The 55,358-nt window shown below is 71.4% G+C and carries 51 protein-coding genes and 2 tRNA genes (1 of these 53 running past the window's edge); 14 read left to right on the top strand and 39 right to left on the bottom strand.

Annotation, left to right across the window (positions count from 1 at the left end; translation table 11 throughout):
• The 6 genes from Talka_RS08335 to Talka_RS08310 form a co-directional block, all read right to left on the bottom strand.
• Positions 1–155, bottom strand: partial view of a BMP family ABC transporter substrate-binding protein gene (locus Talka_RS08335; protein ID WP_143890661.1) — the 5' portion only. 997 nt of this gene lie to the left of the window's left edge; only the first 155 of its 1,152 coding nucleotides appear in the window; its start codon is at positions 153–155; its stop codon lies beyond the left edge, outside the window.
• A gap of 33 nt (positions 156–188) precedes the next feature.
• Positions 189–722 carry a thioredoxin family protein gene (locus Talka_RS08330; RefSeq protein ID WP_246100634.1) on the bottom strand — a complete coding sequence of 178 codons (534 nt, stop codon included), beginning with the start codon at positions 720–722 and terminating at the stop codon, positions 189–191.
• A 106-nt stretch (positions 723–828) separates the two neighbouring features.
• Positions 829–1,752, bottom strand: a complete 924-nt coding sequence (locus Talka_RS08325; RefSeq protein ID WP_143890659.1) for an ABC transporter permease — start codon at positions 1,750–1,752, stop codon at positions 829–831.
• Positions 1,753–1,759: 7 nt separating this feature from the next.
• Positions 1,760–2,815 (bottom strand): ABC transporter permease, encoded by a 1,056-nt coding sequence (locus Talka_RS08320; RefSeq protein WP_143890658.1) that lies wholly within the window; start codon positions 2,813–2,815, stop codon positions 1,760–1,762.
• Complete coding sequence (locus Talka_RS08315) at positions 2,802–4,352, bottom strand: ABC transporter ATP-binding protein (protein WP_425472656.1); 1,551 nt, start codon at positions 4,350–4,352, stop codon at positions 2,802–2,804. Before Talka_RS08315 ends, Talka_RS08320 begins: the two co-directional genes overlap by 14 nt.
• On the bottom strand, positions 4,324–5,367 hold the full coding sequence (locus Talka_RS08310; RefSeq protein WP_143890656.1) for a LysR family transcriptional regulator: 1,044 nt from the start codon (positions 5,365–5,367) through the stop codon (positions 4,324–4,326). Before Talka_RS08310 ends, Talka_RS08315 begins: the two co-directional genes overlap by 29 nt.
• 72 nt (positions 5,368–5,439) lie before the next feature.
• Here Talka_RS08310 and xdhA point away from each other — a divergent pair, with 72 nt between their 5' ends.
• Positions 5,440–7,023: a xanthine dehydrogenase small subunit gene (xdhA, locus tag Talka_RS08305; protein ID WP_143890655.1), complete on the top strand. Its 1,584-nt coding sequence runs from the start codon at positions 5,440–5,442 to the stop codon at positions 7,021–7,023.
• Positions 7,020–9,407: a xanthine dehydrogenase molybdopterin binding subunit gene (gene xdhB / locus Talka_RS08300; protein WP_143890654.1), complete on the top strand. Its 2,388-nt coding sequence runs from the start codon at positions 7,020–7,022 to the stop codon at positions 9,405–9,407. The genes xdhA and xdhB overlap by 4 nt, the downstream gene beginning before the upstream one ends.
• A gap of 8 nt (positions 9,408–9,415) precedes the next feature.
• On the opposite strand, the gene Talka_RS08295 is transcribed toward xdhB, so the two are convergent.
• Together Talka_RS08295 and dinG are read right to left on the bottom strand one after the other, a co-directional pair.
• Positions 9,416–10,525: a PA0069 family radical SAM protein gene (locus tag Talka_RS08295; RefSeq protein ID WP_143890653.1), complete on the bottom strand. Its 1,110-nt coding sequence runs from the start codon at positions 10,523–10,525 to the stop codon at positions 9,416–9,418.
• Positions 10,522–12,687: an ATP-dependent DNA helicase DinG gene (gene dinG / locus Talka_RS08290; protein ID WP_143890652.1), complete on the bottom strand. Its 2,166-nt coding sequence runs from the start codon at positions 12,685–12,687 to the stop codon at positions 10,522–10,524. The genes Talka_RS08295 and dinG overlap by 4 nt, the downstream gene beginning before the upstream one ends.
• Positions 12,688–12,844: 157 nt before the next feature.
• Between dinG and Talka_RS08285 the strand changes: the two genes are divergently transcribed.
• The gene (locus tag Talka_RS08285) at positions 12,845–15,790 is read left to right on the top strand and encodes a putative bifunctional diguanylate cyclase/phosphodiesterase (RefSeq protein ID WP_185970103.1); all 2,946 of its coding nucleotides are present in this window, start codon (positions 12,845–12,847) and stop codon (positions 15,788–15,790) included.
• Here the strand turns inward: Talka_RS08285 and Talka_RS08280 are convergent.
• Positions 15,697–16,458, bottom strand: coding sequence for an N-acyl amino acid synthase FeeM domain-containing protein (locus Talka_RS08280; protein WP_425472657.1), 762 nt, complete (start codon positions 16,456–16,458; stop codon positions 15,697–15,699). The genes Talka_RS08285 and Talka_RS08280 overlap by 94 nt on opposite strands.
• A 304-nt stretch (positions 16,459–16,762) precedes the next feature.
• Between Talka_RS08280 and Talka_RS08275 the strand changes: the two genes are divergently transcribed.
• A tRNA-Ser gene (locus Talka_RS08275) sits at positions 16,763–16,850 on the top strand.
• Positions 16,851–16,952: 102 nt separating this feature from the next.
• Here Talka_RS08275 and Talka_RS08270 read toward each other — a convergent pair.
• From Talka_RS08270 to uraH, 3 genes are read right to left on the bottom strand one after another with little or no spacing between them, the layout of a single operon-like run.
• Positions 16,953–18,179: a urate hydroxylase PuuD gene (locus Talka_RS08270; protein ID WP_143890649.1), complete on the bottom strand. Its 1,227-nt coding sequence runs from the start codon at positions 18,177–18,179 to the stop codon at positions 16,953–16,955.
• Between the two features lie 48 nt (positions 18,180–18,227).
• Complete coding sequence (xdhC, locus tag Talka_RS08265; protein WP_143890648.1) at positions 18,228–19,109, bottom strand: xanthine dehydrogenase accessory protein XdhC; 882 nt, start codon at positions 19,107–19,109, stop codon at positions 18,228–18,230.
• Between the two features lie 15 nt (positions 19,110–19,124).
• On the bottom strand, positions 19,125–19,478 hold the full coding sequence (uraH, locus tag Talka_RS08260; protein ID WP_143890647.1) for a hydroxyisourate hydrolase: 354 nt from the start codon (positions 19,476–19,478) through the stop codon (positions 19,125–19,127).
• A 60-nt stretch (positions 19,479–19,538) separates the two neighbouring features.
• Here uraH and Talka_RS08255 point away from each other — a divergent pair, with 60 nt between their 5' ends.
• The 7 genes from Talka_RS08255 to Talka_RS08225 all read left to right on the top strand — a co-directional run bounded on the left by Talka_RS08255 (position 19,539) and on the right by Talka_RS08225 (position 27,067).
• Entirely contained in the window at positions 19,539–20,225 is a 687-nt protein-coding gene (locus tag Talka_RS08255) for a GntR family transcriptional regulator (RefSeq protein WP_425472655.1), read from the top strand.
• On the top strand, positions 20,222–21,169 hold the full coding sequence (gene puuE, locus Talka_RS08250) for an allantoinase PuuE (RefSeq protein ID WP_143890645.1): 948 nt from the start codon (positions 20,222–20,224) through the stop codon (positions 21,167–21,169). The genes Talka_RS08255 and puuE overlap by 4 nt, the downstream gene beginning before the upstream one ends.
• A complete protein-coding gene (gene uraD / locus Talka_RS08245) occupies positions 21,166–22,950 on the top strand; it encodes a 2-oxo-4-hydroxy-4-carboxy-5-ureidoimidazoline decarboxylase (RefSeq protein WP_143890644.1) in 1,785 nt (594 codons plus the stop codon). Before puuE ends, uraD begins: the two co-directional genes overlap by 4 nt.
• Positions 22,947–24,209 carry a M20/M25/M40 family metallo-hydrolase gene (locus Talka_RS08240; RefSeq protein ID WP_143890643.1) on the top strand — a complete coding sequence of 421 codons (1,263 nt, stop codon included), beginning with the start codon at positions 22,947–22,949 and terminating at the stop codon, positions 24,207–24,209. Before uraD ends, Talka_RS08240 begins: the two co-directional genes overlap by 4 nt.
• A gap of 178 nt (positions 24,210–24,387) precedes the next feature.
• Positions 24,388–25,425 (top strand): ABC transporter substrate-binding protein, encoded by a 1,038-nt coding sequence (locus Talka_RS08235; RefSeq protein ID WP_143890642.1) that lies wholly within the window; start codon positions 24,388–24,390, stop codon positions 25,423–25,425.
• 18 nt (positions 25,426–25,443) lie between these two features.
• Positions 25,444–26,265, top strand: coding sequence for an ABC transporter ATP-binding protein (locus Talka_RS08230; protein WP_143890641.1), 822 nt, complete (start codon positions 25,444–25,446; stop codon positions 26,263–26,265).
• A gap of 31 nt (positions 26,266–26,296) precedes the next feature.
• Positions 26,297–27,067: an ABC transporter permease gene (locus Talka_RS08225; RefSeq protein ID WP_143890640.1), complete on the top strand. Its 771-nt coding sequence runs from the start codon at positions 26,297–26,299 to the stop codon at positions 27,065–27,067.
• A gap of 26 nt (positions 27,068–27,093) precedes the next feature.
• On the opposite strand, the gene Talka_RS08220 is transcribed toward Talka_RS08225, so the two are convergent.
• The 11 genes from Talka_RS08220 to dusB form a co-directional block, all read right to left on the bottom strand.
• Positions 27,094–28,299: an ABC transporter permease gene (locus Talka_RS08220; protein WP_143890639.1), complete on the bottom strand. Its 1,206-nt coding sequence runs from the start codon at positions 28,297–28,299 to the stop codon at positions 27,094–27,096.
• 6 nt (positions 28,300–28,305) lie between these two features.
• Entirely contained in the window at positions 28,306–29,037 is a 732-nt protein-coding gene (locus Talka_RS08215) for an ABC transporter ATP-binding protein (protein ID WP_143890638.1), read from the bottom strand.
• Positions 29,034–30,347, bottom strand: a complete 1,314-nt coding sequence (locus Talka_RS08210; RefSeq protein ID WP_143890637.1) for an efflux RND transporter periplasmic adaptor subunit — start codon at positions 30,345–30,347, stop codon at positions 29,034–29,036. Before Talka_RS08210 ends, Talka_RS08215 begins: the two co-directional genes overlap by 4 nt.
• 2 nt (positions 30,348–30,349) lie before the next feature.
• Positions 30,350–31,789 carry an efflux transporter outer membrane subunit gene (locus Talka_RS08205; protein WP_185970102.1) on the bottom strand — a complete coding sequence of 480 codons (1,440 nt, stop codon included), beginning with the start codon at positions 31,787–31,789 and terminating at the stop codon, positions 30,350–30,352.
• Positions 31,790–31,800: 11 nt separating this feature from the next.
• Positions 31,801–33,141: a guanine deaminase gene (gene guaD, locus Talka_RS08200; protein WP_143890635.1), complete on the bottom strand. Its 1,341-nt coding sequence runs from the start codon at positions 33,139–33,141 to the stop codon at positions 31,801–31,803.
• A gap of 75 nt (positions 33,142–33,216) precedes the next feature.
• Complete coding sequence (locus tag Talka_RS08195; protein WP_143890634.1) at positions 33,217–34,086, bottom strand: metal ABC transporter permease; 870 nt, start codon at positions 34,084–34,086, stop codon at positions 33,217–33,219.
• Positions 34,079–34,864 (bottom strand): zinc ABC transporter ATP-binding protein AztA, encoded by a 786-nt coding sequence (gene aztA, locus Talka_RS08190; protein ID WP_143890720.1) that lies wholly within the window; start codon positions 34,862–34,864, stop codon positions 34,079–34,081. The genes Talka_RS08195 and aztA overlap by 8 nt, the downstream gene beginning before the upstream one ends.
• A 65-nt stretch (positions 34,865–34,929) precedes the next feature.
• Positions 34,930–35,006, bottom strand: a tRNA-Arg gene (locus Talka_RS08185).
• Positions 35,007–35,060: 54 nt separating this feature from the next.
• Entirely contained in the window at positions 35,061–36,653 is a 1,593-nt protein-coding gene (gene purH, locus Talka_RS08180) for a bifunctional phosphoribosylaminoimidazolecarboxamide formyltransferase/IMP cyclohydrolase (protein WP_185970115.1), read from the bottom strand.
• Positions 36,654–36,693: 40 nt separating this feature from the next.
• A complete protein-coding gene (locus Talka_RS08175) occupies positions 36,694–36,939 on the bottom strand; it encodes a helix-turn-helix domain-containing protein (RefSeq protein WP_143890632.1) in 246 nt (81 codons plus the stop codon).
• A gap of 23 nt (positions 36,940–36,962) precedes the next feature.
• Positions 36,963–38,021, bottom strand: coding sequence for a tRNA dihydrouridine synthase DusB (gene dusB / locus Talka_RS08170; RefSeq protein ID WP_143890631.1), 1,059 nt, complete (start codon positions 38,019–38,021; stop codon positions 36,963–36,965).
• Between the two features lie 125 nt (positions 38,022–38,146).
• Between dusB and Talka_RS08165 the strand changes: the two genes are divergently transcribed.
• Positions 38,147–38,641: a YqaA family protein gene (locus tag Talka_RS08165; protein WP_143890630.1), complete on the top strand. Its 495-nt coding sequence runs from the start codon at positions 38,147–38,149 to the stop codon at positions 38,639–38,641.
• Here Talka_RS08165 and Talka_RS08160 read toward each other — a convergent pair.
• Together Talka_RS08160 and ettA are read right to left on the bottom strand one after the other, a co-directional pair.
• A complete protein-coding gene (locus Talka_RS08160; RefSeq protein ID WP_143890629.1) occupies positions 38,580–39,269 on the bottom strand; it encodes a response regulator in 690 nt (229 codons plus the stop codon). The two genes, Talka_RS08165 and Talka_RS08160, sit on opposite strands and share 62 nt — an antisense overlap.
• A 67-nt stretch (positions 39,270–39,336) precedes the next feature.
• Positions 39,337–41,001 (bottom strand): energy-dependent translational throttle protein EttA, encoded by a 1,665-nt coding sequence (ettA, locus tag Talka_RS08155; RefSeq protein WP_143890628.1) that lies wholly within the window; start codon positions 40,999–41,001, stop codon positions 39,337–39,339.
• A 351-nt stretch (positions 41,002–41,352) separates the two neighbouring features.
• Between ettA and Talka_RS08150 the strand changes: the two genes are divergently transcribed.
• Both Talka_RS08150 and gloA read left to right on the top strand, forming a co-directional pair.
• Positions 41,353–43,074 (top strand): DEAD/DEAH box helicase, encoded by a 1,722-nt coding sequence (locus tag Talka_RS08150; RefSeq protein ID WP_143890627.1) that lies wholly within the window; start codon positions 41,353–41,355, stop codon positions 43,072–43,074.
• 13 nt (positions 43,075–43,087) lie between these two features.
• Complete coding sequence (gene gloA, locus Talka_RS08145) at positions 43,088–43,501, top strand: lactoylglutathione lyase (RefSeq protein WP_143890626.1); 414 nt, start codon at positions 43,088–43,090, stop codon at positions 43,499–43,501.
• 6 nt (positions 43,502–43,507) lie between these two features.
• Here the strand turns inward: gloA and serS are convergent, their stop codons facing one another.
• The 14 genes from serS to csoS1 all read right to left on the bottom strand — a co-directional run bounded on the left by serS (position 43,508) and on the right by csoS1 (position 55,141).
• Complete coding sequence (gene serS, locus Talka_RS08140) at positions 43,508–44,830, bottom strand: serine--tRNA ligase (protein WP_143890625.1); 1,323 nt, start codon at positions 44,828–44,830, stop codon at positions 43,508–43,510.
• A 54-nt stretch (positions 44,831–44,884) separates the two neighbouring features.
• A complete protein-coding gene (clsB, locus tag Talka_RS08135; protein ID WP_246100627.1) occupies positions 44,885–46,117 on the bottom strand; it encodes a cardiolipin synthase ClsB in 1,233 nt (410 codons plus the stop codon).
• Positions 46,114–46,902, bottom strand: coding sequence for an endonuclease/exonuclease/phosphatase family protein (locus Talka_RS08130; RefSeq protein WP_143890624.1), 789 nt, complete (start codon positions 46,900–46,902; stop codon positions 46,114–46,116). Before Talka_RS08130 ends, clsB begins: the two co-directional genes overlap by 4 nt.
• A 107-nt stretch (positions 46,903–47,009) precedes the next feature.
• Positions 47,010–47,294, bottom strand: coding sequence for a P-II family nitrogen regulator (locus Talka_RS08125; RefSeq protein WP_143890623.1), 285 nt, complete (start codon positions 47,292–47,294; stop codon positions 47,010–47,012).
• Between the two features lie 6 nt (positions 47,295–47,300).
• A complete protein-coding gene (locus Talka_RS08120) occupies positions 47,301–48,278 on the bottom strand; it encodes a sodium-dependent bicarbonate transport family permease (protein ID WP_143890622.1) in 978 nt (325 codons plus the stop codon).
• Positions 48,279–48,301: 23 nt separating this feature from the next.
• Entirely contained in the window at positions 48,302–49,123 is an 822-nt protein-coding gene (locus Talka_RS08115) for a S1 family peptidase (RefSeq protein WP_143890621.1), read from the bottom strand.
• 23 nt (positions 49,124–49,146) lie between these two features.
• Positions 49,147–49,809: a BMC domain-containing protein gene (locus Talka_RS08110; RefSeq protein ID WP_143890620.1), complete on the bottom strand. Its 663-nt coding sequence runs from the start codon at positions 49,807–49,809 to the stop codon at positions 49,147–49,149.
• Positions 49,806–52,169: a nitric oxide reductase activation protein NorD gene (locus Talka_RS08105; protein ID WP_143890619.1), complete on the bottom strand. Its 2,364-nt coding sequence runs from the start codon at positions 52,167–52,169 to the stop codon at positions 49,806–49,808. The genes Talka_RS08110 and Talka_RS08105 overlap by 4 nt, the downstream gene beginning before the upstream one ends.
• 25 nt (positions 52,170–52,194) lie before the next feature.
• Positions 52,195–53,130, bottom strand: coding sequence for a CbbQ/NirQ/NorQ/GpvN family protein (locus Talka_RS08100; RefSeq protein ID WP_143890618.1), 936 nt, complete (start codon positions 53,128–53,130; stop codon positions 52,195–52,197).
• A gap of 41 nt (positions 53,131–53,171) precedes the next feature.
• Positions 53,172–53,429: a hypothetical protein gene (locus Talka_RS08095; RefSeq protein WP_143890617.1), complete on the bottom strand. Its 258-nt coding sequence runs from the start codon at positions 53,427–53,429 to the stop codon at positions 53,172–53,174.
• A complete protein-coding gene (locus Talka_RS08090) occupies positions 53,426–54,034 on the bottom strand; it encodes a ParA family protein (protein WP_143890616.1) in 609 nt (202 codons plus the stop codon). Before Talka_RS08090 ends, Talka_RS08095 begins: the two co-directional genes overlap by 4 nt.
• The gene (locus tag Talka_RS08085; RefSeq protein WP_143890615.1) at positions 54,031–54,303 is read right to left on the bottom strand and encodes a 4a-hydroxytetrahydrobiopterin dehydratase; all 273 of its coding nucleotides are present in this window, start codon (positions 54,301–54,303) and stop codon (positions 54,031–54,033) included. Before Talka_RS08085 ends, Talka_RS08090 begins: the two co-directional genes overlap by 4 nt.
• Positions 54,304–54,358: 55 nt before the next feature.
• The gene (locus tag Talka_RS08080) at positions 54,359–54,775 is read right to left on the bottom strand and encodes a ferritin-like domain-containing protein (RefSeq protein ID WP_143890614.1); all 417 of its coding nucleotides are present in this window, start codon (positions 54,773–54,775) and stop codon (positions 54,359–54,361) included.
• A 27-nt stretch (positions 54,776–54,802) separates the two neighbouring features.
• Positions 54,803–55,141, bottom strand: coding sequence for an alpha-carboxysome major shell protein CsoS1 (gene csoS1 / locus Talka_RS08075; protein WP_143890613.1), 339 nt, complete (start codon positions 55,139–55,141; stop codon positions 54,803–54,805).
• Positions 55,142–55,358: the final 217 nt, after the last annotated feature.

The raw sequence follows: 55,358 nt of genomic DNA, 5'->3' as shown, positions 1-55,358 counted from the left end.
TTCAGCGGCTCGGCCTTGGGCGCCTCGGCCGGAGCCGCCGCGGGCTTGGCCTCCTCCTTCTTGCCGCAGCCCACCAAGGCCGTGCCAGCCATCAGGCCCAGCGCCGCAGCCGCCGCTGCGCCTTTGAGCCAGTCACGCTTGTTGCGATCGATCATCGTGCACTCCTCTGGTTATTTTTCGCGAAGCTTTTACTGCGAGCGGCATGGGCGCGCTGTCAGGGCGGCAGCCGCCTCCGTGTCGAAACTCTTAAGCCGAGTTTGCAGCAGCTCATGCACCTCCGCGCCGTCTTCTTGCGGCCAAACGCCGCCGTGCAAGGTGCAAACATAGCCGCCCTGGGGATGGAAAAGAACCCACGACGGCGCGCCACGGACATCGTAGCGCTGACGATACTCATCCCGTTCGGTTCGGTTCATTGAATTACCCCAAACCACGGTGAAAATGTATTGTTGCTTGAAGGTCTCTCGCAACGTCTCGTTGGAACGCAGCCGCGCCCGCAACACATCGCATGGGGGGCAGTTGGTGCGCGTGTAATACACGATCAGCGGCTTGTCTTCCCGCCGCGCACGGGCGGCGGCATCCGGCACGTTGCTTTCCCAAATGAATCCGGGCGGCAACACCAAAGACTCCCAGCTCGCCCACGCTGGCAGCGTCCATGCCCCAAGCGTCAAGCCCAGAACGCGCGCCTGGAGCATCCCATGCATTTTGAGCTTCATCCCCGTCATGTTCACACCCCCTCCTTTTCCGCGCCAAAAGTGCAGCTAAAGCGAGGCTTCAATATAGCTGGATGACCTATTTTGGACAACCCAAAACGCTTGACCAGGTCGCTGTTCACATGCCTCCCGGATGAAACGGCCGCCCAAGCGACTGCGGCATATGCAACCGAATCCACTGCGGGCTGCGCGAGATCAGCACCAGCACGACGATGGTGGCTCCATACGGCATCATCGTCAGGAACTGGCTGGGGATTTGCACGCCCACGCCCTGCAAGTGAAACTGCAGCATCGTGACGCCGCCGAACAGGTAAGCCCCTAGCAAGACGCGTGCCGGCCGCCAGGTGGCAAACGTCGTCAGCGCCAGCGCGATCCAACCCTTGCCGGCGATCATGCCCTCCACCCACAGCGGCGTGTAAACGGTGGAGACATAAGCCCCGGCCAGCCCGCACAGCGCGCCGCCCAGCACCACCGCCAGCAGCCGGATGCGCCGCACCGGGTAGCCCAGCGCGTGCGCCGACTCGGGGCTTTCGCCGATGGCGCGCAGCACCAACCCGGTGCGCGTGCGGTCGTAAAGCCACACCAACCCCAGCGCCAATGCCACGGTCGCATAGACGAGCGCATGGTGGCGAAACAGCGCCGGCCCGACGAACGGCAGGTCGCCGAGCCACGGCACGTGCGGCGCCGGCAGCTCCGGCAGCTTGAACTGGGTGTAGGGCTGGCCGGCGAACGCCGACAGCCCCGCGCCGAACAGGCTCAGCGCCAGCCCGGTGGCGTACTGGTTGGTGTTGAGGTAGATGACCAGCCAGCCGAACAGCAGCGACAGCAGCGCCGCCACCGCCATGCCGGCCAGAAAGCCCAGCGGGTGCACGCCCAGATGCACCACCGTTGCAAAACCGGCCAACGCCCCGCACAGCATCAGCCCCTCGGCGCCGAGGTTGACGACGCCGACCTTTTCGTTGATCAGCAAGCCCAGCGCGGCGATGGCCAGCACCGTGCCGGCGTTGAGCGTGGCCGCGATCAGCAGCGCAAGCGTCTCCATCGCCTGGTTAGCCCTTTCCCCAGCGGATGCGATACTGGATCAGCGTGTCGCAGGCCAGCAGCGCAAACAGCAGCAGGCCCTGGAACACGCCGGTGATCGACTTCGGCAGCCCCAGCCGCGACTGCGCCAGCTCGCCGCCGAGGTAGAACATGCTCATCAGCAGCGCCGCGCCGACGATGCCGGCCGGATGCAGCCGGCCAACAAAAGCCACGATGATGGCCGCAAAGCCATAGCCGACCGGCACGTGCGGCGTGAGCTGGCCGACCGGGCCGGCCACCTCCAGCGCCCCGGCCAGCCCGGCCAGCGCCCCGGTGACGCCCATCGCCAGCCACAGCGCCGCGCGCGACGAGAAGCCCGCGTAGCGCGCCGCCAGCGGCGCCAAGCCCCCCACCTGCTGCGCGAAGCCCGCGCGGGTGCGGAACAGGAACACCCAGGTGGCCAGCGCCGCCAGCAGCGCCAGGATCAGCCCGAGGTTGACGCGCAGGTGCGGCGCCAGCCGCGGCACCTGCGCGCCGGCGTCGAAGCGCTGCGTCTGCGGGAAGTTGAAGCCGAGCGGATCCTTCCACGGGCCATAGACCAGGTAGTTCAGCACCTGCACCGCCACATAGACCAGCATCAGGCTGACCAGGATCTCGTTGGCGTGGAAGCGGTCGCGCAGCAGGGCGGTGAGCGCCGACCACGCCAGCCCCCCGAGCGCGCCGGCCAGCAGCACCAGCGGCCAGGCGGGCCAGCCGGCGCCGTGCAGCGCCAGCGCCACGCCGGTGGCGCACACCGCCCCGATCACGAACTGGCCCTCGGCGCCGATGTTCCAGACGTTGGAGCGAAAGCCGATCGCCAGCCCCAGCGCGATCAGCAGCAGCGGCGTGGCCTTCAGCAGCAGCTCGCTCCAGCCGCGCACGCTGCGAATCGGCTCCCAGAAGAATACGCGCAGACCCGCCAGCGGATCCTTGTCCAGCGCGACGAACAGCGCCACGCCAAGCGCCACCGTCAGCACGAGGGCCAGCAGCGGCGAGGCCCAGCGCCACAGCGCCGACGGCTGCGGGCGTCGCTCAAGCCGCAGCATCGGCCACCTCCCGCCCCGCGGCCAGCGGCGAACCCGGCCACTGCCCCGCCATCCACGCGCCGATGCGCTCGACGCTGGCCTCCTGCACCGGCACGCCGGGCGACAGATGCCCCTTGGCGATCACGTGCAGCCGGTCGCACAGCTCGAACAGCTCGTCCAGCTCCTCGCTGACCACCAGCACCGCGCAGCCGGCCTCGCGCAGCGCCAGCAGCGCGGCGCGGATCTGCGCCGCGGCGCCGACGTCCACGCCCCAGGTCGGCTGCGCGACGATCAGCACGCGCGGCCGCGCCTCGATCTCGCGCCCGACGATGAACTTCTGCAGGTTGCCGCCGGAGAGCGACTGCGCCGCCGCATCCGGCCCGGCGGCCTTGACGCCGTAGCGCTCGATGATGCCGGCGGCCTGCGTGCGCAGCGCCGCCAGCCGCAGCCAGCCGCCGCGGCCGACGGTCTCGGTACGCGTCAGCAGCAGGTTGTGCGCCAGCCCCAGCGCCGGCACCGCGCCGCGGCCGAGCCGCTCCTCCGGCACGAAGTGCAGGCCGAGCCGGCGGCGCTGCGCCGGGTTGGCGCGCGCCAGATCCTGCCCGTCCAGCTGCAGCGTCCCTGGCGGGGCGCCCGGCTCCTCGCCAGAGAGCGCGGCCAGCAGCTCGCGCTGGCCGTTGCCGGAAACGCCGGCGATGCCGACGATCTCGCCGGCGCGCAGCTCCAGCCGCACGTCGTGCAGGTCGGTGCCGAAGGCGTAGGGGCTGGCCAGCGTCAGGCCCGCCACGCGCAGCACCACCTCGCCGGGCGCGCGGCGCTGCGCCGGCAGCGGCGGCGGCTCGCGTCCGATCATCAGGCGCGACAGCTCCGCGTCGCTGGCCTGGCGCGGATCGACCTCCCCGGTGACGCGCCCGCCGCGCATCACGGTGCAGGCGTCGCACAGCGCGCGGATCTCGTGCAGCTTGTGGCTGATGTAGAGGATGCTGCAGCCCTCGGCGGCCAGCTGGCGCAGCACGCCGAAGAGGCGCTGCACCGCCTGCGGCGTCAGCACCGAGGTCGGCTCATCCAGGATCAGCAGGCGCGGCTGCCCCAGCAGCGCGCGCACGATCTCGACGCGCTGGCGCTCGCCGACCGACAGGCTGTGCACCGGGCGCTCGGGGTCGAGCTCCAGACCGTAGGCCGCCGCCTTGTCGCGGATCGCCGCCACCACCTCGGCGCGCGAGGCCAGCCCCGGCAGCCCCAGCCAGACGTTGTCGGCCACGGTCAGCGTCTCGAACAGGCTGAAGTGCTGGAACACCATGCCGATGCCAAGCTCGCGCGCCTGCTGCGGGCTGCGCACGCGCACCTCGCGGCCGTCGATGCGCATCGTGCCCTCGTCGGGCTGCACGACGCCGTAGATGATCTTCATCAGCGTGGACTTGCCGGCGCCGTTTTCGCCCAGCACGGCGTGGATGCTGCCGGGCCACACGGTTAGCGACACGCGGTCGTTGGCCACCACGCCGGGGTAGCGCTTGGTGACGTCACACAGCTCAAGTCGAGGAATCGGGGGGCTCATCATGCGATCCTGGCTGGCCCACGCGGCGGGAACGTGCGGGCCCGGCCTGTGGCCCATGCGCCGATGGTAACGTTGCCGATGCGCCGTTGGATGCAACCAGCCCCGCGGCGACGTCGCGGATCCGCTGGCGCAGCCACTGCGCCGCCGGCGCGTGGTGGGTACGGTCATGCCAAAGCTGGTAATACTGCAAGCGTGGAAAGTCCAGCGGCGGCGGCAGGATGGCCAGCGGCAAATGGGTCAAGAAAGCCGCGCAATATTGCCGTCCAGTGGTCAACACGAGCAACGTGTCGGCCACCATCGCCGGGATCAACCCGAAGTGCGGGCAGCGCACGACGATGTTGCGGCGCAGCCCGCGGCGCGCCAGGTGCTCGTCGATCACGCCCAAGGCGCCGGGCACCGGCGGTGTCGGCGCCACATGCTCGGCCTCGAGCCACTCCTGCAGCGTCCAGCCGCGTCGCAGCGCCGGGTGATGCCGCGCCACCAGGCACACCACCTCGTCGCCGAACAGCCGCCCCTGGTGCAGCTCGCCCGGCACCTCGGGCCAGTTGCCGATCACCACGTCCACCTCGCCGGTGGCCAGGCGCTGGCGGTAGTCTGGCGCGCCGCCCAGCGGCTGCAGCTCCAGGCGGCAGTGAGGGGCCTCCGCCTTGACGCACGCCACCAGCCGCGGCAAGAAGCGCGGCTCAAGGTAGTCGCTGGCGGCCACCGTGAAGGTGTGCGCGCTGCGCGCCGGGTCGAACGCGCGCGCCGCCGCCAGCATCGTGTCGGCCTGGCGCAGGATTTCCGCCGCCGGGGCCAGCATGCGCTGCGCCACCGCGGTCGGCGCCAACCCCGCGCCGCTGCGCACCAGCAGCGCGTCGCCGGTCAGCCGCCGCAGCCGGCGCAAGGCGGCACTGACCGCCGGCTGGTGCATGCCCAGCCGCACGGCGGCGCGCGTGACGCTGCGTTCCATCAGCACCGTGTGCAACACCCGAATCAGATGGAGGTCAATACTGTCCCAAGGCGCGCCGCGTGACATACGGATTCCGTTATGAGCGTCATCATCGCCATCGTAGGCTATCGCTGCCTCGCCCGGCTAGTCTAGGGCGTCATGGAGACACCCGCATCGCCTCCGACTGCCGCGCCGCCGCTGATCCTGGTGCACCGCGGCCGCGTGCGCGCCGTGCCGGGCGTCGCGCCCGACGAGACGTTGCTGGCGGTGCTGCGCCAGCGGCTGGGCCTGACCGGCGTCAAGGAAGGCTGCGCCGCCGGCGACTGCGGCGCCTGCACCGTGGCGGTGGCCGACGAGGCCCCGGACGGCACGCTGCGCTGGCGCGCGCTCAACAGCTGCATCCGCTTGGCGCGCAGCGTGCACGGCTGCGCGGTGTGGACGGCGCAGGATCTCACCGCCGACCCGCTGCTGCCCGGCGACGGCGCGCTGCACCCCGTGCAGCAGGCGCTGGTGACCCATCACGGCTCGCAGTGCGGCTTCTGCACCCCGGGCATCGTCATGAGCCTGTTCGTGCTCGACCAGCAGCGCCCCGACGGCGCGCCCGTCACGCGCGAGCAGGCGCTGCGCGCGCTGTCGGGCAACCTGTGCCGCTGCACCGGTTACCGCCCGATTCTGGAGGCGGCGCAGGCGCTCTCGGCGCAGCCGCCCGCGCGGGCCGACGCGGCGCGGCTGCGCGCGCTGCTGCGGCAGGCCGCCGCGATAGCCGGGGACGACGCTGCAGAACACGGCGAGGAGGCCCCCGCCTACCTCGCCCCGCGCACGCTGGCGGCGCTGCTGCGGGCGCGGCGGCGCTGGCCGCAGGCGGTGCTGGTGGCCGGCGGCACCGACGCCGTGCTGCAGCTGACGCAGCAGCGCCGGCGCTGGGCGCAGGTGCTGGACGTGTCGCGCTGCGCGGAGCTGGCGCGCGTGCTGACGGTGGCCGACGAGACCGGCGCAGGCCGGCTGCTGCGCATCGGCGCCGCCGCCACGCTGCACGAGGCGTTCGCGGCGCTGCAGGCGCACTGGCCGGCGCTGGCCCCCTACTGGGAGCGCTTCGCCGGCCAGCCGATCCGCCACGGCGGCACGCTGGGCGGCAACGTGGCCAACGGCTCGCCGATCGGCGACTCGATGCCAGTGCTGATCGCGCTGCAGGCGCGCGTGGCGCTGGCCGCCGAAGGGCGCGCGCCGCGGCGGCTGGCGCTGGAGGACTTCTACCTCGGCTACCGGCGCACCGCGCTGGCGCCCGATGAAGTGCTGGCGTGGATCGAGGCGCCGCTGCCGGCTCCCGGCGAGCCGCCGCCGCGGGTGGCGGCGCACAAGCTGTCCAAGCGCTTCGAGGACGACATTTCGGCGGTGAGCCTGGCGATCGCCTGGCGGCTGGACGAAGCCGGGCGCGTGGCGCACGTGCGCATCGGCGCCGGCGGCGTGGCCGCGGTGCCGGCGCGGGCGCGCGCGGCAGAAGCCGCCCTGCTCGGCCAGCCGTGGGGCGAGGCAGCGGTGCGCGCGGCGATGGCGGCGCTGCAGCGCGAGTTCGAGCCGCTTAGCGACGGCCGCGCCAGCGCCGCCTACCGGCGCGCGATGCTGGCCAGCCTGCTGTGGCGCACCTGGCTGGCGCACGGCGGCCAGCCGGACGGGCCGTCGATCCGGCTGGACGAGCCGCATGCGGCCGAGCGCCTGCTCGCCGCCACGGAGGTGCGGCCATGAACGCGCCGCTGGCAGCCCTGCCCCGCAAGGCGCTGGCCGAGAGCGCCTGCGGCGCCTCGCCGGTGCACGAAAGCGCCGTCGCGCACGTCACCGGCCAAGCGCGCTACGTCGATGACATCCCGGCGCCCGCCGGCACGCTGCATGCCGCGCCGGTGCTGTCGCCGCTGGCGCATGGCCGGCTGCTCGGCCTCGACGCCAGCGAGGCGCTGGTGCTGCCGGGCGTGCGCGCCGTCGTCACCGCCGCCGACATCCCCGGCGACCGGTGGCTGGCCTCGTTCGCGCACGACGAGCCGATCCTGGCGCTGGACGAGGTGTTTTACGCCGGGCAGGTGGTGGCGCTGGTGGTAGCCGAGGATGAGCGCACCGCGCGCGCCGCCGCCGCCTGCGTGCGGCTGGCGCTGGAGCCGCTGCCGGCGGTGCTGGACGTGGAGCAGGCGCACGCCCAAGGCCACTACGTGCTGCCGCCGGTGCACCTGTGCCGCGGCGACGCGGCGGCGGCGCTCGCGCAGGCGCCGCACCGGCTGCGCGGGCGTTTTCGCGCCGGCGGGCAGGAGCACTACTACCTCGAGACGCAGGTCGCGCTGGCGATCCCGCACGAACAGGACGAATGGACGATCCTGTCCAGCACCCAGCACCCGGGCGAGGTGCAGCACTGGGTCGCGCACGCGCTGGCGCTGGCCAGCCACCGCGTGCGCGTGCAGTGCCGGCGCATGGGCGGCGGCTTCGGCGGCAAGGAAACGCAAGCCGGCCACGTGGCGGTGTGGGCGGCGCTGGCGGCGCGCAGGGTGGGCGCGCCGGTCAAGCTGCGCCTGGGTCGCGACGACGACATGCGCATCACCGGCAAGCGCCACCCGTTCAGCTACAGCTACGACGTCGGCTTCGACGCCGAGGGCCGGCTGCTGGCGCTGGACCTGACGATGCTGGTGGACTGCGGCTTCAGCGCCGACCTCTCCGGCCCGGTGGCCGACCGCGCCATCTTCCATGCCGACAACGCCTACTTCATCCCGCACGTGGCGCTGCACAGCTACCGCTGCCGCACGCACCGCCAGAGCTTCACGGCGTTTCGCGGCTTCGGCGGGCCGCAGGGCATGCTGGCGATCGAGACCATCCTCGGCGACGTGGCGCGCCACCTGGGGCTGGATCCGCTGGAGGTGCGGCGGCGCAACCTCTACGACGAGCGCCCTTGCCCGGCGTGGACCGCGCCGCTGCCCCCCGGCGCGCACCCGCTGCCGGCGCGGCGCGACACCACGCCGTACCAGATGCGCGTGGAGGACAACGTCCTGCCGGCGCTGCTGCCGGCGTTGGCGCAACGTTGCCGCTGGCACGAGCGGCGCGCGGCGGTGGCGGCGTTCAATGCCGCCAGCCCCGTCATCCAGCGCGGGCTGGCCATCACGCCGGTCAAGTTCGGCATCAGCTTTACGGCGACGCAGTTCAACCAGGCCGGCGCGCTGGTGCACATCTACACCGACGGCAGCGTGCTGGTGCACCACGGCGGCACCGAGATGGGCCAGGGCCTGCACACCAAGGTGCTGCAGATCGTCGCCGACGAGCTGGGCGTGCCGCTTGAGCGCGTGCGCATCGCCGCAAGCGACACCGCCGCCATCCCCAACGCCAGCGCCACCGCCGCCTCCAGCGGCACCGACCTCAACGGCCGCGCCGCCCAGCGCGCCGCCGCCAAGGTACGCGAGCAGCTGGCCGCTTTCGTCGCCGGGCTGGACGGCTGTGGCGCCGGCGAGGTGCGCTTCGCCGGCGGCTGGGTGAGCTCGCCGGCGCGGCGCCGCGCCTTCGACGAGGTGGTGCGCGAGGCCTACGCCCACCGCATCCCGCTGTGGGCCGAGGGCTTCTACCGCACCCCGAAGATCCACTACGACAAGGCCACGCTCACGGGGCGGCCGTTCTACTATTTCGCCTACGGCGCGGCCTGCACCGAGGTCGCCATCGACACGCTGACCGGCGAGCTGCGCGTGCTGGCGATGGACATCCTGCATGACGTGGGCCGCAGCCTCAACCCGGCGCTGGACATCGGCCAGATCGAGGGCGGCTTCGTGCAGGGGATGGGGTGGCTGACCACCGAGGAGCTGGTGTGGGACGAGCAGGGCCGGCTGTGGACCACGGGGGCCAGCACCTACAAGATCCCCACCGCCGGCGACCTGCCCTTGCGCTTCCGCGTGGAGCTGTGGCCGCAGCCGAACCGCGAGGACAACGTGTTCGGCAGCAAGGCGGTCGGCGAGCCGCCGTTCATGCTGGCGCTCAGCGTCTGGGAGGCGGTGCGCGACGCGGTGGCCAGCGCGCGCCGCCGCGCCGGGCTGCCGGCCGACGGGCCGCTGCCGCTGGATGCGCCGGCCACGCCGGAGCGCATCTGGCGCGCCTGCCACGCGGCCTGAGCCATCCGTCAGTCGAACAGCGACAGCTGGCGCGGATCGACCGGCCGCGCCGCAGCCGCAGGTGGCGTGGCAATGGCAGGCGAGCGGAACAGGTCCGACCGCAGCGCCGGCCCCTGCGTGGCCAGTCCCAGCCGGCGGCACGCCTGCGCAAAGCGCTGGCGCCACAGCTCGGCCCAGACGCCGCGGCCCGTCATGCGCGCGCCGAATTCGGCGTCGTAATCGCGCCCGCCATGCAGGTCGCGCACGCGCGCCAGCACGCGCGCCGCGCGCTCGGGGTAGTGCCGGCGCAGCCAGTCCGCAAACACCGTGCGCACCTCCCACGGCAGCCGCAGCACGGTGTAGAACGCGCAGCGCGCGCCGGCCTCGGCGGCGGCGGCCAGCACCGCCTCCAAGTCGTCGTTGAGAAACGGGATCTGCGGCGCGACGCTCACCCCCACCGGCACGCCGGCGTCGGCCAGCATCCGGATCGTGCGCAGCCGCCGCCAGGGCGCTGCGGCGCGCGGCTCCAGCCGCCGCGCCAGCTCGGCCTGCAGCGTCGTCACCGTCACGTAGACGGCGCACAACCCCTGCGCGGCCATCGGCGCGATCAGATCCAGGTCGCGCTCCACCCCGCTGCCCTTGGTCACCAGCACCCAGGGGTGGCGCGTCTCGGCCAGCACCTGCAGCAGCGCGCGCGTCAGGCGCAGCTCGCGCTCCAGCGGCTGGTAGGCGTCGGTGACGGTGCCGATGGCTACCGGCGCGGCGCGGTAGCCGGGGCGGGCCAGCTCGGCGCGCAGGCGCGCCTCCAGCCCGCGGCGCGCCACGATCACGGTCTCGAAATCCAGCCCCGGCGAGAGATCCAGGTAGGCGTGCGTGGGCCGCGCGTAGCAGTAGGCGCAGCCGTGCTCACAGCCGCGGTAGGGGTTGAGCGAGCGGTCGAAGCCGATGTCGGGCGAGTCGTTGTAGGTCAGCGCGCTCCTGGCTTCTTCCCAGCGCAGCTCGGTGCGCGCAGGCGGCGGCGCGTCCGGCTCGCGTTCCCAGCCGTCGTCGAACGGCTCGCGCGCCTCGTGCTGGAAGCGGTGCGCCAGGCGCAGCCCGCTGCCGCGGCCTTTCAGTGCGCCGGGGGGTGGCCGCCTCATGCCGCCTCCAAGGGCGCGGCCTGCGCCGCTGGCACCCGCCGAAACGGCGGCAACCCCGCCAGCATCATGCGCCCGTAGCCGGTGGCCGTCAAACGCGGGTCGTAGCAGACGATGCGCGCGCGGTCGTCCTCGCTGCGCAGGGCGCGGCCGACCCACTGCTGCAGCCGCAGCGCGGTGGCCGGCACCACCAGCTCGAGGAACGGGTCGCGGCCGCTGGCGCGCAGCCACTCGGCGCGCGCCTCGCCCACCGGGTCGTCCGGCGGCGCAAACGGCAGCTTGGTGATGAAGAGGTCGGCGCACAGCGCGCCGGGCAGATCCAGCCCCTCGCCGAACGACTGCAGGCCGAACAGGATCGACGGCTGTCCCGCGCCGACGCGCTCGCGGTGGCGCTGCAGCAGCTGCGCGCGCGGCAGCTCGCCCTGCACCAGCACGCGCTCGCGCAGCTCCGGCGGCAGCGCCTGGGCCACCTGACGCAGATGCGCGCGCGAGGTGAACAGCACCAGTGCCCCCTGCCGCACGCCGGGCAGGTCGCGCAGCAGCGCCTGCTGCACCGCCTGCTGGTAGGCCGGCAGGTCGCGCGGGTCGGCCGTCACGCCGGCCAGCACCAGCTCGCCCTGGCGCGCGTGGTCGAAGGGGCTTTCCACCACGCGCGTCGTCACGTCCGGGTCGTCCGCCAGGCCCACCTCGCGCAGGAAGAAGTCGAAGCGCCCGCCGGCGCCGGTCAGCGTCGCCGAGGTCAGCACCGCGCCGCGCACCTGCGGCCACAGGCGCGCGCGCAGCAGCGCGCCGGGCTGGATCGGGCTGGCGTGCGCCACCACGCGCACGCTGCCGTCGCCGCCCGCGGCCGGGGGGGTGAGCGTCAGCCACTTGGCCAGCGGGGGCTGGCCCGGCTGCGGCTCGTGCGCCAGCCCGCGCACCGTGTCACTCGTGGCCTCCAGCCGCGGCGCCAGCGTGCCGAGCTGCGCATAAAGCTGCGCCAGCCGGCGCGCCTCCTCAGGCTGCTTGCGCATCGCGCCGCGCAGCGCCGCACCCAGCGCGCGCAGCGCCGCCAGCAGCGCGTCCGCGGCCTCGGCAGCCTGCCGCAGCGGCTCGGCCCAGCCGGGCGGCACGCGGCCCAGCGGCCAGCGCACGCGCAGCGGCTCCCCCCTATGCCGCAGCGCGCCGCCCCAGGTCTGCACGGCCAAGCGGGCCAGCTCCTGCAGCGCCGCGCGCAGGCGCGCCGCGGCGTCGGGCACGTCGGCCACGGCGTCGCACTCCACCTCCAGCGCGGTGCGCAGCATGCGGCTGGCCAGCTGGTCGATCCACGCCAGCCGCGTCAGCCCGGCGCGGCTGGCCCACTGCGCCAGCGCGGTGGCCGGCAGATGGTGCGCCTCGTCCAACACCAGCAGGCACTGATCCAGCTCCGGCAGCTGGCGCGTGCCGAGCGTGGCCAGCAGCAGGTCGTGGTTGACGACCAGCACCTGCGCGCCGACCAGCTCCTTGCGCCGCTCGAAGTACACGCACTCCCCGTACAGCGGGCAGTGGCGCGCCGAGCAGGAGGCGGCATCGGCCGCCACCGCGGCCCACCAGGCCGGCTCGGGCGGCTGCGGCAGGCTGTCGAGCTCCCCGTCCCAGCGCCCGTGGGCCAGGTCGGCCGCGCGCGCGTGCAGCCACGCGAGCCGCTGCGCCTCGCGCTCGGCGCTCAAGGGAGCCAGCAGGTCGTCGTCGGCCTCGCCGTCGCCGGCTTCCTCGGGATCGGCCAGCCAGCGCTCCAGCTTTAGGCGGCAGACGTAGCGCCCGCGCCCCTTGGCCAGCGCATAGCGAAACGGCGTGGGCAGCTGCGCCGCCAGCGCCGGCAGATCCTGCCGCACCAGCTGTTCCTGCAGCGCCACGGTGGCGGTGGACACCACCACGCGCGTGCCGCGCTGCAGCGCCACCGCGATCGCCGGCACGAGGTAGGCCAGCGACTTGCCGACGCCGGTGCCGGCCTCGACCACCGCCAGCCGCCGCGGCGGCGTTGGACCGTCCTCTTCAGCGCCGCCCACGCTGGCCTGCGCCAACGTCTCGGCCACGCAGGCGGCCATCGCGCGCTGGCCGGGCCGCACTTTGAGCCCTTGCCCCCTTGCGATCAGCCCGTCGAACTCGGCCAGCGCCTCTTGCGCCAGCGCCTGCGCTTCATCCATGGGCTCATAGTGTGTCACAGCCCGACGATTCAGACGCATAATCGCAGCTCGTCAACCCATCGAAATCAAGCATGGTCAGGGAGCCCACGTCGAGTTCGTTTCGCTTTGCTTCATGACCGTTGCCCAACCTCCTGCTGCCAGACGCTGCGCGGCGTGGATGGCGTCCGTCGAGCGCGGGCTGCAGGTCTTGACCGCTTACGGCGTGCCGACGCTGCTGCTTGCGCTGACGCTGTGGGCGTGGTGGGCTTGGCCGACCGAATTCGGCAGCAGCGAGGCAGCCTTGCAGCGCGTGCCGGTGCGGGCCATGTTCACCGAGCCGGGCCGCAGCGTGGACAGCGTGCTGCCGGGTCTGCGCCAGCGCAACCCGGTGGAGGCGCTGGACACCCAACTGTCGGAGCAGCCGCTGTGGCTGTGGCTGGAAGTGCCGGCGGCGCTGCGCGAGCGCGGCGGCGTGCTGGACTTTCCCTCGCGCCACGCCACCGCCTTGCAGTGCTGGGATGCGCAAACGCTGCAGCCGCTGGGCGCCATCGACCGCACGAGCGCCGCGGCATCAGGTCGCGGGGCGCTGCGCCCCTCTCGCGCGGGGTTTGCCTTGCAGGTCGATCCTTGGCCTGCCGATGTGGTCTGCCAGGCGCGCTTCAGCGGCCCCGCACGGCTCGTGGTGCAGGCGGGCTCTGCGGATGCCATTGAGGCGCTGCAACGGCGCTTCGACCGCCACGCCGGCTGGCTCGACGGCGGCCTGCTGATGCTGGCCTTGTTCACGCTGGTGGCCGGCCTCATCAACCGCGACCGCAACGACCTGATCTTTGCCGCCTGGCTGATCATCAACCAGCGCATGGCGGCGCTGTCGGCAGGTTGGGACTATCAGTGGCTCGGTTTCCTTTGGCCTCCCGAGAGCTTGCCGCTGGTGCGCAAACTGACCCTGGCGTTGTATGGCACGGCCACGGTGGTGCTGTTTCGCTCGCTGTTCGCCGCCGATCTGGAACGCACCGCCACGCTGCGACCGGTGCGCTGGGTGTTGGCGGCGTGCGTGCCGGTGTTGCTGGCGGCGCTGGCGCTGCCGTATCGCTTTTTCTTGCCGGTGATCTGGATTGCCTCGGCTGCCGGGGCGCTGGCGCTGGGGTACGCGCTGGGGGTCATTCTGCTGCGCACACGCTCGCGCGTGGCCATGTGGTACGCCGCAGCGATGGGGGTGGCGCTGCTGTCCAACGTCTATGAGGTGGTGGCCGCAGCGCTGGGCCTCAAGGCCCTGCTGGGCGCGATCAACAGCGTCACCGCGGCGCTGGCCTCCAGCTTGCTGGCTTCGCTGGCGCTGGCTGAACAGTTTCGTCTTGAGCACGAGCAGCGCCTGGCGCTGCAAGCCGAGCTGCAGCACACCTACGACTTTTTGCCCATCGGGCTGTTCACCCTTGACTTGCAAGGTCGGCTGCTGAGCGCCAACCCGGCGCTGCAACACATGCTGCAGCGCCCGCTGGAGCCCGAGCGCCACACCTGGAACGAGCTGTTTCCGCAAGCCGACTGGCAGGCCCTGGCCCACGAAGAGCCGGGCCGCACGATCGAGTTTGAGACACGGCTGAGCACCGCCGACGCAGGCTCGCGGCGCTTCCTCGTCCGCGCGGCCCGTGCGGGCGACAAAATCGAAGGCACGCTGCAAGACATTACCGACAAAGTGCAGGCGCATGAGCACCTGCAGTTTCTCGCCGACCACGACCCGCTGACGCGCGTGCTGAACCGGCGCGGCATCGAAGCTTGCCTCAGCCGTGGGCTGCAACGGCTGCGGCGCGGCAAGCCGCTGGCGGTGGCGTATCTGGATTTGGATCGCTTCAAGCTCATCAACGATCTGTATGGCCACCCCGCCGGCGACGCGGTGTTGCAACAGGTCTGCGAGCGCATCCAAGAGCCGCTTGCCTCGACCATGTATGTCGGCCGCGTCGGCGGGGATGAATTCTTGCTCGTCATGCTCGACACCCCTTTGCACCGTGCCGAGACCGTCTGCCGCGACGTGCTGCAAGCGCTGACGCGCGCGCCCTACGCGGTGGGCGAACGGGCGTTTCAGGTGCGCGGCTCCATCGGTTTGGTCGAGGTCGCTGCGGGAGCCAACGCCAAAGATGTGGTCGCCGCCGCCGACCGCGCCTGCCGCCAGGCCAAGCGCGCGCCCTCGAGCGGCTTGGTGGTGTATGAGCACGGTGCACGCGCCTTCCAAGAGCACGAAGCCGAAATGCGGCTGGTGGAACGCCTGGCCGCCGGTCGCGACATCGACGGGCTGTTTTTGGAAATGCAGCCCATCGTGGCGCTGCGGCGTCCGCAGCAGTCGCTCAACTTCGAGGTGCTGCTGCGCATGCGCGACGAAAACGGCCAACGCGTGCCGATTGACCGCCTGCTGCGCGCCGCGGAGCATGCGGGCTGCATGGGCACCATCGACCGCTGGGTGTTGCGCACCACCTTGCAGTGGCTCAGCCAGCAGCGTGAGCAGCTGCCTTGCGTGCAGTTTGTTTGCTTGAACCTCAGCGGCGCCTCGCTCAACGATGAGCGCTTCATGCACGACGCCTACGCGCTGCTGCAACAGCACGCCGACGCCGCCGCGCGCCTGTGCTTGGAGATCACCGAAAGCGTGGCGCTGCACGACACCGGCAACACGCGCCGCTTCATCGATCGCGTGCGCCAGCTGGGCGCGCGCGTGGCGCTGGACGACTTTGGCGCGGGCTACACCTCGTTTTCCTATTTGAAAGACCTGCCGGCTGACATGCTCAAGATCGACGGCAGCTTCATCGTCAACATGAACCGCCATCCGGCCAACGTGGCCATCGTCGAAGCCATCGTCACGCTGGCCCAAAACCTCGGCATGAAAACCATCGCCGAGTGGGCCGAAGATCGCGAAACGGTGGAAACGCTGGCCGAAATCGGCGTCGATTACGTGCAAGGCTGGGCCCTGTCGCGCCCGGTGGCGCCGGAGCAGATTTTGCGCTCGCGCAGCGGCGCCGACTTCATTGCCGACGCCCAACTGCACGCCTACCTCAACACCCAGCCGCCCGACGACGAGTTCGACCGCGTCGATTGGGTGCTGGGCCGCCCCTCTTCAGGCCCCACCTCAAGGTCGGGGTGATCGGTGCGAAACCAAAAGTCGTAGAGCGGGTGCCCCGCGCCGTCCTGCCGCGCGCGCGCCAGATCGCACACCATCACGCGGTGCGGCAGCCCAAACACATGGGCCAGCGGCACATAGCCGCGAGCCGGATCGACATCGCGAAACAGCAGCCGCGCGTATTGACGATCCAGCGGCGGGCGCGCCGTCACCAACACATAGCGTATTCCATACGCCTCGCACCACCGGTAAGCGGCCTTCAGCAACACCGTCTTGACCAGGCGGCTCTCCGGGTGGCTGGCCACGGCCAGCCGTGTCACCTCCGCACAGGGGGATTGCGCCATTTCGGGCGGCAGCGTGTAGGACTGCTCCAGCAACAGGGGGCGCGGCCGGTTGGTCTGCAGCCGCAACGTGCCCAACAGCTCCCCGTCCACTTTCGACTCGGCCATCAGCACCGCCACGCCAGGCTCGCGATCCAGCGCCTCGGCTTGCGCCAGCGGCTGCACCAAAGGGGCCGGCAAGTGCCGGGCATAGGCCGCCCAGCGCAGCGCGGCCACGCGTTGCAAGTCCGCTTCCCCAGCGGCCACGCGCACGCGGAATGGCAGCCACTCGCGCCGGCGCCCTCGCTCGTGGCGCTGCGCATCGGGCTCCTCATCGCGATGGGCAGGAATCGCATACCAGCCGCCAACCACGGGGCGCAACGGCGTTGCCCTAGCACCGACGTTGGACGATAGGAAGATAGGCTCGGCGGACGAAACGCTGGGCATCGGTCACCTCCTCGACTTAGGGTTGCCCCGCCACTGTAGGCAGCCAACCGCCGAACTTCAGCCGGCCCCGCGCCGATCTTGGCGTCAGGCTTTGACCGACCCTCGCGTCATCCTGCGCAGCCTCACAGGGCAGCGACAACGCCGACACGCACCGCCCCAGCCCGCCGCGTCCGGAAAGTCTGGCCAGAGCGCGGGCCACTACAATTCGCGACTGTGCAGCCTTTTTGAAGGAAGTGTGGCCGAGTGGTTGAAGGCACCGGTCTTGAAAACCGGCAACCCGCAAGGGTTCGGGGGTTCGAATCCCTCCACTTCCGCCAGCGGCGCACCCAGTGGCGACACCGCTCACCTCGGCCCCCCGCCGGAAGACACCTTCCATTTGTTGGGGGCGACCTTCGGCAGCCCCTCCTCTTCCTCGGGGGCTAGTCCACCGGCGCCCCGGCGCGGAACCACGCTGCCACGGCGGCGCGTTCGGCCTCGGTCATGCCGGTGGCGTTGTTCAGCGGCATCTGGCGCGTGACGGCCACCTGCTGGTAAATCGCGGAGGCGTGGGCGCGCAGCGCCTCGGCGCTGTCGAGGCGCACGCCCTTCATCGCTCCCTCGCCGGCGTGGCAGGCGAGGCAATGCCGCTGCACCAGCGCCTGGATCGTGGCGCCGGAGGTTGTCGCGTCCCCGCCGGCGGGGGACGGGGCGGCGGCCTCGGTGGCCGGGCGCGGCGCCAGTGCGACGATCACGCCGCCGATGATCGCCGCGCCGGCCAAGGCCCACGGCAGCGGGTTCGGCGCGCGCCCCAGCTTGTAGCCGTGCCGCTGCACGAAATATTGCCGGATCAGCGCGCCGCCCAGCATCATCGCGAACAGCACGGCGGCGTTGTGCTCGGCGCCGGTCAGCGCCGGCCAGTGGTTGCTGAGCATCGCGAACAGCACCGGCAGCGTGAAATAGGTGTTGTGCACGCTGCGCTGCTTGCCGCGCTGGCCGTGGATCGCCAGCGCCGCGCGGTCGACCGGCTGGCCGCTGGTCAGCGCCGCCACCACCTTGCGCTGGCCCGGGATGATCCAGAACAGCACGTTGGCGCTCATCGCGGTGGCCAGCATCGCGCCGACCAGCAGGAAGGCCGCCCGCCCGGGGTAAAGCGTGGTGGCCAGCCAGCACGCGCCCGCCACCACCGCCAGCATCACCGCGGCGATCAGCCGGTCGGCGCGCGGGCCGACACCCGCCAGGCGGCAGGTGAGGTCATAAACCAGCCAGAACGCCACCAGCAGGCCGACCGCGACCGCGCCGGCCAGCGCCGGGCTCCAGTCCATCCGCGCCGGATCGACCAGATAGACCTCGGCGTGCCAGAGGTAGCTGACCGCCAGCAGCGCAAAGCCGCTCAGCCAGGTGGTGTAGCTTTCCCAGTAGAACCAGTGCAGCTTGGAGTCGATGCGCGGCGGCGCGACGAGGTATTTCTGCGGGTGGTAGAAGCCGCCGCCGTGCACCGCCCACATGGCGCCATCGACGCCGCGCTCGATGAGCACCGGGTCGGTCGGCTTGAGCAGGTTGTTGTCGAGAAAGACGAAGTAGAACGACGAGCCGATCCAGGCGATGGCGGCCACCACGTGCAGCCAGCGCAGCAGCACCCCGGCCCAGTCGATCAGGTAGGCTTCCATGACTTGCCACTCCAGGGCGGCCCACCACCGCGGGCGCTGTGGGCCGCCTCAAGTGCCGCCACCTCCGCTCCCGTTCGGGGCGGGCGCCGCTGCGACATTCCAGTGCAAAGTGTATGCAATCTGCAGCAGCTGCGCCGCCACCGAGGCCGCGATCACCGCCGGCTGCTTGCCGGGGATGCCCGGCAGGCCGATCGGGCAGGTGACAGCGGTGAGCTCCCCCTCTGTCCAGCCGCGCGCGCGCAGCCGCTGCGCGAACGACGCCCACTTGCTGCGGCTGCCGATCAGGCCGATGAACGGCAAATCGTGCCGGGCACGGCGGCGCTGCAGGCAGGCTTCGACGATGGCGAAATCGAGGTCGTGGCGGTGCGTCATCACCAGCACCGCGCTGCCCGGCGGCAGCGTCGGCACCGCATCCGCGGGCGGATCGAGCGGCTGCGGCTCGAGGCCCGCCACCGGACCGGCAGGCCACCCGTCCTGCGGCTCGCGCGCGTCGATCCAGCGCAGCGCAAACGGCAGCGGGGCGAGCGCCGCCACCAGCGCGCGCCCGACGTGGCCGGCGCCGAACAGCGCCACCGGCAGGGCCGGCGCCACCAGCTGCGCGCGCCGCGCCTCGGCGTCGGCGGGCGCCTCCAGCCGCTCGAACGTGAGCCACACCACGCCGCCGCAGCATTGCCCGAGCGTCGGCCCGAGCGCCACGCGCCGCTCCTCCGGCTCGGGGCGCGGCTGCCGCAGCCGCGCGCGCGCGTCCGCCAGCGCCTGCCACTCCAGATGGCCGCCGCCGATGGTGCCGACCTGCCCCGCCGCGCCGACGGCCATCCAGGCCCCCGGCTCGCGCGGGGCGGAGCCGGCCACGCGCCGCACGCGCACCAGCTCCACCGGGCCGGCGCGCAGCAGCGCCTGCAGCGCCTGGAAGTCGGCCTCGCTGCCCATCGCGCCGGCGGCCGCTCAGGAACCGCGGTAGGTGGCGTAGCTCCAGGGACTCACCAGCAACGGCACGTGGTAGTGTGCGCCGGGGTCGGCCACGCCGAAGTCGATGGCCACGCGGTCGAGGAACGGCGGCTGCGGCAGCGCCACGCCGCGCGCACGGAAGTAGGCTGCGACCTCGAACTCCAGCCGGTAGCGCCCGGCCTGCAGCTCGGCGCCGTCCAGCAGCGGGCCGTCCGGATTGCGCCCGTCGTCGTTGAGCGTGACGCTGCGCAGCGTCTGCAGCGTCGTGCCGTTCCAGCGCTGCAGCGTCACGCGCAGGCCGGCGGCCGGGCAGCCGTGGGCGGTGTCGAGCACGTGGGTGGTCAGTCCCATCGCAACACTCCAGATCGTTTGCGCACTCGAGTGTATACAGTCCGGAGCCGGCGCGCTATCATGCGCGGCATGACCGTGACGACCACCGCCACCATCGTCGAGGCGCTGACGCGCGCGATCGTCGAGCAGCGGCTGCAGCCCGGCGCCAAGCTGGCCGAGCAGCGGCTGGCGGCGCACTTCGGCGTCTCGCGCACGCTGGTGCGGCAGGCGCTGCACCAGCTGGCGCAGCGCCGCCTGGTGCGGCTGGAGCCGGCGCGCGGCGCCTTCGTCGCCACTCCGTCGGCGCGCGAGGCGCGCGAGGTGTTCGCGGTGCGGCGCACGCTGGAAGGGGCGCTGGTACGCGAGCTGGCCGGCACGCTCTCGCCCAGCCAGCTGCGCGCGCTGCGTCAGCACGTGCGGCGCGAGGCGGCGGCGCTGGCCGGGCGCGACGTGCCGGTGCGCACCCAGCTGCTGGGCGACTTCCACGTGCTGCTGGCGCGCTGCAGCGGCAACCAGGTGCTGGCCGAGCTGCTGGACGACCTGCTGGCGCGCTGCTCGCTGGTGGCGCTGATGTACCAGAGCGAGCGCGCCGCCGCGCATTCGCACGACGAGCACGAGGCGATCGTCGAGGCGCTGGCCGCGCGCGACGCCGAGCGCGCCGCCGCGCTGCTGGACGACCACCTGCGCCACGTGGAGGAAGGGCTGGCGCTGGACCGCCCCGCCCCTTCGCCGGACGTGACCGTGGCGCTGCAGGAGCTGCACGCATGACGCCGATCTACGACACCACCGCCGCCTACCCGCGCGACCTGCGCGGCTACGGACGCAACCCGCCCGATCCGCAGTGGCCCGGCGGTGCGCGCGTGGCGGTGCAGTTCGTGCTGAACCACGAGGAAGGCGGCGAAAACTGCGTGCTGCATGGCGACGCCGGCTCCGAGACGTTCCTGTCGGAGCTGTTCAACCCGGCCAGCTACCCGGCGCGCCACCTCAGCATGGAAAGCATCTACGAATACGGCGCGCGCGTGGGCGTCTGGCGCATCCTGCGCGAGTTCGAGCGGCGCGCGCTGCCGCTGACGGTGTTCGGCGTCGGCATGGCGCTCAAGCGCACGCCGGAGCTCACCGCCGCCTTCGTCGAGCTGGGGCACGAGATCGCCGCGCACGGCTGGCGCTGGATCCATTACCAGCCGATCGACGAGGCCACCGAGCGCGCCCACCTGCGGCAGTGCGTCGAGGCGATCCGCGAGCTGACCGGCCAGCCTCCCGCCGGCTGGTACACCGGGCGCGACAGCCCCAACACGCGCCGGCTGGTGGTCGATCACGGCGGCTTCGAGTACGACAGCGACTACTACGGCGACGACCTGCCGCTGTGGATGAAGGTGCGCCGCAGCGACGGCACCGACGTCATGCACCTGGTGGTGCCCTACACCCTGGACTGCAACGACATGCGCTTTGCGCTGCCGCAGGGCTACTCGCACGCCGACCCGTTCTTTCAGTACATGCGCGACACCTTCGACGCGCTCTACGCCGAAGGCGCCGAGACGCCGCGCATGATGAGCATCGGCATGCACAGCCGGCTGCTCGGACGGCCCGGGCGCATCGTGGCGCTGCAGCGCTTCCTCGACCACCTGGAGCGGCACGACCGCGTCTGGATCTGCCGCCGCATCGACATCGCCCGCCACTGGAAGCGGGTGCACCCCGCCCCGCCGCTGCCATGACCTCCCCGACGCTGGACGAGCTCAACCGCGCGCCGATGCCGCAGGCGCTGGCCATGCTGGAGGGCATCTACGAGCACTCCCCGTGGGTGGCCGAGCGCGCGCTGGCGCAGCGCCCGTTTGCGACGCTGGCGGCGCTGCACCAGGCGATGGTGGCCGCCGTGCGGCAGGCCAGCGCCGAGGAACAGCTGGCGCTGATCCGCGCCCATCCGGAGCTGGCCGGCAAGGCCATGATCGCCGGCACGCTCACCGCCGCCTCCACCGACGAACAGAGCCGCGCGGGCCTGACGCACTGCACGCCGCAGGAATTCGAGCGCCTGCACGTGCTCAACGCCGCCTACCGGGCGCGCTTCGGCCACCCGTTCATCCTGGCGGTGCGCGGCCCGCACGGGCGCGGCCTGACGCGGCACGAGATCATCGCGGCGCTCGAGCGCCGGCTCGAGCAGCCCGCCGACGAGGAGCGCGCCGAGTGCCTGCGCCAGATCCACCGCATCGCCGAGCTGCGCCTGAGCGACCGCTTCGGTGAGCCGCCGGCGCTGGGTCAGCGCGTCTGGGATGCCCTGGCCGAGCTTGCCCTCCACAGCGAGCCGCCGTGGGCCGAGGCCGGCCAACTCACCGTCACCTACCTGACCCCGGCGCACCAGGCGTGCGCGCGCACGCTGCTGGCGTGGATGCGGGAGGCCGGCTTCGACGAGGCGGGCCTGGATGCCGTCGGCAACGTGGTCGGCGTCTTCCATGGCCAGCATGCGGATGCGCCGCGGCTGCTGCTCGGCTCGCACTACGACACGGTGCGCAACGCCGGGCGCTACGACGGGCGGCTCGGCATCGTGCTGGCGCTGGAGGTGGTGCGCGAGCTGCATCGCCAGGGCCGGCGGCTGCCGTTCGCGCTGGAGCTGGTCGGTTTCGCCGAAGAAGAGGGGCAGCGCTTTCCAGTCACGTTCCTGGGCTCCAGCGCGCTGGTCGGCGCGTTCGATCCGGCGTGGCTACAGGCGCGCGACGCGCACGGGGTGACGCTGCGCGAGGCGATGCTGGCCGCCGGGCTGCCCGGCACGATGGAGGCGATCGCCGCGCTGCGCCGCGACCCGGCGCGCTACCTGGGCTACCTGGAGGTGCACGTCGAGCAGGGGCCGGTGCTGGCGCGGCGCGAGGCGCCGCTGGGCGTCGTCACCTCCATCAACGCCAGCGTGCGCGCCCGCGGCGCCTTCGACGGCCTGGCCTGCCACGCCGGCACCACGCCGATGGAGGCGCGGCGCGACGCGCTGCTGGGCCTGGCGGAGCTGGCGCTGGCGGTGGAGCGGCTGGCGCGCGCGCAGCCACCGGCGGTCGGCACCGTCGGCATGGCCGAGGTGCCCGGCGGCTCGATCAACGTGGTGCCGGGCCGCTGCACCTTCACGCTCGACCTGCGCGCCCCCAGCGACGGGCAGCGCGACGCGCTGCTCGAGCAGGTGTGCGCCGAGGCCGAGACGATCGCGCAGCGCCGCGGCCTGCGCCTGACGCTGGAGGAGACGCTGCGCGCCAGCGCCGCGCCGTGCGACGCCGGCCTGCGCGCGCGCTGGGCGCGGGCGGTGGCGGCGCTGGGCCTGCCGGTGGTGGAGCTGCCCAGCGGCGCCGGCCACGACGCCATGATGCTGCACCGCAGCATGCCGCAGGCGATGCTGTTCGTGCGCGGCGAACACCTCGGCATCAGCCACCACCCGCTGGAGTCGAGTACCGCGCACGACATCGACCTGGCGGCGCAGGCGCTGCGGCGGCTGCTGCACGACTGGGCCGAGGAGCTCGCATGACCGCCCACGACGCGCCCCACCCCGACCACGCCCGGCTCGACGCCTGGATCGCCGCGCACTTCGACGAGCAGGTGCGCTTCCTGCAGGCGCTGATCCGCATCCCCACCGACACCCCGCCCGGCGACAACGCCCCGCACGCACAGGCCACCACCGAGTGGCTGCAGCGCTGGGGCTGGACGGTGGAGCGCCACCCGGTGCCGGCGGACGAAGTGCGCGCCGCCGGGCTGACCTCGATCACCAACCTGATCGTGCGCCGCCGCTTCGGCCCCGGCCCGACGATCGCGCTCAACGCCCACGGCGACGTGGTGCCGCCCGGCGAGGGCTGGACGCGCGACCCCTACGGCGGCGAGGTCGCCGACGGGCGCATCTGGGGCCGCGCCGCCGCCGTCAGCAAGAGCGACTTCGCCACCTACGCGTTCGCGCTGCGCGCGCTGGAGGCGCTGGGCACACCGCTGCGCGGCACGGTGGAGCTGCACTTCACCTACGACGAGGAGTTCGGCGGCGAGCTCGGCCCCGGCTGGCTGCTGCGCCAGGGCCTGACCCGCCCGGACCTGCTGATCGCGGCGGGCTTTTCGCACCAGGTGGTGGTGGCGCACAACGGCTGCCTGCAGCTGGAGGTGACGGTGCACGGCACGATGGGCCACGCCGCCATCCCCGACAGCGCCACCGACGCGCTGCAGGCCGCCACGCACATCCTGCAGGCGCTCTACGCGCTCAACCGCGACTACCTGCAGGTGCGCTCGGCCATCCCCGGCATCACCCACCCCTACCTCAACGTCGGCTGGATCGAGGGCGGCACCAACACCAACGTCGTGCCGGGCCGCGTCACGCTGCGGCTGGACCGGCGCATGATCCCGGAGGAGGACCCGGCCGAGGTGGAGGCGCGGCTGCGCGCCGTCATCGCCGAGGCCGCCGCGAGCTGGACGCCGCCGCGCGGCGGGCGCGACGTGCGCGTGGAAGTGCGCCGCCTTCTGCTGGCGCACGCGCTCAAGCCGCTGCCGGGCCAGCAGCCGCTGGTGGCGGCGCTGCAGCGCCACGCGCGCGCCGTCTTCGACGAGGACATCCCCGCCGTCGGCACGCCGCTCTACACCGACGTGCGGCTCTACGCCGAGCGCGGCATCCCCGGCGTCATCTACGGCGCCGGCCCGCACACCGTGCTGGAATCCAACGCCAAGCGCGCCGACGAAAACCTGCGCCTGTCGGACCTGCACGGCGCCACGCGGGTGGTGGCGCGCACGCTGCGCGACCTGCTGGCCTGATGCCCGCGCTGGTGCGCGCGCGCACCACTGCGGGGCACCGGGTTTGCCCGGGGTTGCGGCCATGGGGCATCTGTATACAGTTTTGCACACGAAAAGAGGGGTTGAGCCGCCGGCGCCCTTGGCATCGGAATTGCTTCCCCTGCGTCCGGCACACACCTTTCCACCCAGGAGCAGCCTCATGGACAAGCGATCCTTCCTGAAACACGGCGCGGCGCTGGCCGCCGCCTGCGCCCTGCCGGGCCTGGCGCGCGCGCAGAACCTGCCGATCAAGTTCCAGCTCGACTGGCGCTTCGAGGGCCCCTCGGCGCTGTTCCTGCTGCCCGCCGCCAAGGGCTACTTCCGCGACGCGGGGCTGGACGTGACGATCGACGCCGGCACCGGATCGGCCGCGGCGGTGCAGCGGGTGGCCTCCGGCACCTACGACATGGGCTTCGCGGACATGGCGGCGCTGATGGAATTCCACGCCAACAACCCGGACGCGCCGAACAAGCCGGTGGCGGTGATGATGGTCTACAACAACACGCCGGCGGCGGTGCTGGCGCTGAAAAAATCCGGCATCGCCAAGCCCGCCGACCTCACCGGCAAGCGCATGGGGGCACCGGTCTTCGACGCCGGCCGCAAGGCGTTTCCGATCTTCCAGAAGGCCAACGGCGTCGGCCAGGTCACCTGGGTCACGATGGATCCGCCGCTGCGCGAGACGATGCTGGTGCGCGGCGACGTCGATGCGATCACCGGCTTTTCGTTCACCTCGCTGCTGAGCCTGGAAGCGCGCGGCGTCAAGCCCGACGAGGTGGTCATCATGCCGTACGCGGAGCACGGGGTTAGGCTGTACGGCAACGCCATCATCGCCTCGCCCAAGCTGGTGCGCGAGCGGCCGGCGGCGGTGACGGCGTTCCTGACCGCGCTGGCGCGTGGCGTGCGCGAGGTGCTGGCGCAGCCGGATGCGGCCATCGAGTTCGTCAAACAGCGCGACGCCATCATCAACGTCGAGCTGGAGCGGCGCCGCCTGCGGCTGGCGCTGGACTCGGTGGTGGCCAGCGCCGACGCGCGCCGCGAGGGCTTCGGCCAGGTGGCGCCGGGCCGGCTGGCGCTGATGGCCTCGCAGATCTCCGACGCCTACGGCACCCGCACGCGCGTCGATCCGGGCGCGGTGTGGACGTCGGCGCTGCTGCCGGCGGCGCCGGCGCTGGAGGTGTTCCCGCGCGCGCGGGGTTGAAGTGCGGACGCTGCGCCCATGACCGACACCGCCCCGTTCATCGAGTTCCGCGACGTCTGGCTCGCCTACAACGACGAGCTGCTCGCGCGCGGCCAGTTCGCGGTCGAGGCCATCGACCTGCAGGTGCCGCGCGGCGCCTTCATCGCCATCGTCGGCCCCTCCGGCTGCGGCAAGAGCACGTTCATGAAGCTGGCCACGGGGCTCAAGCCCCCCAGCCGCGGCAGCATCTGGGTCGATGGCCAGCGCGTCAGCGGGCCGCTGAAGATCTCCGGGATGGCGTTTCAGGCGCCGTCGCTGCTGCCGTGGCGCACCACGTTGGACAACGTGCTGCTGCCGCTGGAGATCGTCGAGCCGTACCGCAGCCAGTTCCGCCAGCGCCGCGCCGAGTTCGAGGCGCGCGCGCTGAAGCTGCTGCAGTCGGTGGGCCTCGGCGGCTACGAGCGCAAGTATCCGTGGGAGCTCTCCGGCGGCATGCAGCAGCGCGCCAGCATCTGCCGCGCGCTGATCCACGAGCCCCAGATGCTGCTGCTGGACGAACCGTTCGGCGCGCTGGACGCCTTCACGCGCGAGGAGCTGTGGTGCACGCTGCGCGACCTGTGGCAGGCGCAGCGCTTCAACGTCATCCTCGTCACGCACGACCTGCGCGAGGCGGTGTTCCTGGCCGACACCGTCTACTGCATGAGCAAGAGCCCGGGGCGCTTCATCGTGCGGCGCGACATCCCGCTGCCGCGTCCGCGCGAGCTGGAGGTGACCTACAGCGCCGAGTTCACCGACATCGTGCACGAGCTGCGCGGCCACATCGGCGCGCTGCGCCGCCAGGGCAGCGCGCTGCCGCAGTGAAGCCCCCCGAAACGAAAAAGGACGCCGGACGATGGCCCATCGCAAGACCGCCGAACGCTGGGCGCCGTGGCTGCTGCTCGGCGCGATTCTGATCCTGTGGCAGGTGATCTGCTCGGGGCTGGGAGTGTCGGAATTCATCTTTCCGAGCCCCGCGCGCATCGCCGAGCAGCTCGTCGAGCACCGCGGCGCCATCGCGCAGCACGCCTGGCGCACCTTCTGGGTGACGATGGCAGGCTTTGCGATCGCGATCGTCGTCGGCGTGCTGCTGGGCTTTCTGATCGGCAGCTCGCGGCTGGCCTACGCGGCGCTGTACCCGCTGATGACGGCCTTCAACGCGCTGCCGAAGGCCGCCTTCGTGCCGATCCTGGTGGTGTGGTTCGGCATCGGCATCGGGCCGGCGATCCTGACCGCGTTCCTGATCAGCTTCTTTCCGATCATGGTCAACATCGCCACGGGTCTGGCGACGCTGGAGCCGGAGCTGGAGGACGTGCTGCGGGTGCTGGGCGCGCGCCGCTGGGACGTGCTGACCAAGGTCGGCCTGCCGCGCTCGCTCCCCTATTTCTTCGGCTCGCTGAAGGTGGCCATCACGCTGGCCTTCGTCGGCACCACGGTGTCGGAGATGACCGCCGCCAACGAGGGCATCGGCTACCTGCTGATCTCGGCCGGCTCGGCGATGCAGATGGGGCTGGCGTTTGCGGGGCTGATCGTCGTCGGCGCGATGGCGATGCTGATGTATGAACTCTTCAGCTGGATCGAACGCCACACCACCGGCTGGGCGCATCGGGGCTCGCAGGCGGCCTGAGGCGGGGCGTCCCGCCCCGCGCGGCCTCACTCGTGCCGCAGCGCCTCGATCGGATCGAGGCGCGCGGCGCGCCGCGCCGGGACGTAGCCGAACGCCACCCCGATCAGCGCCGCCACCGCGAACGCGATCAGGTTGATCAGTGGATCGAACACAAACGGCACGCCCATCGCCAGGCTCAGGCCGACGCTGGCGGGCAGCGCCAGCAGCAGCCCCACCAGACCGCCGAAGGCCGCCAGCACCACCGCCTCGACGAGGAACTGCCCCATCACCTCACGCTCCAGCGCACCGATGGCCAGCCGCAGCCCGATCTCGCGCGTGCGCTCGGTCACGCTGACCAACATGATGTTCATGATGCCGATGCCGCCGACGACGAGGCTCACCGCGGCCACCGCGCCGAGCAGCATCGTCATGATGCGCGTGGTGCCGGCCATGGTCTCGCCGAGCTGCGCGGTGTCGAGGATGTTGAAGTTGTCCTCCTCGCCGTCGGCCAGGCTGCGGCGCTCGCGCAGCAGCGCGCGCAGACCGGCCTTGACCGCCTCGGCATCGGCGCCGTCCTGCATCGAGACGTGCAGCGTGGAGACGCGCGTGTGCCCGACCACGCGCCGGTGCAGCGTGGTGATCGGCATCAGCACGATGTCATCCTGATCCTGGCCGAACGCGCCGGTGCCCTTCGGCGCCAGTACGCCCACCACCTCGCACGGCATCTGGCGCACGCGCACGCTGTCGCCCACCGCAGGGTTGGGGCCGTAGAGCTCGCGGCGCACCGTCTCGCCGAGGATGCACACCGCCGCGCCGAGCCGGTGCTCGTCCTCGGTGAAGGCGCGGCCGTCGGCCAGCGTCCAGTTGTTGGTCAGCAGCCAGTCGGCGCTGCCGCCGACGAGACTGGCACTCCAGTTGCGACCGTTGGCCACCACCGCGCCGCTGGAGCGCGCCTCCGCCGCCACCGCCAGGACGCCTGGCACCTGCGCGGCGATCGCCTGCGCGTCCGCCAACTTAAAGGCAGGGGCGCCGCCTGCGCCGCCGGGCCCCAGCCGCTGACCCGGTCGCACCTGCAGCAGGTTGACACCGAGGCTGGCGATCTGCTGCTGGATCGCCAGGGTGGCGCCGTTGCCGACGGTGACCATCGTCACCACCGCCGCCACGCCGATGACAACGCCGAGCACCGTCAGAAACGAGCGCAGCAGGTTGCGCCGAATCGAGCGCAGCGCCAGCATGATGGTGTTGCCCCACATCGCGCCTCACCCTCCCTTGGCCACCGCCGCCTCGCGGCGCTGCTCGCGCTCGATGCGCCCGTCGCGAAAATGCACCACGCGCGGCGCGTAGGCGGCGATGTCGGGCTCGTGCGTGACCATCAGCACGGTGATGCCGCGCTCGCGGTTGAGGCGCGTGATCAGCTGCATGATTTCATGGCTGCGCCGGGAATCCAGGTTGCCGGTGGGCTCGTCGGCCAGCAGCACGCGCGGCTGCGTGACGATGGCGCGCGCGATCGCCACGCGCTGCTGCTGCCCGCCGGAGAGCTCGGCCGGCGTGTGGTGCTCCCAGCCCTCCAGCCCCACCTCCGCCAGCGCCGCGCGCGCCGCCGCGTGGCGCTGGCGCGCCGGCTCGCCGCGGTAGATCAGCGGCAGCTCGACGTTTTCCAGCGCGGTGGTGCGCGGCAGCAGGTGAAAGCCCTGGAACACGAAGCCGAAGTGGCGCCGCCGCAGCCGCGCCCGTTCGTCGCGCGAGAGGTGCTGCACCGGCACGCCGAGGAAGCGGTATGCCCCGCTGGAGGGCGTGTCGAGCAGCCCGAGGATGTTCATCGCGGTGGACTTGCCCGAGCCGCTCGGCCCCATGATGGCGACGAACTCGCCGGCCTCGACGTCCAGATCGACGCCGCGCAGCGCCTGAAACGCCGCCGCGCCGCGCCCGTAGGTGCGGGTGATGCCGCGCAGCGCGATCAGCGGCGCCTCAACCTGCGTCAGCCCGTTCATCGCCCGAGGCCGTTGCGGCGCTGCTCGACGATCACCGGCAGGCCCTCCTCCAGGCCCTCGCCGCTGACCTCGGTGAAGCGCCCGTCGCTGATGCCGGTCGTCACCGGCAGCGCCTGCGGCTGGCCGTCGCGCAGGATCCAGATCTGCCGCTGGCCGCCGGGGCGGCTGTCGACCCGCACCGTCTTGCGTCCCGCGCTCGGCGCCTTCGGCATGAACAGGCTGGCCAGCCCGCCGCCCCCCTGCGCCGGCGCGGCGGCCGGGTCGCTCGGCGTGAAGCGCAGCGCCGTGTTGGGCACCAGCAGCACACCGTGGCGCTCGGCGGCGCGGATGGTGGCGGTGGCGGTCATGCCGGGCCGCAGCGACAGGTCGTCGTTGCGCACGTCGAGCGTGGCGGTGTAGGTGACGACGTTGTCGGTCTTGGTGGCGCCGTAGGCCACGCGCTCCACCCGAGCGGGATAGCGCCGCCGCGGGTAGGCCGCCACCGTGAAGGTGGCGGCCTGCCCCTCGCGCACGTGGCCGACGTCGGCCTCGTCGACCGCGACGTCGAGCTTCAAACGGCGCAGGTCCTGCGCGATCGTCAGCAGCGTGACCGCCTGCAAGGAGGCCGCCACCGCGTTGCCCGGGTCGACGTTGCGCGCCAGCACCACGCCGTCGATCGGCGAGCGGATCGACGCCTTGGCCAGGTTGGTCTCGTTGGTCGAAAGCGTCGCGCGCGCCTGCTCCACCGCGGCGCGCGCCACCGCCTGCTGCGCCTGCGCGCGCTGCAGCGCCGCGCGCGCGGCGTCGAGCTCGCTGGCCGCGGGCGTAGCGCCGCCGCTTAAGCGCGCCAGCTCCTCCAGCCGCGCCAGCGTCGCCTGCGCCTCGCGCGCGCTGGCGTCGGCCTGCTGCACCTGCGCCTCGGCCGAGGCCAGCGCCGCGCGCGCCGCCTGCACCTGATCCTGCAGCTTGGCGGTGTCCAGCACCACCAGCACCTGGCCGCGCTGCACGCGGTCGTTGACGTCGACCCGCACCTCGCGCACGGTGCCGGAGAGTTCGCTGCCGACGTTGACGGCGCGCACCGGCTGCAGCGTGCCGTTGGCGGTGACGTTGAGCACCAGGTCGCCGCGCTTGAGCGGCTCGGTGACGTAGACGGGCTTGGCCTGCTCGGCGCTGCGCGCGCGCCACGCCTGCCAACCCCAGGCGGCGCCCAGCGCTACGATCAGCAGCAGCCACGGCCACGGGCGGCGCCACCCGCGCGGCGCCCGTTCGGGGCCGAGCAGGCGCTGCACGTCGGCGTCGGCGGATCGGGGTTTTCGCTTCCAGCCCAGCATCGTCAGTCCTGTTTCGGGTTGGCGGCCACGGTGTCGGTTTCGGCTTGCGGCGTCCAGCCGCCGCCCAGCGCCTTGGCCAGCCGCACGTAAGCCGCGGCCAGCTGCGCCTGCGCGGCGACGCGCTCGCTGCCGACGGACAGCCAGGTGCGCTGCGCCTCCAGCAGGGCGCGCAGGTCAGCCAGCCCGGCGCGGTGGCGCTGCGTGGCCTGCTGCAGCGCGGCCTCGGCAGCCGCCTCGGCGGCGCGCAGGTGCTGCACGCGGGCGCGCTCGGCGGCGATGGCCACCAGCGCGTTTTCGACGTCACGCAGCGCCGCCAGCAGCGCACCTTCCAGCGCTGCCCGCGCCTGCTCAACGGCGGCCTCTTGCTGGCGTTGCTGCGCCTGGCGCAAGCCGCCATCGATCACCGGAGCCAGCAACGCCGCCGCGAGGCTGCGCGTCAGCGCCGCGGGATCGAACAGGTCGGTGACCCGTGGCGCCTGCCAGCTCAAACTGCCGGTCAGCGTCAGCGTCGGCCAGCGCGCCACCTCAGCCTGACGCAAGCGCGCCGCCGCCGCTTGCAGACGCGCTTGCGCGGCGGCCACATCAGGCCGCTGCGTCAGCAGCTGCGCCGGCAGCGGCAGCGCCCAAGCGGGCGGCGGCTCGGGCGGCTCGCGGCGCGGCTCGGCCAGCACCTGCCCCGGGGCGCGCCCGGCCAACAACGCCAAGGCGTGCAACGCTTGACGTTGCGCGGCCCGCAGCGCGGCGAGGCTGGCGCGGGTTTGCTCCAAGCTCGCGCGCGCGGTGTCCAGATCCTGCTGCGGCGCCAGGCCAGCCTGCACGCGCCACGCGGTCAAGCGCACGCTGTCTTCCTGCGCCGCCAAGCTTCGGGCAGCCAGCTCCGAGCGCTCGCGCGCGCTCCAGCCGTCGAAATAGGCCAACGCCACTTCCGCCGCCAGCGACACGCGCGTCCACGCCAGCGTCGCGGCGCTGGCCTGCGCGTCGGCCTGCGCCGCCTGCACCGCGGCGGCGCGGCGCCCCCAAAGGTCGAGCTCCCAGCTGGCGTCCAGGCCAGCCCCGAAAAGGTTGCCGCTGGCCGCCTCGGTGGCCTGGCGTCGGGCGCGCACTCCGGCGTCCAGCGTTGGGCTAAGGGCGGCCTGCGCCGCTTGCCGCGCCGCCCGCGCTTGCGCCAACGCCGCGGCGGCGCTGCGCACATCGGCGTTGGCTTGCAACGCGGCTTGCACCCAGGCGTTCAGCGCCGCGTCGCCAAAGCCCTGCCACCAGTTTTCCGCCGCTAACGGGGGCCCTGGCACGACGCCTTGGTCGGCGGCGCTCCAAGCCGTCGGCAACGCCAGCGCCGGCTCGGGCGCGGCGGCACGGGGCGGCGTTGCGCACCCTCCCAGCGCCCCCGCAACCAGCAGCAGCGCGCTGACCGACCAGCCGTAACGACAACCGAAGCGAACCATGCGGCTGCGCATCATGCGGCATCGACGTTGCTGCTGTGTTGCAGGGCTGGCGCGCCAGCCACGTGCACGTCGCGCACGGCGCGCTCGTCGGCCAACATGATGAAGGCAAACAGCCATTCGGCAAGGCTTGCCGCCTGCGCAGTGCGCCGCGCCAGCAGCGGCGTGGCCTGCGGGTCGAGCACGACAAAGTCGGCCTCGCTGCCGGGGGCGAGCGACCCCACCACGCCCTGCAGCCCCAAGGCGCGCGCGGCACCGGCGGTGTGCTGCCACCACAGGTCTTCCGGCGCCAGGCTCACCCCGAGCTTGGCCGCGCCGTCGCCGCGCACCGCCGCGCGGCCGACCGTGTAGGCGGCGCGCATCGTCGCGAAGGGGCTGAAGCTCATGCCGCCGCCGACGTCGCTGGCCAGCCCCAGCGTCACCCCCGCCGCGCGCGCCGCCCCGTAGTCGAAGAAGCCGCTGCCGAGAAACAGGTTGCTGGTCGGCGACACCGCGATCGCCGCGCCGCTGTCGGCCAGTCGCGCGCGGTCGGCGTCGTCCAGGTAGATGCCGTGCGCATAGACAGCCCGGCGCCGCAGCAGGCCAAAACGCTCATAAACGGCCAGGTAGCTGCGGTCGTGCGGGTAGAGCTCGCGCACCCAGCGCACCTCATCGACGTTTTCGGCGACGTGCGACTGGATCCAGACGTCCGGGTGGCGCGCCGCCAGCTCGCCGGCGCCGCGCAGCTGGGCGTCGCTGCAGCTGGGGGCAAAGCGCGGCGTGATCGCGTAGCCGAGCCGGCCCTGGCCGTGCCAGCGCGCGATCAGCGCCTCGGTGTCCGCCAGACTCGTTTCGGTCTCGTCGCGCACGCCGTCCGGGCTGTGGCGGTCCTGCAGCACCTTGCCGGCGATCCAGCGCAGCCCGCGCGCCTGCGCCTGGCGCAGCAGCGCGTCCACCGACGCCGGGTGCGAGGTGGCAAACGTCAGCGCCGTCGTGACGCCATGGCGGCGCATCTCGTCGAGAAAGAACGCCGCCACCGCCTCGGCATGCGCCGGGTCGGCAAAGCGCGACTCGTGCGGGAAGGTGTAGCGCTCCAGCCACGGCAGCAGCCCGTCGGCCGGCGCGCCGATGATGTCGGTCTGCGGGTAGTGCACATGCAGGTCGATGAAGCCGGGCGCGATCAGCCGGCCCCGCTCATCCTGCACCGGCACCTGCGGCCAGCGCGGGCGCAGCGCCTCGAAGGCGCCGATGGCCTGCACGCGCCAGACGCCATCGGCCCCCGGGGCGGCGACGAGCAGGCCGTCGCGCTCAAAGCGCAGATCAGGGTGGTCGGCGTCAGGGTCGAACCACAGCAGGGAGGCACGCCAGGCACGCATAGGGTGAGAGCTTATCGTCAAAAGAGACGCTGCGCCGTTCGGCTCGCCGATACCCCCAGGCGCATGCAGATCGCGCTAGCCGCGCAGGTGCCGCGGCGGCACGCGGCGTTGACGCCACCAACCCTGCGGCGCCAGCAGCAGTGAGATGGCATACCACGCGCCCAGCAGCAGCACGATGGTCGGGCTGGTGGGCCAGTCCGCTGCATACGATAGAACCAGCCCGAGCAGCCCCCCGGCCACGCCGGTGGCCACCGCCACCGCCAGCATCGGCTGCAGCCGCCGCGTCCACAGCCGCGCCGCCGCCGCCGGCAGCATCATCAGGCCGACGGCCATCAGCGTGCCCAGCGCGTGGAAGGAGGCGACCAGATTGACCACCACCAGCGCCAGGAACCCCTGGTGCGCCACCGCCCCCCAGCGGCTGACGCCGCGCAGGAACGATGGATCAACGCACTCCAGGATCAGCGGCCGCCACAACAGCGCCAAGCCGGCGACGGTGGCCAGCGCCACCGCCGCCAGCAGCCCCAGCGCCGCCTCGTCCAGCGCCAGCACCGAACCGAACAGCACGTGCAGCAGATCGACCTGCGTGCCGCGCACCGACAGGATCAGCACCCCCAGCGCCAGCGAGACGAGGTAGAACACCGCCAGCGCCGCGTCCTCGCGCAGCACGGTGTGGCGCGCCACCGCGCCGGCCGCCGCGGCCACCACCAGGCCGCCGAGCACGCCGCCCAGCGTCAGCGCCGGCAACGACAGCCCGGCCAGCAGGTAGCCCAGCGCCGCCCCGGGCAGGATGGCGTGCGACATCGCGTCGCCCATCAGGCTCATGCGCCGCAGCATCAGCAGCACGCCCACTGGCGCCGCCCCCAGCGCCAGCAGCACGCAGGCCAGCGCCGCGCGGCGCATGAAGTCGAACTCCAGCCCGGTGGCCGCCAGCAGCGCCTCAAACATGGCGCCGGCGCCCCCCGTGAGCCAACTCGGCCTCGTTGTCCGCATCGAGGTCGCACAGTTCGGCGCGTTCGTCGAACGCCTCCTGCAGCTGGCGCGCGCGCAGCAGGTTCGGCTCGGTCAGCACCGCCGCCGTCGGCCCGTGCGCCACCAGCTCGCGCGCCAGCAGCGTCGTCAGCGGAAACGCCGCGCGCACCAACGCCAGGTCGTGCAGCACCGCGATCACCGTGCGGCCTTGCTCGTGCCAGCGGCGCAGCACACAGACCAGGTCCTCCAGCGTGCGGGTGTCCACGCCGGTAAACGGCTCGTCCAGCAGCACCACCGGCGCGTCCTGCAGCATCAGGCGCGCGAACAGCGCGCGCTGGAACTGCCCGCCCGACAGCGTCTCCAGCGTGCGGCGTTCGAAGCCCTGCAGACCGACCTCGGCGATCGCCGCGGCCACGCGCGCGCGCTGCGCGGCATCCGCACGCCGCCACGGCCCGAGCTCGGGCCACAGGCCCAGGCCGACCAGCTCGGCCACGGTGATCGGAAAGCTGCGGTCCACTTCGCTGACCTGCGGCAGGTAGGCCACGCGCGCCGGCTCCACGCCGTCGATGCGACCGTGCATCGGACGCAAGCGGCCTGCCACGCACTTCAGCAGCGTGGACTTGCCCGCGCCGTTGGGCCCGACCACCGCCACGAGGCTGCCGGCCGGCCAGCGCAGGCTGACGTGGTGCACCGCCGGGTGGCGGTCGTAGCCGGCAGTCACGTCGTGCAGCGTCAGGTCGCCAAGGGTGGGCATGGTCAGCAGGCGCTGCGCATTCGGCAGCAAAAAGGCCAGTCTTTTGGACTGGCCCTGAGATACCTTGGCGCGGCTGGCAGGATTCGAACCCACGACCCCTTGGTTCGTAGCCAAGTACTCTATCCAACTGAGCTACAGCCGCGTCGTTGAAGCCTGCATTATAGCGCAAAAATCGGCGCCGTCCGGGCCGCGGCCGTCAGTGACGGAAGTGGCGCACGCCGGTGAAGACCATCGCCACGCCGCGCTCGTCGGCGGCGGCGATGACCTCGGCGTCGCGCACCGAGCCGCCCGGCTGGATCACGCAGGTGGCGCCGGCGTCCACCACCACGTCCAGCCCGTCGCGGAACGGGAAGAACGCATCGCTGGCCACCGCCGTGCCCTTGAGGCTTAAGCCCGCGGCCTGCGCCTTGAGGCTGGCGATGCGCGCGGAATCGAGCCGGCTCATCTGCCCGGCGCCCACGCCCATCGTCATGCCGTCCTTGCAGAAGACGATGGCGTTGCTTTTGACGTACTGCGCCACCGCCCAGGCGAACAGCAGGTCCTGCAGCTCCTGCGCGGTCGGCTGGCGGCGCGTGACGACGCGCAGGTCCTGCGGCCGCAGCACGTGGTGGTCGGCGGTCTGCACCAGCACGCCGCCGCCGACGCGCTGCAGGTGCAGCCGGTTGCGCGTGGCGGCCACGTCGGTGGGCAGCGCGATGCGCAGCAGCCGCACGTTGGTCTTGGCCTTGAACACCGCCAGCGCCTCCGGCGTGAAGTCCGGCGCGATCAGCACCTCGACGAACTGCTGCGCCACCGCCTGCGCGGCCTGGCCGTCCAGCGCCCGGTTGAAGGCGATGATGCCGCCGAAGGCGCTCGTGGGGTCGGTCTGGAACGCCTTGCGGTAGGCCTCCAGCGCCGTGGCGCCGATGGCCACGCCGCACGGGTTGGCGTGCTTGATGATGACGCAGGCCGGCGCCTCGAAGCCCTTGACGCACTCCCACGCCGCATCGGCGTCGGCGATGTTGTTGTAGGAGAGCTCCTTGCCCTGCAGCTGCTGCGCGGTGGCCAGCGACCCCACCGGCGCGTCCGGGTCGCGGTAGAAGGCGGCCTGCTGGTGCGGGTTCTCGCCGTAGCGCAGGTCCTGCACCTTGGTCCAGCAGGCGTTGAACTGGGCCGGAAACGGCAGCCGCGCCGGCTCGGCCTCGGCCGCCGGCACGCCGGCCGACAGGTCCAGCGCCGACAGATACTGGCTGATCGCGGCGTCGTACTGGGCGATGCGGTTGAACGCCGCCACCGCAAGCTGCAGGCGCGTGGCTTCGCTGACGCGCCCGGCATCCTTGAGCTCGGCCAGCACCGGGGCGTACTGCGCCGGGTCGGTCAGCACAGCCACGTCGCGCCAGTTCTTGGCCGCCGAGCGCACCATCGCCGGCCCGCCGATGTCGATGTTCTCGATCGCCTCGGCCAGCGTGCAGCCGGGCCGCGCCACCGTGGCCTCGAACGGGTACAGGTTGACCACCAGCAGGTCGATCGGGGCGATGCCGTGCTGCGCCAGCGCCGCCATGTGCGCCGGCGCGTCGCGCCGCGCCAGCAGGCCGCCGTGGATCCTGGGGTGCAGCGTCTTGACGCGGCCGTCCAGCATTTCCGGGAAACCGGTCACGTCGGCCACCTCGGTGACCGGAAGGCCGGCCTCGGCCAGCAGGCGGGCCGTGCCGCCGGTGGAGATCAGCTGCACGCCCAGCGCGTGCAGCTCGCGCGCCAGCTCCAGCACGCCGGTCTTGTCGGAGACGGAAATCAGGGCTCTCATCGTCAGGGATCCTCGGGGGTCGGTTGCGGTGAATCGGGGCTGGGCTTCAGCCGTCGAGCAGGCCGTGCTCAAGCAGCTTCTTGCGCAGCGTGTTGCGGTTGAGGCCCAGCCACTGGGCGGCGCGCGACTGGTTGCCGCGCGCGCGCGCCATCACCACCTCCAGCAGCGGCTTTTCCACCGCGCGGATCAGCATCTCGTGCAGGTTGGCCGGCTCGGTGTCGGCGAGCGTCGCGAAGTAGGCCTCGAGGCTTGCGCGCACGCAGTCGGGCAGGTGGGGGGACTGGGGATCCATGTCGGGGGTCGGGTTCGGGGTCGTCAGGCCGCCAGCGCCGCCTCGGGCTCGGGGCGGGCGACGGGTTCGGGGACAGGCGCGGCGTCGCGCTCGTCGAGGAACGCCTCCAGCGCCTGCAGCTGCGCCTGCGCCCGCTCGGCAGCGATCACCGCGGCGCGCAGCCGCTGCTGCGCCGCCGGCGGGCCGCCGAGGGCGCGCAGGTACCACAGCAGGTGCTTGCGCGCGCTGCGCACGCCGGCCGCCTCGCCATAGAGCGCGTAGTGGTCCAGCAGGTGCTCGCGCAGCCAGTCGCGCAGCTCGGCGGTGGTCGGCGGCGGGGCCGGCCGGCCGGTGCGCAGCTCGTGCAGGATGTCGCGGAACAGCCACGGCCGCCCCTGCGCGGCGCGGCCGATCATCACCGCATCGGCCCCGGTGTGCGCCAGCACCCGGCGCACCGCGGCCGCGCTGTCGAGGTCGCCGTTGGCCACCACCGGGATGCGCACCAGCGTCTTGACGAGCGCCGTGGTGTCGTGCTCGGCCACGCCGCCGTAGCCCTGCGCGCGCGTGCGCCCGTGGATGACGAGCATGCGCACGCCGGCGTCCTCGGCGATGCGCGCCAGCCGCGGCGCGTTGCGCACCGCGTCGCACCAGCCGGTGCGCATCTTCAGCGTCACCGGCACGCGGTGCGGCTCGCAGGCCGCCACCACCGCCTCGATGATCGATCCGGCCAGCGTCTCGTCCTGCATCAGGGCGGAGCCGGCCCACCGGTTGCAGACCTTCTTGGCCGGGCAGCCCATGTTGATGTCGATGATCTGCGCGCCGCGGTCGATGTTGTGGCGCGCCGCCTCGGCCATCATCGCCGGGTCGGTGCCGGCGATCTGCACCGCGATCGGCCCCGGCTCGCCGTCGTGGTTGGCGCGCCGCGCGGTCTTGAGACTGGCCTGCAGCTCCGGGCGCGAGGTGATCATCTCGCTGACCGCGTAGCCCGCTCCCAGCCGCTTGCACAGCCGCCGAAACGGCCGATCCGTCACGCCCGCCATCGGCGCGACGAACAGGCGGTTCGGCAAGACATACGGCCCCAAGGCCAAACCGGCGGTGATCATGGCTGCTGAAAAAAGAGGCACGATTGTATCGATCCCCGGGGGCTGCGCCGCTGGCCTTGGGCCCTCACACCCCCGTGCGATACTGAGTCCCCTGATTTTTCTTTCTTCTCAACGCAACCCCTCGCATGGAAGCGTGGTTTTCATCCCTGTTGCAGACACTCAGCCTGCCGGAGGTGGGCTTGAGCACCGTTTTTGTGGTCGCCCTGGTGTCGGCCACGCTGCTGCCGATGGGCTCGGAGCCGGCGGTGTTCGCGCTGGTCAAGCTCAACCCCGAGCTGTTCTGGCCGGCGGTGCTGGTAGCCACGGCGGGCAACACGATCGGCGGCGCCATCAGCTGGGCGATGGGCTACGGCGCGCACGCCGCCATCGACCGCGCGCGCGGCTCGCCCACGCACCTGCGCGCGCTGGAGTGGCTGCAGCGCTTTGGCCCCAAAGCGTGCTTGCTGAGCTGGCTGCCGGCGGTGGGCGATCCGTTATGCGCGGTGGCGGGGTGGTTGAAGTTTCCGTTTTGGCCGTGCGTGGCTTACATGGCGATCGGCAAGTTCGCGCGCTACGTGATCATGACGGCAGCGCTGCTGTGGCTGTGGCCGCAGGAAGGGCTGACCCGTTGGCTTGGCTGAGCCGATCGATCAAAGCCTGCTCGATCCGTTTCGGCAGCTCACGCATCAGGTCAGGCTTGTGCACCACGGTGACGCCCTCAAGCGCGTAGGCGTAGTCGGCGCGCTCGGCCTCATCCAGGGCCGTCAGCACGATCAGGTGGCAGCGGCCAAACAGCGCATGGCGGCGCAGCCCCAGCACCATCGAAGCGCCGTCGATCCCAGGTAGCAGAATGTCCAGAATCAGCAAATCCGGCTGCAATTGACCAAACGACACCAACCCGGAGATGCCGTCGTCCGCAATGTGGAGCTGCACTTCGGGAAAGCGCTGGCGCATCAACAGTTGCACCAGCTGCTGAAAGTGCACCGAATCCTCGATCAACAGCACGCTGGGCTGAGCCCCTCCTCGACCCGAGCGGCGCCGCCCCGCGCCGGCGGCGGGACCCACGCGGCTGCGCCGGATCCAAGAGCGCAGCGACTCTCCCGTGATGCGCCGGTGGCCGCCCGGCGTGCGCCACGCTTGCAGGTCGCCGCGATCGACCATCAGCTGCACCGAGCGCACCGCCATGCCCAGCATGCGCGCCACCTCCAGCGTGGTGTAGGTGGCCTGCGGATCGACCTCTTGCTCGATTTCGCTCACTTTGGCTTTCATTCCCACCATTTTCGCCGATTTGGCGCGCAGGCGCACGCCCACCCACGCACGGGCTCGAACCCACGCGTCACGTCAGCGACTTGAAGCGCACGCGCTTGGGCCGTGCACCTTCCTCGCCCAGGCGGCGCACCTTGTCGGCTTCGTATTCGGTGAAGTTGCCGTCGTAGAAATACCACTGGCTGTCGCCCTCGTAGGCCAGGATGTGCGTGCAGATGCGGTCGAGGAACCAGCGATCGTGGCTGATGACCAGCGCCGAGCCGGCGAACTCCAGCAGCGCCTCCTCCAGCGCGCGCAATGTCTCGACGTCGAGGTCGTTGGACGGCTCATCCAGCAGCAGCACGTTGCCGCCTTTGGCCAGCGTCTTGGCCAGATGCAGCCGGCCGCGCTCGCCGCCGGAGAGGTCGCCAACGCGCTTTTGCTGATCGTTGCCCTTGAAGTTGAAGCGGCCCAAGTAGGCGCGGCTGGGCATGACAAACTTGCCCACGACGATGTTGTCCAGCCCGCCCGAGACCTCCTCCCACACCGTCTTGTTGGGATCGAGGCAATCGCGGCTTTGATCGACGAACGCCAGCTTGACCGTCTGGCCGATGAGGATTTCACCGCGGTCGGGCTTTTCCACACCCTGGATCATGCGAAACAGCGTGGACTTGCCCGCGCCGTTGGGACCAATGATGCCGACGATGGCGCCAGCCGGCACGCTGAACGACAGGTTGTCGATCAGCAGCCGGTTACCAAAGCCCTTGCTGACGTTGCGAAACTCGATCACCTGCGAGCCCAGCCGCTCAGCCACCGGGATGAAGATCTCGTTGGTCTCGTTGCGCTTCTGGTATTCGACGTCGCACAGCTCCTCAAACCGCTGCAGGCGCGCCTTGCTCTTGGCCTGGCGGCCCTTGGCGTTGGCGCGCACCCACTTGAGCTCCTCCTTCATCGCCTTGCGGCGCGCGTCCTCGGCTTTTTGCTCTTGCTCGAGGCGACGCTCTTTTTGCTCCAGCCACTGAGAGTAGTTGCCCTTGTAGGGAATGCCCATGCCACGGTCGAGCTCCAGGATCCACTCCGCGGCGTTGTCGAGGAAGTAGCGGTCGTGCGTCACCGCTACCACGGTGCCGGGGAAGCGCTGCAAAAACTGCTCCAGCCAGTGCACGCTTTCGGCGTCGAGGTGGTTGGTCGGCTCATCCAGCAGCAGCATGTCCGGCTTGGACAGCAACAGCCGGCACAGCGCCACGCGGCGCCTCTCGCCGCCGGAGAGGTTGCGCACCACCGCATCCCACGGCGGCAGGTTCAGCGCATCGGCGGCCAGCTCCAGCTGCAGGTCGGTGTTTTCGCTGCCGGCGGCGGCGATGATGGCCTCCAGCTCAGCCTGCTCGGCGGCGAGCTTGTCGAAGTCGGCGTCCGGCTCGGCGTAAGCCGCGTAGATCTCTTCCAACCGCTTCTTGGCCGCCAGCGCCCCGCCGATGCCCTCCTCCACCACCTCGCGCACGGTCTTGTCGGGATCGAGCTGCGGCTCTTGCGGAAGGTAGCCGATCTTGATGCCCGGCATCGGGTAGGCTTCGCCTTCGAAGTCTTTATCCACCCCGGCCATGATCTTGAGCAACGTGGATTTGCCCGCGCCGTTGAGTCCCAACACGCCGATCTTGGCCCCCGGAAAGAAGCTCAGCGAAATGTCCTTCAAAATCTGCCGCTTCGGCGGCACGGTCTTGCTGACGCGGTTCATCGTGAACACATACTGGGCCATGGCAACGTCACCTTCAGCAAAAAACAACAAGGACGTGAAAAAAATGGCCCGGGTGAACCCGGGACTAGCGTGGATTATCCCAGTTATGCGACAATCCGCGTAGAGGATGCCGCATCCGTCACGGCGCCCTCAGTTTCCGTGTGCAGCACGCACTGCCTGAAAAAGCCCTATCGCCCAGACTGGAGGAAGGGCCCCCTGCGGCAGGCTCGTGCGGGTTTTGCCAAGACGTTTCATCGATCCCCGACTGAGCCGCCATCGTGCACCGCCACGACCGACCGTCGATGGCCACGGCTGCTTTGGCGATCGAAGGGTTGATGCCGCGCGCCCCGGCTTGGGCGCCCACCAGCAACGATGACATTCGACGATTTGCAACTGCTGCCCGCCCTGCTGCAGGCGGTGCGTGAACAGGGCTACACCGAGCCCACTCCGATTCAGGCGCAAGCCATCCCGGCCGTGCTGGCCGGCCGCGACGTGCTGGCCGGCGCGCAGACCGGCACCGGCAAGACGGCCGCCTTTGCCTTGCCGTTGCTGCAGCGGCTGGCCGCCAGCGGCGAGCCGCCCAAGCGTGGCCAATTTCGCCCGATCCGTGCGCTGGTGCTGACCCCCACGCGCGAGTTGGCTGCGCAAGTCGGTGAAGCCATCAAAGCCTATGGCAAGCATCTCAAACTGCGCACGGTGGTGGTGTTCGGCGGCGTCGGCCTCAACCCTCAGATTGAAAAGCTGGCCAAAGGCGCCGATATCCTGGTGGCCACGCCAGGCCGGCTGCTTGACTTGGCCGATCAAGGCCACGTCGATCTGTCCAAAGTTGAAATCCTGGTGCTAGATGAGGCCGACCGCATGCTCGACATGGGCTTCATCCACGACGTGCGCAAGGTGCTGGCGCTGCTGCCCGCCGACAAGCAAAGCCTGCTGTTTTCAGCCACGTTCAACGACGACATCAAGGCGTTGGCTGCCAGCCTGCTGCGCGAGCCGCAGCACATCCAGGTTACCCCGCCCAACACGACTGCGCAACGGGTGCGCCAAACCATTTACCCCGTGGGGCGCCAGCGCAAGATGGCGCTGCTGAAGCATCTGCTGGACACGCACGGCTGGAGCCCGGTGTTGGTGTTCACCCGCACCAAGTTCGGGGCCAACCAGGTGGCGCAAAGCCTCAACGAGCACGGCATTCGCGCCATGGCGCTGCATGGCAACAAGAGCCAAACAGCGCGCACGCAGGCGCTGGAGGCCTTTAAAGCCGGCGAGCTGCGCGTGCTGGTGGCCACCGACATCGCCGCGCGCGGCATCGACATCGAAGAACTGCCGTTTGTCATCAACTACGACATCCCCAACGTGCCGGAGGACTACGTGCACCGCATTGGCCGCACCGGTCGCGCCGGCACGCAGGGCCAAGCGCTGAGCTTTGTCAGCCTCGATGAGGAAGGCTGGATGATGGCCATCGAGCAGTTCATCGGCCAGCAGCTCGAAGTGTGCGCGTTGCCGGAGTTCATGCCGCCACCCGACGAAAAGGCTGAGCCGATCGCCATGGGTCGGCAAGTGCTGTGGGGCGGCGCAGGCCAGCCGCCCAGCCGCGAGGTGATGGCCGCCGCAGCCAAGGCCGCGCGCCGTGAGCTGCAGGAGCGCCTGCGCCAACGGCGTCAAGTTGGACAAGCCAGCGCCGGCTCTGGGGCGGCCGATGCCGCCATCGCAGCTGCGCCTGAATCCAACCAGGTCGATCCAACCGTGCGGGGGGCCGCTGACCCAGCCACAGACAGCCGCCACGCCAGCGAAGACGACGCCAGCGCTGAGCGCACCCGCATCGACCCGGAGCAGCGGCGCAACCGCAACCGGCGCCGTCGCGGCAAAGGCAAAGGAGGCTCGGCAGGTCAGCCTCTTCAGCCCACCGTCCCGGCTCAAGCCAACGTCAACGCTCGCCTGCAGCCGCCGCGCAAGCCGGCGCCGCCGCCGCGCGCGCAGCCTGACCCGCTGCGCACCGGCATCGACGCGCTCAGCGGACGACGCAACAAGAACAAGAAAAATCGTCCCAAAGGAGGCGGCATCGACCCGCTGCGCACCAGCTTCGGCCGCATCGGCTAAGGAGCCCGACACCATGCGCATCCTGCACACCATGCTGCGGGTCGGCGACCTGCAGCGCTCGATCGATTTTTACACCCGCGTGCTCGGCATGCAGTTGCTGCGCACGTCCGAAAACCCCGAATACCGCTACACGCTGGCCTTTCTCGGCTACGACGGCGGCAACCCCGGCCAGGCCGAGATCGAGTTGACCTACAACTGGGGCGTGGACAAATACGAGATGGGCACCGCCTACGGCCACATCGCCATCGGCGTGCCGGATGTGTATGCCGCCTGCGAGCGGATCCGCGCCGCCGGCGGCACCATCACGCGCGAACCGGGCCCGGTCAAGGGCGGCACGACGGTGATCGCCTTCGTCACCGATCCCGACGGCTACAAGATCGAGCTGATCCAGCGCGACGTTGACGCCCCCGGGGTAGGGCTGCGCTGACCGCGCTCACAACCGCTCGGCCCCGCCGAGGTAGGGCCGCAGCGCCTCGGGCACGGTGATGGTGCCGTCGGCGTTCTGGTAGTTTTCCAGCACCGCCACCAGCGCCCGCCCGACCGCCAGGCCCGAGCCGTTGAGCGTGTGCACGAGCTCGGTCTTGCCCTGCGCGTTGCGGAAGCGCGCCTGCATCCGCCGCGCCTGAAAGTCGCCGCAGTTGCTCACCGAGCTGATCTCGCGGTAGGCGCCCTGCGCCGGCAGCCACACCTCCAGGTCGTGCGTGCGCGCGGCGCCAAAGCCCATGTCGCCAGTGCACAGCAGCACCACGCGATACGGCAGGCCCAGTCGCTGCAGGATCGCCTCGGCGTGGCTGGTCATCTCCTCCAGCGCGGCGTGGCTGCGCTGCGGATGCACGATTTGCACCATCTCCACCTTGTCGAACTGGTGCTGGCGAATCAGGCCGCGCGTGTCGCGCCCCGCCGCGCCGGCCTCGGAGCGAAAGCACGGCGTGTGCGCGGTCAGCTTGATCGGCAGATCGTCCTCCGCCAGGATGGTGTCGCGCACCACGTTGGTCAGCGTCACCTCGCTGGTCGGGATCAGGTACTGCACCACCGCCTCGTCGCCGTGCGCGCCGCCGCGGCGCACCGCAAACAGGTCAGCCTCGAACTTCGGCAGCTGGCCGGTGCCGCGCAGCGTCTCAGCGTGCACGATGTAGGGGGTGTAGCACTCAGTGTAGCCGTGCTCGGTGGTCTGCACGTCTAGCATAAACTGGGCCAGGGCCCGGTGCAGGCGCGCGATCGGCCCACGCAGCAGGGCAAAGCGCGCCCCGCTGAGCTTGGCCGCGGTCTCCAGATCCAGCCCCAGCCGCTCCCCCAGCGCCACGTGGTCGCGCGGCGCAAACGGCAGCGGCGCCGGATCGGCCCCATAGCCGCCGTGCGGCGCCCAGCGGCGCAGCTCGACGTTGCCGCTTTCGTCCGGGCCGACCGGCACCTCGGGCTGCGGCAGGTTCGGCACCGCCAGCAGCAGCGCTTGCAGCTCGGCCTGAATGCTCTCCAAACGCGCCGCCGCGGCCTCCAACTCGGCCTTGATCGCGCCAACTTCGGCCATCGCCGCCTCGGCCTCGGCGTGCTGCCCGGCCCCCTTGAGCTGGCCGATGCGCCTGGACACCGCGTTGCGCCGCGCCTGCAGCTCTTCGGTGCGCACTTGCAAGCTTTTGCGCTCGGCCTCCAGCCGCTCGAACGCGGCCACGTCCAAAAACGGTTGCGGGCTTTGACGGGTTTCGAGTCGCGCCACCACCGCCGCCAGGTCACGGCGCAACCATTGGATATCCAGCATGGGCCCGATTGTAGAGGCCGCTGGCGGCCGCCCTGCCAAGCTGTTCAGCGGGGTTCAGTATCGGTGCCCGGTCAAAAACAACACCGCACGCATCAGCGCCAGCGCCATCCAGTCGCGCAGCTTGGCGTGCCAAGGGCGACTGCGCAGCGTGGCCAAATCCAGCGCGGCGCCTTGCTCTTGCAGCAGCTGCTCAAGCCGGCGCCGCAACGCCAGCGCAAAGCCGCGGTCGGTGGTCACCACGTTGGCCTCGCGCGCTAGCAAGAGGCTGATCGGATCGAGGTTGCTGGAGCCCACCGTGGCCCAGCGGTCGTCCACCACCGCCACTTTGGCGTGCAGGGCGCTGGGCGCGTATTCGTAAATCTCCACGCCAGCGGCCAGCAAGGCTTGATGCACCGGGCGCGGGGCGTGGTATTGCAAAAACCGCTCGTATTTGCCTTGGATGAGCAGCCGCACGCGCACGCCGCGCTGCACCGCCGCCAGCAAAGCGCGGCGCAGCCGCCGCCCGGGGATAAAGTAAGCGTTGGCGATGACGACCTGTTGGCGCGCGCGGCCGATGGCGCGCAGATACGCGCGCTCGATGTCATGGCGATGGCGCAGATTGTCGCGCCAGAGCAAGGCGGCGGCGGCACCACGCGCCTCAGGCCGCCGCTCAGCCCCCGACGGCGCAGCCGACTGCCCGCGCAGCAGGTCGTCCAGCCCGGCGACGCTTTCGCGCAGCGCGCACCAGGCTTGGCGCAAATCCCGCTGCGTGACCGCGTGCAGCGCCTCCACGCGCCACCACAGCAGCTCCATTTGCTCCAGCATCTCGGCCACCAGCGGGCCGCTGACCTGCAACGCAAAGTCCAGGCGTGGCCGCGGCAGCCGCCCCAACACGACATCATCGTGGTCGTCGATGAGGTTGACGCCGCCGCAGAAACCTAACACCCCATCCACCACGCACAGCTTGCGGTGCAAGCGCCGCCAGCGGCTAGGGATCAGCAGCCCCAAACGCCCCAGAGGTCGAAACGAGCGCCACTGCACCCCCGCCTCGTCAAAGCGCCGCCTCCACTGCGCGGGCACATGTGGCGTGCCGACCGCATCCACCATCAGCCGCACCGAAACGCCGCGTCGCGCTGCGCGCTCCAACGCCTCGGCCACCCGCAGCGCTGCATTGGCAAACGAAAAAATGTAGGTTTCCACGTGCACCAGCCGCTGGGCGCGGTCGATGGCGTGCACCATCGCCGGGATGAGCTCCGTGGCGCCTTCCAGCAGCCGCAGATGATGCCCCCGCTGCATGCGCGCGCTCATCCCCACGCCACCTCCGCCACCAACGGCAGGTGATCCGACAGCCGCCGCCACGGCGCCTCCCGCGGCGCGCGCAGCGTCAGCACGCGCAGCCCGCGCACATAGATGCGATCCAGCGCCAGCAAAGGCAGCCGCGCCGGAAACGTCGGCACGCGCACACCGGTCAGGGTGTGCAGATCGAGCCGCGCCAGATCGGCATGGAGCTGCTCGCCCCAATCGTTGAAGTCGCCGGCCACCACCAGCGGGGCAGCGGGCGGCACCGCCTCGGCCAGATAACGCCCGAGCGCGGCCACTTGCCGGCGGCGGCTGGCGTGCATCAAGCCCAGATGCACCACGATCACATGCAAGACCCGCTGCGCGCCTTGTGGCGCGGCGACGGCGGCGCGTTCAGCCTGCGTCGCTGGCGACGTCGGCACCGACAACGTCACATGCAGCAGCCCCCGCTGCTCCAGCGCGTGGTCGGAGACGTCCCGGTGCGCAAAAGCCAGCACCTCAAAGCGGCTCAGCAGCGCGTTGCCATGCTCGCCGTGGCGCGTCAGCGCATTGGTGTGATAGACCGCAAACCACCCCGGCGGGGCCAGCACCTGCGCCTGCGGCTCGTGCGGCCAATGCGCGCCAAAACGCCGGGCCAGCCGGTGGTGAAATGCGCGCACCTCCTGCAGGCAGACGATGTCGGCGTCCAGCTGCGCCACCGCGTGGCGCAGGTTGTGGATCTCCAGCCGCTGCAGCGGCCCCACGCCCTGCACCCCTTTGTGGATGTTGTAGGTGGCGATGCGCAGGATGGGCACGGATACGACCTGAACGAACAGCCGGGTTCAAGCCGTCGGCGATCGTAGCCGCCGCTGGTTAGACCTTTTGGCCTTTGCGCTTCCAACCCCAGTCTGGCCTCGGGGCGTCAGTTCAACACCTCGACATCGCTGCGCACCACCAGCAGGCCGTAGTCGCGGTCGAACGGCTCCAGCGCCTCCATCAGGCGGTCGCTCATCGGCAGGTCGCACATCACCTCGATGCGCACGTTGGAGCTCATGCGCCAGTTGCCGCTGCGTACGCCGTGCGTGCCGCGGCCGCGACAGTCGCTCACCGTGTAGCCGACGATGCCGAGCCGGTCGAACTCGCGCACCACCAGCGGCTCCAGCACCGCTTCGCAGTAGATGGTCACCAGTTTAAAAGCCTTGGCCATGGGCGCTTAGCCGGGAATGAAGGTGCGGGCCATCCACATGTAAATAGGAATGCCCACGAACAAATTGAAGGGGAATGTTACCCCAAGCGAGGCGCCAATGGACAAAGCCGGGTTGGCCTGCGGCACGGCAATGCGCATGGCCGCCGGCGCCGCAATGTAAGACGCGCTGGCATACAGCGTGGCCAGCAAGGTCGCGTTGCCCTGCGAGAACTCCAAATAGCGCGCGGTCAGGATGCCAATCGAAGCCGACACCAGCGGCATCACGATGGCAAAGCCCACCAGGAACGCGCCGTAGGAGCGGAACGCCGCGATGCGCGAGGCGGCCACCAGCCCCATCTCCAGCAGGAACAGCGCCAGCAGCCCCTTGAACGCTTCCTTGAACACCGGGGCAATGGGCTCGTAGCCCTTCTCGCCGGCGATGAAGCCGATGATGAGGCCGCCGATCAGCAGCAGGATGCTCTTGCCGAAGAACACCTCGTGCGCCAGCCGCCCCCAGTGAATCGAGCGCAGCGCCGCCAGCCCGGCGCTGGCTTGGCCGTCGCGGGCGTCACCCAAGCGCGCCAGCACCACGCCGAGGATGAGAGCGGGCATCTCCAGCAGCGCCAGATAGACCACCATGTAGCCGTCGTGCGCCCAGTCGCGCTCGATCAGCGTGGCCACCGCCACCGAGTAGGTGACGACGCTGACCGAGCCGTAGTGCGCGGCGATGGAGGCGGCGTCGTAGTGGCTGAGCTTGCCGAGGAAGCGCAACACCGGGTAGCCGATGATCGGGATCAGCATACCGGCGGCCAGCACGATGGCGCTGCTGGTGACGAGTTCGCCCAGTGGGTACTTGGACAGCTCCACCCCGCCCTTAAGGCCGATGGCCAGCAGCAGATAGATCGACAGCGCCTCATAGATGGCCGCGGGGATTTTGAGGTCGGACTTGCTTAGCCCCGCCAGCAGGCCAAGCAGAAAGAACAACACAATTGGATCGAACACCATGATGCGCTCGCCTCAATCTCAAGTCAGCCCTGCCAGTGGCGCAGGTAGTCGTGCAGCAGCTCCTGCACGGCCTGCGCCTTGACAACCAGCCCCAGATCAATCATCTCGGCGCCGACCGCCTCCAGCGCGGTGCTGGCCGGCACCGGCTGCGGCGTCAGGCGCAGCGATTCTTCACGAAAGAACACGGCGGCGATGACGCCGGCCAGCCACAGGCCGCTACCGTCGGCGGCACGGACGAACACCGGCGAGCCGCTGGAGCCCGGATAGACCGCGGCGTCGATCAGGAACTCGGCGCGGCCCTCGAAGTCCACTGCCGGCGGCGTGGCGGTGGTGCCGCGGCGCAGGATCGGCAGCGCGTTGACCTGGTCCCACACGCCGCTCGGGTAGCCGACGAACCAGACCTCCTCCAGCGCGTCGAGCTGGGCCAGCTCCGCCGCGCCGGCCAGCCGGTCGGTGCCGATCGGCTGCACGTAGAGCGGCGCGCCCTGCGCCGCGGCGGCCTCCAGCAGCGGCTGCAGCGGCAGCACCGCCAGATCGACCGCCGGATCGGGGTGGCGGTGCCACGCCTCGCCGAACTCGTCGATGCGCACCTCGAAGCGGCTGCCCAGCAGCGGCTGGCCGTCGCGCGCCAAGGGGAAGACCAGCGCGCCGCGCACCACGTCGTCCACCAGGTGGCGGTTGGTGACAACGAAGCGCGTGCGCCCACGCGCGTGCACGTGCTCGACGACGAAGGCGGTGCCGGTGCCGCTGCCGCCGCTGGCGAGCTCCGTCTCGACGCGCACGGTGTGGAACAGCAGCCGTTTGGCCGGGGTGTCGACGGTGAACGGCGCGCGCTCGGGGGTCATCGGGGGTGTCTCCTCGTGCCGCGTCAGCCCAGCGTGACGGTGCGCGCGCGGCGGTTGATTTGCGCCACCGCGCGCTCGGCGGCGGCCAGCGCCTCGGCGGCCTCGGCCTCGCTGCCCATCATCATCAGGCGGCCGAAGTTGCCAAACGGCTTGACGTCCACCAGCGTGACGTTGGCGGCCTTCTCGGCCTCGTTGGCGGCATACACCACGTAGCCGGCCGGCTCGCACTCGAAGATGAACAGCGTCTTGCCCGGCAGCAGCATCGAGCCGCGGCGCAGCTGGCGGTTGATCAGCGTGGCGTGGTCCGGCGTGACGGCGCGGATGTTTTCGGCCCAGGCCACGCGGCACGGCAGCCGATCTTCCAGCCGCGCGCCGAGCTGCTCCAGGATGATGTCGCCGGCGGCCAGCACCTCGCTCTGGTTGCGGTAGTGGATCTCCATCGAGCCAAACGCCCGCTCCACCACCTGCTCACCCATGCGCACGTTGGTGGCCTTGAGCGCGATGTCGCTCAAGCGGTGCACCGCCATGCCAGGGGCGACCTCGATCCACATGCAGGCATCGCCCGGCACCGGCAGAAAGCCCTGCGACGAAGTGCCGAGGTAGGAGGCCAGCTGCGGCTGCAGCGCGTCGATGAAGACGAAGGTGCGCAGCTGCACGCGCGCGCGGTCGGCCAGCCCCGCCGTCATCGCGTCAGCCCCAGGTAGAGCGTCGGCAGCACCTCCGGCAGGCGCTGCACGCGGTCCACCACCGTGTAGTGGCGCGCGCCGAAGATGCGCTCCACATACTGGTCGGCGCGCGGATCCAGCGTCAGGCAGTAGGTGACGATGCCGTCGCGCTTGAGCTCCTGCACCGCGCGCTGGGCATCGAAGCGCAAATATTGCGGGTCGCGCACATCGACGTCGGCCGGCTCGCCGTCAGTGAGGACGAAGACGATCTTCTTGCGCTGCGGCTGGCGCTTGAGCTGCTGGCCGGCGTGGCGCAGCGCGGCGCCGAGCCGCGTCGAGAACGCCCCCTCCAACGCCGCCAGGCGCGCCTTGGCCGGCTCGCCCCACGCCTCGCGGAAGTCCTTGATGCGCAGGTAGTGCACGTCGTGCCGCCCGTCGGAGCGGAAGCCGTGGATGGCACAGCGGTCGCCGATGCGCTGCAGCGCCTCGGCCAGCAGCGCCGCGGCGGCGCGCGTCAGGTCCAGCACCGTCTGCTCGCTGCCGCGCACCGGGTCGTTGGCCGAGGCCGACAGATCCAGCAGCAGCAGCACCGCCACGTCGCGCGTGTGCAGCCGGTGCTGCATCATGATGCGCGGATCGGGCTGCTGCCCCATGCGCAGATCGACCCAGGCGCGCACCGCGGCCTCGAGGTCGAGCTCGTCGCCGTCTTCCACCTTGCGGATGCGCTGCAGGCCCTGCGGCGCCATCGCCTCGATCATGTGGCGCAGCCGCTGCACGACGGGCTTTTGCTCGGCCAGCAGCGCGTCGATGCGCGCCGCATCGCCTGCCTGCGCGTGGCGCTCCAGCACGGTGACCCAGTCGGGCCGCTCCAGCTGGATCTGGTAATCCCACTCCGGGTAGTGCACCGGGTCGGCCACCGGCGGGCGGCCGAGCAGGGAGTTGATGGTCACGCCCTCCTGGTCGAGCCAGAACTCGGTCGGCAGGATCCAGACCTCCTGCGCGTCGTCGCCGGCGAACTCGACGTCGACCTCGTTGACCATCTCCATCACGTTGACCTTGCGGCGCACCTGCTGCTGGCGCGCCCAGGTCGCCGCCAGCGCCACGCTTTCGTCGTAGGCGCCGCTTTCCCAGATGGCGCGGTTGTCGTCGCGGTAGAGCGCGCGCTGCCCGTCCTGCCGCGCGGAAAACGCCGGCCAGCCTTCGGCGCGGATGCGCTCGCGCAGGCTTTCGGCGAGCTGCCGCCCCAGCGCCAGGCTGCGCTGCGGGTCGTCGAAGTCGGGCCAGGCGGCCAGCGCCTGCACCCCTTGCTGCACCCAGGGATCGCGGTCGGCCTGCGCGGCCTGCTCGTCCAGCCACGCCAGCGCCAGCCGGTTGATCAAGTCGCCGGCGCGCGTCGGCGGCTCCACCGGCGGCGGGTGCAGCGCGCGCCACTGCGCGCGCAGCTTCGGAAAGCGCCGCATCGCCGCGGCTTCCACGCGCGCGTCCTCCACCAGCTCCACCACCGCCTTGGTCAGCGCGTCCAGCCCCTCGTCCGGCAGCGGCGCACGCGCGAACACCAGATGCGCGGCGGCGTGGTTGGCCGCGGCGCGATAGACCTCCAGCGCCGGCACCAGCGGGCCGTCGTCGCCCTGCGGGCGCACGTCGTCGTAGGCGTCGGCGATGTGGATGACGAACTGCTCGATGTAGGGGCGCAGGCCATCGCGCGACTCGAAGTCGCCGGCGGTGGGGCGCAGGAAGAAGTCGCGCCCCCACAGCGCGCGCAGGTAGAGGTTGAGGCGGCGCTGGATGTCGACGAACAGCGTGCCGCGGCGCTCCTGCTGAAGCACCGCCAGCGCATCGGCGCTTTGCAGGCCGAAGTAGCGCCGCTGGCCCTCGACGTCGCTGCGGTACGCCTGCGCGCCCCACTGCACCCAGCGGCGCAGCCCGCCCAGCGTGAGCTGCTCCAGCAGCCGCGGCAGGTTTTCCAGCATCGGGCGCAGGCCCTGCGGCGCCTGCGCCAGCATGATGCCGAGCACGCTCAGGTATTGGCGAAACAGCTCCTGGTCGCCCAGCCGGCTGGCCGCAGCGGGGGCGGTCTGCACGATCAGCGTCAGCACCTGGCCGGAGGTCTTCGACGCCATCGACAGGAGGAAGTTGACCAGATCCGGCAGCACGTCCTCGCCGATGGCGCGCGCCACCGCCGGCATGTGCTGGATGAAACTGACCGCCACCTCCTCGCCGCGGCCGAGGTGGTGCAGCGCCAGCGCGCCTTTCAGGTAGTTGTCCAGCCCGCGCGACGACAGCGCGCGTGCGGCCTCCTGCCACGCGCCGCGCAGCACCTCCTGCGCGCCGTGGGGCAGCTCGGCCAGCAGCTCGCCGTAGTCGTCCAGGTGGATGGCCATGGTCGTCGGGCGCGGCGCGTCCGCTTCAGAAGTACGTCGTCACCGCCGCATCCAGCGCGTCGCGCATGTCGGCATCGTCGGTGATCGGGCGCACCAGCGCCATGCGGCAGGCCGACAGCGCCGGCACGCCCTGCGCGATCAGGCTGCCGGCGTGGATCAGCATGCGGGTGGAAATGCCCTCGTCCAGCCCGTGGCCCTTGAGGTTGCGCGCACGCTCGGCGATGTGCACCAGCTTGCCGGCGGTCTCACGGTCGACGCCGGACTCGTGCGCAACGATCTCGGCCTCGACCTCGTGCTCGGGGTAGTCAAAGTCCAGCGCGCCGAAGCGCTGCTTAGTGGACTGCTTCAGGTCCTTCATCAGGCTCTGGTAGCCGGGGTTGAAGGAGATGACGAGCTGGAAGTCCGGGTGCGCCTCGATGACCTCGCCCTTTTTCTCCAGCGGCAGCATGCGGCGCTTGTCGGTCAGCGGGTGGATGACGACGGTGGTGTCCTGGCGCGCCTCCACCACCTCGTCGAGGTAGCAGATGGCGCCATAGCGCGCCGCCAGCGCCAGCGGCCCATCCTGCCATCGCGTGCCCTGCGCGTCCAGCAGGAAGCGGCCCACCAGGTCGGAAGCCGTCATGTCTTCATGGCACGCCACGGTGATCAGCGGCTTGCCAAGCTTCCACGCCATGTATTCGACGAAACGCGTCTTGCCGCAGCCGGTAGGGCCTTTGAGCATCATCGGCATGCGCACCGCATAGGCGGCCTCATACAGCGCCACTTCGTCAGCCACGGGGCGCCAGTAAGGCTCGCGCGTGATGCGGTAGGCGGCCAGCGGGTCGGCCCCGCCGCTGGCGGTGGCCGCAGCCGGGCGCAGCGGCGCAGCGGCCGGGCTAGCGCTGGCCGCCGGCGCGGGGCGTGCGGCGCCCTGCCCTTGCTGGGCGCGGGCGGCGTAAAGTCGGCGCGTAAGCGTATTCATTTCGTGCAATCCATCGCAAGGGATCCACAAGCGGGTGGCGATCAATCGGGCCAAACGCGGCGCGGAAACAGCTCCCCGGCGCTGGACTTGGGCTCCCCCCCGTCGCCGCGCGGCGCCGCCGCGCTGGGCGCTGCGGCGATGTCCTTCGCCGTAACGCCCCCTGAGCGCCGACGAGCCGGCGCCGGATGCGCCTGCGCCGGCGACGCGCTGGGCGACTCGGCAGGGGCAGACGGCGCCCCTGCGGCGCTGCGCCGCGCGCCGCGCACGCTGGCGGCCAATTGTTCTGCGGTGCGGGTCATGTTTGCATCTCCTCGATCACGGCTTCGATCTCAGCCACCGCCGCGGCGGCCCGAGAGCCAAGGTCATACACGCTGACGCCTTGCAGGGCAGCAGTGCGATAGATGGCCCGACGCCGCACCACCGCGCGCAGCGCCGGCAGCTCAAATTCCCGCAACGCTTCGTGCATCGCGGCGGACAACGCGCTGCCCGGCTCCAACTGGTTCACCACCAGCCACGCCCGCAGAGTGGGACGGCGCGACTGCTCGGCGCGGATGGCCTCCACCAGTTGCCAGCTGGCCCACAAATCCAGCGGCGAGGGCAAGACCGGCACCAGCACCGCATCGGCTTCGCGCAACGCCCGTTGGGCCGCGGGGTGCTGCACGCTTGGGGGGCAATCCCACACCACGTGTTGCGCCCGCACGCCCCACGCCTGCTCGCCACCGCAAACGGGCAGCCATCCGGAGCGGCACCACTGCGTCGCCGAGCCTTGCGGATCGAGGTCGCCCAGCGCGGTCGAGCCGCGCCGCGCCAACCCCGCCGCCAGCTGCACCGCCAACGTGGTTTTGCCCGTTCCGCCTTTGGCGTTGAGCACGGCCAGCCGAGCCGGCAGTCCGCCTTGACTCATGCCGCCTGATCCAGCGATTGCGCCGCAGCGGTGATGCGGCGCGCCAGCTCCCGCTCCGCGTCGCTGACGCCGGCTTCGCCACCGATCGTGATGTTGACGTAAGTGGTGCCAAAGCTGATGTTCTGGGGGGCCAGGCCAAGCTCATCCTGCACCGCCGCGATGCGGTCAAGAAAGGCGCGCGTCTGCGCGTAGCGCTCGAACGCAAAACGCCGAAACAGCGCAGGCGGGCGCGTCTGCTCGGTCCAGCCGTCGATGGTGTGGTCGCTCATCGCCGTTACCCTTTTCGTCTTGCGTTGCCTCTGCCGACCCTCATCGAAGGGCCGCTCAAGCGTCCTGACTCCACGCGCCCCAATGCTGCGCCTCCTCGGCCGCCAGCTCGCGCATCAACGCCTCGCTGGCGGCATCGCGCACGCGGCGGGCGTGGTCGGCCGCATCTTGATACAGCGCTACGGCAGCTTGCTCGAGCTGGCGGTTCAAGGTCGCAAAATCCTCCACTCCACGCCCCAAGCGGGCTGGCGGCAAGGCACCTGCCGCTGGCGCCACGCCGAGCTCGATCAGGCGCTGCATCAGCCGCTCCGCATGCGCGAGCTCTTCCAAGGCTTCGCCGCGCAAGCGCTCGGCCAGCTCGCCGTGGCCCGTCAGACGGGCCAGCACCGATTGCGCCAGATACTGCTGCACCGCGGTCATCTCGTGCTGCAGCGCGCGCGTCAGCCAACCCAGAACCCGTGCATCGGCTGCCATGGTCAACCCTTAGGCGGCAGGTCTGGCTCAGCTGCGGGTGGAGGTGATCTCCGCATCGCGTCCCCCCCCGCTGGCATCGGGCCGGGTCGGCAGGATGCCCTCCACCTCGCTGTGCACGCGCGCGATGATGTGCGCCGCCACCAGGCCATCGCCCACGCGCTCGCACGCATCGGCCCCGGCCCGCACCGCCGCGTTGACCGCGCCGGTCTCGCCGCGCACCATCACCGTCACATAACCGCCGCCCACGAACTGCCGCCCAATCAGCCGCACCTCCGCCGCCTTGGTCATCGCGTCGGCCGCCTCGATCGCCGGCACCAGTCCGCGCGTCTCGATCATGCCCAGGGCAATGCCTGTCGTCGTCGCCATCGTTGCGCTCCTGTTTTCGATCATGGGGCGCCGCCTGGCCGGCGGCGCATGGGTTCACGCCACAAGCCGCCTTAAACCGTCGGCGCGGTGGGCAGGATGCCCTCCACCTCGCTGTGCACGCGCGCGATGATGTGCGCCGCCACCAGGCCATCGCCCACGCGCTCGCACGCATCGGCCCCGGCCCGCACCGCCGCGTTGACCGCGCCGGTCTCGCCGC

This window comes from Tepidimonas alkaliphilus (genome assembly GCF_007556595.1).
Lineage (GTDB): Bacteria > Pseudomonadota > Gammaproteobacteria > Burkholderiales > Burkholderiaceae_C > Tepidimonas > Tepidimonas alkaliphila.
The sequence above is the reverse complement of the archived record's forward strand: the minus strand, read 5'-3'. Positions and strand labels throughout refer to the sequence as shown.

What these genes read in the sequence shown, in the direction of transcription:
- Talka_RS08330 (WP_246100634.1), bottom strand. Translation starts at nt 722, where the DNA reads ATGACGGGGATGAAGCTCAAAATGCATGGGATGCTCCAGGCGCGCGTT.
- Talka_RS08325 (WP_143890659.1), bottom strand. Translation starts at nt 1,752, where the DNA reads ATGGAGACGCTTGCGCTGCTGATCGCGGCCACGCTCAACGCCGGCACG.
- Talka_RS08320 (WP_143890658.1), bottom strand. Translation starts at nt 2,815, where the DNA reads ATGCTGCGGCTTGAGCGACGCCCGCAGCCGTCGGCGCTGTGGCGCTGG.
- Talka_RS08315 (WP_425472656.1), bottom strand. Translation starts at nt 4,352, where the DNA reads ATGATGAGCCCCCCGATTCCTCGACTTGAGCTGTGTGACGTCACCAAG.
- Talka_RS08310 (WP_143890656.1), bottom strand. Translation starts at nt 5,367, where the DNA reads ATGTCACGCGGCGCGCCTTGGGACAGTATTGACCTCCATCTGATTCGG.
- xdhA (WP_143890655.1), top strand. Translation starts at nt 5,440, where the DNA reads ATGGAGACACCCGCATCGCCTCCGACTGCCGCGCCGCCGCTGATCCTG.
- xdhB (WP_143890654.1), top strand. Translation starts at nt 7,020, where the DNA reads ATGAACGCGCCGCTGGCAGCCCTGCCCCGCAAGGCGCTGGCCGAGAGC.
- Talka_RS08295 (WP_143890653.1), bottom strand. Translation starts at nt 10,525, where the DNA reads ATGAGGCGGCCACCCCCCGGCGCACTGAAAGGCCGCGGCAGCGGGCTG.
- dinG (WP_143890652.1), bottom strand. Translation starts at nt 12,687, where the DNA reads ATGGATGAAGCGCAGGCGCTGGCGCAAGAGGCGCTGGCCGAGTTCGAC.
- Talka_RS08285 (WP_185970103.1), top strand. Translation starts at nt 12,845, where the DNA reads ATGGCGTCCGTCGAGCGCGGGCTGCAGGTCTTGACCGCTTACGGCGTG.
- Talka_RS08270 (WP_143890649.1), bottom strand. Translation starts at nt 18,179, where the DNA reads ATGGAAGCCTACCTGATCGACTGGGCCGGGGTGCTGCTGCGCTGGCTG.
- xdhC (WP_143890648.1), bottom strand. Translation starts at nt 19,109, where the DNA reads ATGGGCAGCGAGGCCGACTTCCAGGCGCTGCAGGCGCTGCTGCGCGCC.
- uraH (WP_143890647.1), bottom strand. Translation starts at nt 19,478, where the DNA reads ATGGGACTGACCACCCACGTGCTCGACACCGCCCACGGCTGCCCGGCC.
- Talka_RS08255 (WP_425472655.1), top strand. Translation starts at nt 19,539, where the DNA reads ATGCGCGGCATGACCGTGACGACCACCGCCACCATCGTCGAGGCGCTG.
- puuE (WP_143890645.1), top strand. Translation starts at nt 20,222, where the DNA reads ATGACGCCGATCTACGACACCACCGCCGCCTACCCGCGCGACCTGCGC.
- uraD (WP_143890644.1), top strand. Translation starts at nt 21,166, where the DNA reads ATGACCTCCCCGACGCTGGACGAGCTCAACCGCGCGCCGATGCCGCAG.
- Talka_RS08240 (WP_143890643.1), top strand. Translation starts at nt 22,947, where the DNA reads ATGACCGCCCACGACGCGCCCCACCCCGACCACGCCCGGCTCGACGCC.
- Talka_RS08235 (WP_143890642.1), top strand. Translation starts at nt 24,388, where the DNA reads ATGGACAAGCGATCCTTCCTGAAACACGGCGCGGCGCTGGCCGCCGCC.
- Talka_RS08230 (WP_143890641.1), top strand. Translation starts at nt 25,444, where the DNA reads ATGACCGACACCGCCCCGTTCATCGAGTTCCGCGACGTCTGGCTCGCC.
- Talka_RS08225 (WP_143890640.1), top strand. Translation starts at nt 26,297, where the DNA reads ATGGCCCATCGCAAGACCGCCGAACGCTGGGCGCCGTGGCTGCTGCTC.
- Talka_RS08220 (WP_143890639.1), bottom strand. Translation starts at nt 28,299, where the DNA reads ATGTGGGGCAACACCATCATGCTGGCGCTGCGCTCGATTCGGCGCAAC.
- Talka_RS08215 (WP_143890638.1), bottom strand. Translation starts at nt 29,037, where the DNA reads ATGAACGGGCTGACGCAGGTTGAGGCGCCGCTGATCGCGCTGCGCGGC.
- Talka_RS08210 (WP_143890637.1), bottom strand. Translation starts at nt 30,347, where the DNA reads ATGCTGGGCTGGAAGCGAAAACCCCGATCCGCCGACGCCGACGTGCAG.
- Talka_RS08205 (WP_185970102.1), bottom strand. Translation starts at nt 31,789, where the DNA reads ATGGTTCGCTTCGGTTGTCGTTACGGCTGGTCGGTCAGCGCGCTGCTG.
- guaD (WP_143890635.1), bottom strand. Translation starts at nt 33,141, where the DNA reads ATGCGTGCCTGGCGTGCCTCCCTGCTGTGGTTCGACCCTGACGCCGAC.
- Talka_RS08195 (WP_143890634.1), bottom strand. Translation starts at nt 34,086, where the DNA reads ATGTTTGAGGCGCTGCTGGCGGCCACCGGGCTGGAGTTCGACTTCATG.
- aztA (WP_143890720.1), bottom strand. Translation starts at nt 34,864, where the DNA reads ATGCCCACCCTTGGCGACCTGACGCTGCACGACGTGACTGCCGGCTAC.
- Talka_RS08175 (WP_143890632.1), bottom strand. Translation starts at nt 36,939, where the DNA reads ATGGATCCCCAGTCCCCCCACCTGCCCGACTGCGTGCGCGCAAGCCTC.
- dusB (WP_143890631.1), bottom strand. Translation starts at nt 38,021, where the DNA reads ATGATCACCGCCGGTTTGGCCTTGGGGCCGTATGTCTTGCCGAACCGC.
- Talka_RS08165 (WP_143890630.1), top strand. Translation starts at nt 38,147, where the DNA reads ATGGAAGCGTGGTTTTCATCCCTGTTGCAGACACTCAGCCTGCCGGAG.
- Talka_RS08160 (WP_143890629.1), bottom strand. Translation starts at nt 39,269, where the DNA reads ATGAAAGCCAAAGTGAGCGAAATCGAGCAAGAGGTCGATCCGCAGGCC.
- ettA (WP_143890628.1), bottom strand. Translation starts at nt 41,001, where the DNA reads ATGGCCCAGTATGTGTTCACGATGAACCGCGTCAGCAAGACCGTGCCG.
- Talka_RS08150 (WP_143890627.1), top strand. Translation starts at nt 41,353, where the DNA reads ATGACATTCGACGATTTGCAACTGCTGCCCGCCCTGCTGCAGGCGGTG.
- gloA (WP_143890626.1), top strand. Translation starts at nt 43,088, where the DNA reads ATGCGCATCCTGCACACCATGCTGCGGGTCGGCGACCTGCAGCGCTCG.
- serS (WP_143890625.1), bottom strand. Translation starts at nt 44,830, where the DNA reads ATGCTGGATATCCAATGGTTGCGCCGTGACCTGGCGGCGGTGGTGGCG.
- clsB (WP_246100627.1), bottom strand. Translation starts at nt 46,117, where the DNA reads ATGAGCGCGCGCATGCAGCGGGGGCATCATCTGCGGCTGCTGGAAGGC.
- Talka_RS08125 (WP_143890623.1), bottom strand. Translation starts at nt 47,294, where the DNA reads ATGGCCAAGGCTTTTAAACTGGTGACCATCTACTGCGAAGCGGTGCTG.
- Talka_RS08120 (WP_143890622.1), bottom strand. Translation starts at nt 48,278, where the DNA reads ATGGTGTTCGATCCAATTGTGTTGTTCTTTCTGCTTGGCCTGCTGGCG.
- Talka_RS08115 (WP_143890621.1), bottom strand. Translation starts at nt 49,123, where the DNA reads ATGACCCCCGAGCGCGCGCCGTTCACCGTCGACACCCCGGCCAAACGG.
- Talka_RS08110 (WP_143890620.1), bottom strand. Translation starts at nt 49,809, where the DNA reads ATGACGGCGGGGCTGGCCGACCGCGCGCGCGTGCAGCTGCGCACCTTC.
- Talka_RS08105 (WP_143890619.1), bottom strand. Translation starts at nt 52,169, where the DNA reads ATGGCCATCCACCTGGACGACTACGGCGAGCTGCTGGCCGAGCTGCCC.
- Talka_RS08100 (WP_143890618.1), bottom strand. Translation starts at nt 53,130, where the DNA reads ATGAATACGCTTACGCGCCGACTTTACGCCGCCCGCGCCCAGCAAGGG.
- Talka_RS08095 (WP_143890617.1), bottom strand. Translation starts at nt 53,429, where the DNA reads ATGACCCGCACCGCAGAACAATTGGCCGCCAGCGTGCGCGGCGCGCGG.
- Talka_RS08090 (WP_143890616.1), bottom strand. Translation starts at nt 54,034, where the DNA reads ATGAGTCAAGGCGGACTGCCGGCTCGGCTGGCCGTGCTCAACGCCAAA.
- Talka_RS08085 (WP_143890615.1), bottom strand. Translation starts at nt 54,303, where the DNA reads ATGAGCGACCACACCATCGACGGCTGGACCGAGCAGACGCGCCCGCCT.
- Talka_RS08080 (WP_143890614.1), bottom strand. Translation starts at nt 54,775, where the DNA reads ATGGCAGCCGATGCACGGGTTCTGGGTTGGCTGACGCGCGCGCTGCAG.
- csoS1 (WP_143890613.1), bottom strand. Translation starts at nt 55,141, where the DNA reads ATGGCGACGACGACAGGCATTGCCCTGGGCATGATCGAGACGCGCGGA.